The following is a 55,100-nucleotide window of genomic DNA, read 5'->3' on the forward strand; positions in this document are numbered from 1 at the left end:
GCAACGCCTCCGGCCTCGCGTTCGGCTTCCACGAGCGCGTACAGCCGGTCCCGGGTCTCGGTGTCCACGTGACGGCTCTGCGCGACCGCCACACGCACGCTCGGGTCGTCGACGTCCAGGAGACGGGCGACCATCTCTGCGGACAGGTGCGGGTTCCCGGCTACGGCCTGACGAACGCGCTCGTCCTCGGTCCGCATCAACTCCGCGAACTGGTCCGGTGTGAGCGGGACATAGCGTGCCACGTTGGCTCGCACGGCCGGGTCGGCGAGACATCGGGCCGTCCATTCCGGCGGGACGCCCGGTTGAGGCCGTACGGTGGCGGCTGTCCGGACCTGCGGGTCGGGGTCGGCGAGCAGTGCAGCCTGGACCGTCATCGGGCGCTCGTGCCAGGCTCGCGCGACCGCGGCTCGGAGCCGAGGATCCCGCGCGTCGGCAAGCGCCGTTCGAGGCCTGCCGTGGACCTCCTCCAGCAACGCGATGCCGACCGCTTCCTCAAGGTCCACCATGAGACGGACGAAGTCCGTGCGTCCGTCACGGATCGCCGGATCCGGATGCTCGGCGATCCTGCGGCGCATCTGCGGGGAGATCCAGTCCTCGCGCAGCTTCATCGCCACGCCCGCGCCGTCATGTGCCAGCAGCGCCTCCGCCACGGCGTCCGCCAACTGCCCGCCGCGCAGGGACAGGCCGTGCCGGCCGGCCGGGTGCGCGGCCAGGCGGACCAGGACGTCCTGGGGAGCGGCCGGGTTGCGCGCCAGCCCGGAGAGTCGCGGATGACTGAGGGACGTCATGCGGTCAACCTGATCGGCCCCCGCCGACGACTCGCAGGCTCCCGCCCCGGGCCAACCTCGACCTCGACTCCTCGGAGACGTCAGCACCTCACGCGTCCCCGGCCCCCAGCACATACAGCCCCGGAAGGTTCACCACGATCGCCTCCTGCGTGCTGCGCGCGATCACCACCACGGCTTCTTCCGCCGGGTCCGGGTTCTCCTCGCGGTGCGGCACGAACGGCGGGACGAAGATGTAGTCCCCCGGAGACGTGCGCAGGCGGATCTCCTCCGGCTGCGGGCCCGCGTCGTCGAGGAAGACGAACTCGGGGTGCCCGCTCACCACGTAGATGGCGGTCTCGGACTCGCCGTGGTGATGGTCGGAGGACGCGGTCGAGGGGGCCACATGGGTCTGGCCCATCCACAGTTTCTCGGAGCCGACCGTACTGCCGCTCACCGCGGCGAACCTGCGCATGCCGCCGCTCTGTGCGGTGTCGCCGTCGAGGGCGTCGGCGCGGACGTGGTGCAGGCGGGTGCGCAGGGGGGCTGCCGACTGCCCTGCGGCGTCGTGGAGATGGGGGTGGAAACCTTCGCCGGGGGTTGTCAACGGCTTGCTCATGGTGGGCGACGCTAGAGCCGCTCCGAAAAGGATGTCAAGAGGTGTCCTTTGTCCTTCACCTGCGGAAATGTTCCCGCAATGTTGGACGGGGACGTACGAGAAGAACGTGTGAGGGGAACCCGCCGAAGCCCTCGCGACCGGGCCCGCGTCGGGCATCATGTGCGTATGCATATTTCCGCGAAGGCGGACTACGCCACGCGGGCCCTCCTGGAGCTCGCCCGCGAACCTGCCCGTCCGCTCACGTGCGAGGCGATCGCCTCCTCCCAGCAGATCCCGTTCCGGTTCTTGAAGTCCGTGGTGGGCGAGTTGCGCAGAGCCGGTCTGGTGCGCAGCCAGCGCGGCTGCGAGGGCGGGTACTGGCTCGGTCGGCCCGCCGACGAGATCACGCTCCTGGACGTCTCCCGTGCCGTGGACGGCGAGTTGATCACCCTGCGCGGCGAGGTCCTGGCCGGACTCGACTACCCCGGCCCCGCCTCCGGCCTGCCCGGAGTGTGGCGCCGGATCGAGGCCGAGGCCGCCGCCGTCCTGGGCGGCACGACCCTGGCCACCCTGCTGCCCGCCACGACGGACGAGGACGACCACGCGCCGGGCAAGCACCCGTCGAACGGGCACGCCGCGGGCGAGCACCTCACCCGCCGGGGAGCCGCATGACGGCCGCCGCGGACCAACTCCCCCTGGAAATCGTCGAGTACACCGACCCCCTGTGTCCCTGGGCCTGGGGATCCGAGCCCGTGTTCCGGCGCCTCCGCGCGGCGCTGACCGGCGAGAGCCAGGTCCGTTGGCGCCGGGTCCACTGCATCCTCTTCGACCACGACGACGACCCCGCACCGGATCCGGCCGCGGAGACCGCCTGGTACGCGCGCTACGTCGAGGACATCAGCGCGCACACCCACGCTCCGCGAGCGCTTCGCCTGAGCCGCGTCGCCGCGAGTTCCTGGCCGGCCGCACTGGTCGCCAAGGCCGCCGAAGCGCAGGGCGCCCAGGTCGCCGACCGGGTGCTACGGCGGCTGCGGGAGACCGTGTTCGTGCTCGGGGAGCCGGCGGACACTCCCGAGTCGGCGCTGGCCGCGGTATCGGGCGTACCCGGCCTCGATGCCGGCCGGCTCGCGACCGACGCGGCGTCGCCCGAGGTGCTGGCGAGGGTACGCGCCGACCATGCGGAGGCGCGTCGCCCCGTAGCCGAGGTGCTGTCGGTGCACGGCTCCGCGTCGCCCCATCCCGGCGCCGCGAAGGAGACCCCCGACGGCCAACACCGGTACGCGCTACCGACGTTGCTCGTGCGCGGCACCACCGGACACCGTGCCGTACCCGGCTGGCGACCGTACGAGGAGTACGTCTCGGCGGTCACGGAACTCGGCCCCGAACTCCTGCTCTCCCCCGCGACACAGCCCCCGGCCGAGGCGCTCGCCCGCTACCGGACCCTGACCGAACCGGAGCGCGTGCTGCTGACCGACGGCGGTCCATGGCCCCCGGCCGGAGCCGTCCGCGTCGACACCGGCAACGGCCCGCTGTGGCTGCACCCGGAGGAAGCCGCGGTGCACCCCGCCGTCGCCCCCTCCCCGCCCGCCGTGCCCCGCTAGGCCTCTGATCAGGGGTCAGGGACCGTCCGCCGAATGAGACACCATTTGGTGTCCATTGACAGCCGCCGACGGCTGGCCCCAGGATGTGCAGCATGCTCACGACGCACCCCGGTGTGGTGTGCCGCTACGTGGACCTGCGGCGCACCTGTAGCGCTCTCTGTCGCTGACCCGCCGCCCCCGGCCCACAGGCGCCTGACCCCGCTCCCGTAGGCATCGGCGCCCCACCGCCTCGCCGACCGGCGCCCGTCTCTCCCGCGCCGCTCCCTTCGCGCTTCGTCGCCGTCTCTCCGCCTCCGTATCCCGGTTCTCTCCCGTGATCCGCCGACGCCTCATGTCCTGGGCGCGGCATGCCCCCGTGCGCCTCGAAGCCGCATCGGCATGTCCGTCGTACCGGTCTGCGCGCTGTCCGGACCGCGGGTCGGCCGCCCTCGCTCTCCTTCCGCTGCCCCGGCGCGGTCGGGAGCCTTCGAAGAAAGAAATCACGATGTCCGGACGACTCACGTCCCGCAGCCCTCGGGCGGCCTTCCGCCCCGGCAGACTGCGTGCCGCCGCCCTGGGGACCGCCCTCGCCACCGTGCTCGTCCCCGCCCTCAGCGCCTGCGGCGGCGACGCCTCGACGGCCGGCGGCGGCGCCACACTGAAGTGGGCCTCCTCCTACTTCCCCGCCCACTGGGACCCGGTGGTCAGCGGCAGTGGCGCCCAGTTCCGCGAACTCGCCCTGGTCTACGCCTCGTTGACCCGTACGGACGCGACCGGCAAGGCCGTGCCCGACCTGGCCAAGAGCTGGGAGTACAACGCCAAGGGCGACCAGATCACGTTCCATCTGCGCCCGAACCTGAAGTTCAGCGACGGCGAACCGGTCGACGGCGCCGCCGTGAAGGCCGCCATCGTCCGCGCCCAGAAGCAGAAGAACTCCGCGCTCTTCGGCGACCTCACCTCCATCAAGTCGGTGGACGCCAACGGGCTGGACGCGGTGCTCCACCTCAGCCAGGTCGACTACCAGATCCCCCAACTCCTCGGCGAGCGCGTCCTCCAGATCGCCAGCCCGAAGGCGGCCAAGTCCCCCACCAAGCTGGATCAGAACCCGGTCGGCGCGGGCCCGTTCACCGTCACCCAGATCGTCCCGGGCACCAAGGTCCTCCTGAAGAAGAACCCCGACTACTGGGACGCCAAGGACATCCACATCGACAACGTCGAACTGACCTCGGCCCCCGACGCGGCAACGGTCGTCTCCGGACTCCAGACCGGCGTCTACAACTTCGCCGACATCGCCCCCAGCCAGGCCGAGGCCGCGAAGAAGGCGGGCCTCGACGTCTTCGTCCAGCCCGGCTTCAACGCCAACAACATCAGCCTGAACGTCAACAAGGCGCCCTTCAACAACGCCAAGGTCGTCGACGCGGTCCGCTACGCGATCAACCGCCAGGAGTTCGTGGACAAGCTGACCTTCGGCTACGGCTCGGCGACCAACCAGCCCTTCCCGAAGGGCTATGTGGCCTACGACCCGCAGTCCGCGAACGACTACGCGTACGACCCGGCCAAGGCCAAGCAGCTGCTCTCGGAGGCCGGTTACAAGACGGGGCAGATCAAGCTCAGCCTCGTCATCCCGGCCGAGGATCCCCAAGCGGAGATCGTCCAGGCGCAGTTGGCGAAGATCGGCATCACGGTCAGCATCAAGGTGGACAAGAACTGGGCCACCCCGTTCTTCGCCAAGGACCTGACGTTCTCCCTGTACGGCACGACGGGGCGTGACTCCGCCGCACAGACCCTCACCGCGCACTTCGGTCCGAACGGCCCGCTCAACCTCAGCTCGCCGTACGAGCCTTCGGGCTTCGAGGCGGCCATCGCCAAGGTCCGCCAGACCCCGCTGGACTCGCCCGACTACGCGAAGGTCCTCCAGGCGGCGACCCGGGCCGGCCTGCAGAGCAAGGCGCTGGTCTTCACGTACTCCTCGCCCAACCTCATCGCCAAGAGCAAGTCCATCTCCGCCCTGCCCAAGAACCCGGCCCACATCGACTGGACCGGCGTGACCATCGGCTCCAACTGACGTTTCGTCACATCTCTTGCAGGCACCACCCGTACAGCCACTACAGAGAGAGGGCAAGCCATGACGACGACGGAGGCACCGGCCACACCACCCGACGTCCGTCACCGGCCCGCCACGGCCAGGACGCGGAACACACTGGGCCGCGTCCTGGTCACCCTCGCCCGGTCGATCGCGATCTTCGTGCCCGTGTTCCTGGTCGCGACGTTCGTGACGTTCGCGCTCCGGTCACTGAGCGGGCTCAGCCCGGCGCGGATCCAGCTGGGCGAGGAAGCAACTCCCGAAGCGGTAGCCAGAGTTGAAGCACAATGGGGCCTCAACCGGCCCTTCCTCGTCCAGTACGTCGATTGGCTGGGCGGGGTCCTGCACGGACAGCTCGGCACCAGCTGGACCAACGGCGCCGACATCTCCACCCTCATCGGCCTCGGCCTGGGCGTGAGCCTGTCGGTGGCGTTCTTCGCGCTGCTCATCGGCGTGGTCGCCGGCTTCGCCCTCGGTACGGTCGCCGCGCTGCGCCGCACGACCTGGGTCGACCGCGCGATCACGGGCTTCGTCACGGTGATCTCGGTGATGCCCGCGTTCGTCGTCGGCATCGTGCTGGTCGCGGTGTTCGCCGTCGGGCTGCATGTGTTCCCGTCCGCCGGATACGTCCCGGCGGCGCAGGGGGTCGGGCCGTGGCTCGCCCATATCACCCTGCCCGCGGTCGCGTTGAGCTTCGACGTCATCGCCGACGTCGCCCGGCAGCTGCGCACCAGCCTCATCGCGGCCTACCGCGAGAACTACGTGACGGGCGCGGTCGTACGGGGACTCAGCCCACGGCGGATCTTCTTGGGGCATGTGCTGCGCAACGGCCTCGGCCCGACGCTCGCGACGCTCGGCCTGAAGTTCCCCACCCTCGTCGGCGCCTCCGTCGTCACCGAGTGGATCTTCGGGCTCCAGGGCTTCGGCCGGTTCGCCAACGACTCCGCGCAGGCCGGGGACGTGCCGGCCGTACAAGGGGTCCTCGTGGTGTCGATCGTCCTGGTCGTCGCCTTCAACCTGATCGTCAACCTGGTGCTGGCGCGTGTGACGCCGGCGTCCCAGCGGGGGGTGTGACCATGGTGCGCCGCGTGCTCTCCCTGGCATCCGGCCGGATCGCCCTGGTGATCCTGACCGTGATCGCTCTGCTCGCCGTCCTCGGGCCGTTCATCGCGCCCGACAACCCCCTGGCCACCAGTTCCGACACCCTCGCCGAGGCGTCGGGCGCGCACTGGCTCGGCACCGACTATCTCGGCCGCGATGTGCTCAGCCGCCTCCTCGACGGCTCCCGGGTCAGCGTGCTCGGCTCACTCGAAGTCGCCCTCACCGCACTGGGAGTCGGCGCCATCCCCGGCATCCTGTCCGTCTACTTCGGCCGGGTCTTCGAGTGGGTCACCCTCCGGCTGACCGACACGCTGGTCGCCCTGCCCTTCCTGCTGTTCGCCGTCGCGGTCGTCGCCCTGCTCGGCAACGGCATCACCCAAGCGATGCTGGTCACTGGGGTGTTGGTGTCCCCGCTGTTCTACCGGGTGTCCCGCGCCGCGACGCTGGCGGTGGCTCAATCGCCTTACGTGGAGGCCGCGTTGATCTCCGGGGCGTCGATCGGGTGGGTGGTCCGCCGGCACGTCTGGGTCAAGGTGCTGCCGCCGATCGCGGTCGCGCTGGCGCAGACCATCGGTGTCGGCTTCGTCATCGTCTCGACGCTGACCTTCCTGGGCATCGGCGTCCAGCCGCCCGCGCCCACCTGGGGCGGCCTGCTCGCCTCGGACCTCGGCTATCTCACCCAGAAGCCGTGGGCGCCGCTGGTCCCCGCCCTGCTGATCATGGTCACCGTCTGGGCCTGCAACCTGCTCGCCGACGCGATCCGCGACGTCTCCGGCGAGGCGGGCCGCGCCCTCGTCAACAACCGCAAGGCGCGCGCCAATCGCCTCGCCGACACCGACTCCGCCGCCCACGGCGACCCCGCTCACGTTCACGCCGGAGGTGCGTGATGGCAACCCTCTCCGAGAAAGTCCTGACCAAGTCCGCGCGGACCAGCAAGACCGAGCAGAACGGCAGCAGGGCCGAGGTCGACGAGACCGGCGCGACCAGCACGACTGGGGCAACCCAGCCCGTCCGCCCCGCCGCCCCATCGGCACCCGTCCTGTCCGTGCGCGACATACGCATCAGCGACCAGGCCGCCGGTCAGGAGATCGTCCACGGCGTCAACTTCACGCTCATGCCCGGCCGTTCCGTCGGCATCGTCGGCGAGTCCGGCAGCGGCAAGACCCTGACCTGCCGGGCCACCCTGGGCATCCTGCCCGCCCACTTCGAGGTCACCGGCGGTTCGATCGAGATCGACGGCCGGGACATCTCCGGGCTCTCGTCGGCCCAGTGGACGGCCTTGCGCGGCGCCACGATCAGCGCGGTCTTCCAGGACCCGGCGTCGTATCTCAACCCCTCGATCCGCGTGGGCGCCCAGATCGCCGAGGTCCTCAAGGTCAAGAAGGGACTCAAGCGACGCGAGGCACGTCGGCAGGCGATCGACCTGCTCCACGCGGTGCATCTGCGTGACCCGGAGCTGGTCTACAGCCAGTACACCTACGAGCTCTCCGGCGGCATGCTCCAACGCGTCCTCATCGCCGCCGCGATCGCCGCCGATCCGCGCATCCTCATCGCCGACGAGGCTACGACCGCGCTCGACGTCACCGTCCAGGCAGAGATCCTCGACCTGCTGGCCGACCTGCGCGAGCGCACCGGCCTCGCCCTCGTCCTGGTCTCCCACGACCTGGCCGTCGTCGCCCAACTCTGCGACGAGGTCCTCGTCATGCGGCAGGGCGAGGTCGTCGAACAGGGCCCGACGCACGAGGTGTTGCACAACCCTCAGCACGAATACACCCGGCTGCTGATCTCCGAGCACGAGCAGTACGGCCTGGACAAGTTCCTCGGCGCCGAGGCCGTCGAGGCCACCGATGCCGCAATCGCCGTAGAGGAGGACGCGTGAGCACCGACCGCCCGGCGTCGCAGTCCGCCGAACCCACCCAACCCGTCCTGAACGTAACCGACTTGGAGGTGCACTACGGCCTCCGCCGGCGCCGCCGTCAGGCCCTGAACCGGGTCTCCCTGAGCATCGCCCCGGGTGAGACCGTCGGCATCATCGGCGAGACCGGCTCCGGCAAGTCGACGCTCGCGCGGGCCGTGCTCGGTCTGGTGCGTGCCTCGGCCGGGTCGATCGTGATCGACGGCGAGCAGGTCGGTTCGTACGGCCACCGGCAGTGGCGCGCGCTGCGTCGGCGCGGTGTCGTCCAGTACGTCTTCCAAGACCCGCTGCGCAGTCTCGACCCGGACGTGACGGTCGAGGCGTCGCTGGCCGAACCGCTGCTGATCCAGGGTGTTTCCCGGCCGGAGGCGGCGGCGCGGGTGCGCGCGTTCCTCGACCGGGTACGGCTCTCCCCCGAGCTGCTCGACCGGCTGCCCGGCGAGTTGTCCGGCGGTCAGCGTCAACGGGTCGCCGTGGCACGGGCGTTGGTGACCGAACCGCGTCTCGTCATCCTGGACGAGCCGGTCAGCGCGCTCGACTCCGCGAACCGCGTGCAGATCCTGCAGATCCTCAAGGAACTCCGCGCCGACGGAGTCGCCCTCGTCTTCATCTCCCACGACCTCGGGTCCGTCGCCGGGGTCGCCGACCGCATCGCGGTGCTGTACCAGGGCGAGTTGGTCGAGGTCGGCGCCACCGCCGATGTCGTCAACCAGCCCCAGCACCCTTACACGCGCCTACTCGTCCGATCCGCGCCCACCCTGCACAGCGCGGCGGCGGACCGGGCCGAACGCGAGGCCCTGCGCGCCCTCCTCCACGCCTGACACACCCTCAACTCCCCTGACAGAAACTCCCCTGACAGAAAAGGAACAGCCATGTCCCGCACACTCCACCTCGCCCTGCACCCCTACGGCGTGGGCGGTCCCGGTCAGCACGGACTGTGGAAGGACCCGCGCGTCGCGAAGAACGCCAGCATCGACATCAACTACTACATCCGGCTGGCCCAGGCGGCCGAACACGCCCTGTTCGACGCCCTGTTCATCGTCGACAGCCAGTTCATCAACTCCACCTACCCGGCGCACTATCTCAACCGCCTCGAACCGCTGACCCTGCTGTCGGCCGTCGCCACCCACACCAAGCACCTCGGCCTGGTGGGCACGGCGAGTTCGACGTACAACTCGCCCTTCAACCTCGCCCGCCGCTTCGCCTCCCTGGACCACATCAGCGGCGGCCGGGCCGGCTGGAACGTCGTGACCAGCTTCGACACGGGCACCGCGCGGAACTTCGGGCTCGACGAGCACCTCGACTACACCACCCGCTACGGCCGCGCCCTGGAGTTCGTGCAGGTGGCCCGGGGGCTGTGGGACTCGTACGAGGACGACGCGTTCCCGGCCGACGTCGAGCGGGGCGTGTTCCTCGACCCGGCCAAGCTGCACGAACTCGACCACGCGGGCGAGCACTTCAAGATCGCGGGTCCACTGAACCTCTCCCGCTCCCCGCAGGGCCAGCCGGTGATCTTCCAGGCCGGCGTGTCCGAGGAGGGCCGTGATCTCGCCGCGCAGGTCGCCGAAGGCATCTTCGCGCCCGGGGGCACCCTGGAGTCGGCGCGGGACTACTACGCCGACGTCAAGAAGCGCGCGGCGGCCTACGGACGCGACCCCGAGCACGTCAAGATCCTCATCCACGGCGGCCCGGTCGTCGCCGCCACCGACGAGGCGGCCCGCCGTCGCGAGCGGGAGATCTTCGAGGAGGACGACGACTTCACCCGCAACCTGGCGCTGCTCGGCCGTTCCTTCGGGGCGTACGACTTCAGCGTGCACGACCTCGACGCACCCTTCCCGGATGTCGCCCACCTCGCCGAGAAGGGCGGACGCACGGGTGCCACGCAGCTCATCGCACGGGCCAAGGCAGAGGACCTGACCCTGCGTCAAGTGGCCGAGTCCATCAACCAGTTCCGCCAGTCGCCGTTCGTCGGGGACCCCACGACCGTGGCCGACACCATCCAGCAGTGGTTCGACGCCCGCGCCTTCGACGGCTTCAACCTCGCCTTCCGCACCGAGGAGGAGCTGAACTACTTCGTCGACAGTGTCGTCCCGATCCTCCAGAAGCGCGGCCTGTTCCGCACCGAGTACACGTCCGACACCCTGCGCGGCAACCTCGGCCTGCCGATTCCCGCCAACCGCCACTCCCGCGAGCGCCAGCTCGTGAACGACTGAGAGGGTCGGCACCCCATGACGAGCGAGAGACCACGCTTCCGGCTCGGTTTCCTCACCCATGTCCAGGGCCGCGACGACGACATCGCCCGCACCTACCGCAACGCCCAGGAACTCTTCGTCGTGGCCGACGAGTTGGGCTTCGACGTCGGCTGGGTGGCCCAGCACCACGTCCCCCTCGGAGGCGGCGGGCTGTCCTCGCCGTGGACGTTCCTGGCCCACGCGGCGGCGCGCACGACCCGCATCCGGCTCGGCACCGCCATCACCATCCTCCCCCTGGAGGACCCGGTACGGCTCGCCGAGGACATCGCCACCGTCGACACGCTCAGCGGGGGCCGTGTGGAGCTCGGCGTGGGCAGTGGATCGAGCGAGGTGGAGTACGCGGCGTTCGGCAAGGACGTGGCCCGCAAGCGCGAACTCACCAGCGACAACCTCGACATCGTGCGCCAGGCCCTCGACCGGCGCGAGGTGGGCACACCCGGCTTCCGCATCCAGCCCCGGCCCGGCGACTTCAACGACCGTGTCTGGCAAGGGGTGTTCAGCGAACAGGGAGCCGAGTACGCCTCACAGGGCGGTGCGAACCTGCTGCTCAACCGTGCGGCCTACGGCTTCGACGCCCCCACCGACGAGGTCCAACGCCCCTGGGCCGACGCCTACTTGGCCGCCTGGGACCAGCCACGGCGCCCGCGCATCGGCCTCTCCCGGTTCGTGTTCCCGGCCAAGGACCGGCGTACGGCACTCCAGGCGATCGGCGACGACGTCCACCGGGCGGCGCTGCGCATGGCGGAGCACGGCGCGTTCCCCAAGGGCCTCGACCAGGACGAGGCGTTGCGCCGCTTCCACTCCTTCTACGGCCATCCCGACGAGATCGTCGCGGCGCTCGGGCAGGAGCGGGTGCTGCCTGTCGCGACGGACCTGATCACCCAGTTCAACCCCGCCGTCCCCGACCACGATGCCGCCGTCCGTGCCCTCGAACTCATCGCGACCGAGGTGGCACCGGCGTTGGGCTGGCAGCCCGCGCCGACGGCCGCGCCCGTATCCGCAGGAGTGTGAAATGACCCAGTACAGCGACTACTTCGGCCCCGAGGGCCTGCGCGTCCGGGGCACGGTCCTCGTCGTCCCCGGCCGCGGCGAGACCCGGGCGACCTACGCCCGCTTCGGCAGACGGCTCGCCGCCGACGCCTACCGGGTCCGCGTGATCGACGCCCCCGACCTCGACGCCGGGGATCTGGACGGTCTCGCCGCCCGGCTCAACGACGCGGCCGAGGGCACGGCCGTAGAAGACGGTGTCGTACGGCCGCTCGTCCTCGTCGGCTCCGACTCGGGCGCCGCCGCGATCGCCGCGCTGCTCGGCCGGGCAGCCGGCGGTGAGCCCGACGCCGTAGTCCTCGCGGGCCTGCCCGGCCTGGCCCCCGGCACCTCCACCGCCGGAAGCTGGGACGAGGAGCTCGACGTCCGCACCTCCTGCCCCGCCCATCGGGGCGCCCTCACCCAGGACCCCGAGGTGCGGCGCGGCTCACTCGACGAGGCGATTCCGGAGGCCGTACTCACCGCCGCCTACGACAGCGAAGCCACCGTACCGGCCCTGCTGCTGGTCGGTGACGCCGATCCTCTCGCGGACCACGAGGCGCTCGCGCGGATCGCCAAGTCCCTTGCCAGCGCCCGGCTTTCGGTAGTTCACGGGGCTCACCACGATGTCCTCAACGACCTTCAGCACCGTTCGGTGGCCGCCGAGGTCGTCGCCTTCCTGGAGAACCTGCGCAACGAGCTGCGCCCGCTGATCACCGTGCGGTCGAGCGCTTGGTGAGCGCCTCTCCACCCGCTCGGAACGCCGTCTGAACCCGACCCCGGAAGGTCCCGTCATGGCCTCGATCCTGTCCGTCTCCGGAAGCCCCTCCCCCACTTCCCGCACCACCCGACTCCTGCGTCATCTGGACGACCGGCTCCGTCTCCAGGGCCATGACGTGACCCCACTGGACGTGCGCACCCTGCCCGCGCAGGCCTTGCTGGGCGCCGACTTCGGGCATCCGGCGATCGCCGCCGCCACGGCGCTGTTCGAGCAGGCGGACGGGGTGGTGATCGGTACTCCGGTCTACAAGGCCGCGTACTCGGGCCTGTTGAAGTCGCTGCTCGATCTGCTCCCGCAGTACGCGCTGACCGGCAAGACCGTGCTGCCGCTGGCGACGGGCGGCAGCACGGCCCATGTCCTGGCGATCGACTACGCGTTGCGGCCGGTGCTGAGCTCCATGGGGCCCTCGCACATCGTGCCGGGCTGGTTCACGCTCGACAAGGACATCACCGTCGGCGAGGACGGCACCCTGACCGTCGCATCCGCCTCGGCCACGGCGCTGGAGCAGGTCACGGATCACTTCTCCCATGCACTGGGCGGCCGTACGGCGGTGCTCGCGTCCACCGCGTGAACCGCGTCGGGGGCCGGCGCGCATATGGCAGTCATGTGTCAACTCCCCACGTCACGCTGGTTCTCCGGCACGGGCTGTGGTTCTCTCATTGCATGACCGTGCTCGTGACCCGCCGCCACGTGGACTACGTGCGTGTCACCAGCACGGGGTGTCCCGCCGTGAGCTGACGCTCCGCTCCGGCATCCGATCCCCCGCTTCACCAGCGCGCCGCGCCGTCCTCCGTCCTGCCCATTTCCGGTCCGGACGGCGGCCCCGCGGTCATTTAACGCACGCCCGCACCCCGCACGCTCCGCACAAGGGAGAACCATGAGCCAGCCCATCGACTCCGTCACCGCGGGTCACACCCCCGAGGACGAGCCCGCAGGTCCCGACACCTCGGCCTGGTCGTTCGAGACCAAGCAGGTCCACGCCGGTGCCGTACCGGACCCGACGACCGGGGCGCGGGCGACGCCGATCTACCAGACCAGTTCGTTCGTGTTCCGTGACACCCAGCATGCCGCGAACCTGTTCGCGCTGGCCGAGCCCGGCAACATCTACACCCGAATCCACAACCCCACCCAGGACGTCTTCGAGCAGCGCGTCGCCGCTTTGGAGGGTGGAGTCGCCGCGGTGGCTCTGGCCTCCGGGCAGGCCGCGGAGACCCTGGCCATCCTTACGCTGGCGTCCGCGGGCGACCACCTCGTCTCCAGTACGTCGCTGTACGGCGGCACGTACAACCTGTTCCGGCACACGCTGCCGAAGTTCGGCATCGAGGTGTCGTTCGTCGACGACCCCGACGACCTGGAGGCGTGGCGGGCGGCGATCCGCCCGAACACGAAGGCCCTGTTCGCCGAGACGCTCGGCAATCCGCGCGGCAACGTCCTCGACGTACGCGGGGTCGCCGATGTCGCGCACGCGGCGGGGGTGCCACTGATCGTCGACAACACAGTGCCGACCCCCTACCTCCTCCGGCCGATCGAGCACGGCGCCGACATCGTCGTCCACTCGGCGACGAAGTTCCTGGGCGGGCACGGCACCACGATCGGCGGTGTCGTGGTCGACGGCGGCACCTTCGACTTCGGCGCGCACGCGGAGCGCTTCCCCGACTTCAGCGAGCCGGACCCCAGTTACCACGGCCTGCGCTACTGGCCGGCGCTCGGCCCGGGCGCCTTCGCCATCAAGCTGCGCGTGCAGTTGCTGCGTGACCTGGGCCCCGCGATCGCACCGCACTCGGCGTTCCTGCTGCTCCAGGGCGTGGAGACGCTGAGCCTGCGCATCGAGCGGCACTCGTCCAACGCGCAGGCTTTGGCCGAGTGGTTGGAGCAGCGCGACGAGGTGGCCGCCGTCCACTACCCGGGGCTTGAGTCCAACAGGTGGTACGAGGCGGGGCAACGCTATCTTCCGCGCGGTGCCGGGGCGGTGCTGGCCTTCGAGCTGCGGGACGGAGTCGAGGCAGGCAAGCGGTTCGTGGACGCGGTCGAGCTGTTCAGTCATCTCGCCAACATCGGAGACGTACGCAGTCTCATCATCCACCCCGCTTCTACGACCCACAGTCAGCTGGACGAGGCGCAGTTGGCGGCGACCGGCACCTCGCCGGGGCTGGTGCGGCTGTCGGTCGGCATCGAGAACCTCGCGGATCTGAAGGCCGACCTGGAGGCCGGGTTCCGGGCGGCCAAGGGCGCGTCCTGAGCACCGTACCGACTCCGTCGGCGGTCCCCCTTCCGTCGGCCTCCGGGCCCTGGCGGGAGGGGGATCCGCCCGGGCGCCGTCAGTGGCACGCCCGGGAGAAGCCCCTCGCTCTGGAGGCGGGCGGTGAACTCCCGGGTGTGCGGCTGGCGTTCGAGACCTGGGGGCGGCTCGCGCCGGACCGCTCGAACGCCGTGCTGGTGCTGCACGCCCTCACCGGTGACAGTCATGTCGCCGGTCCCGCCGGGCCGGGGCATCCCGCCTCCGGCTGGTGGGACGCGCTCGTCGGACCCGGTCAAGTCCTCGACACGGAACGGTGGTTCGTCGTCGCGCCGAATGTGCTCGGCGGCTGTCAGGGCAGCACCGGGCCGTCCTCGCTCCGGTCCGACGGCCGGGCGTGGGGAGGCGGCTTCCCGTTCGTGACACAGCGCGACCAGGTCGCCGTAGAGGCCGGTCTCGCGGATGAACTGGGCATCGAGCGTTGGGCGTTGGTGGTCGGCGGGTCCATGGGTGGGATGCGGGCGCTGGAGTGGGCCGTGACATTTCCGGAGCGGACGGACGCGCTGCTGCTGCTCGCCACCACCGCTGCGGCGAGCGCCGAGCAGATCGCGTGGGCGAACATCCAGCTCCACGCCATCCGCTGCGACCCGCACTGGCACGGCGGTGACTACCACGACTCCGGCCGGGGTCCTCATGCTGGACTCGGCCTCGCCCGGCGCCTGGCCCATGTCACCTACCGCAGCGAACCGGAGTTGACGGCCCGCTTCGGTCGTGCGGCGCAGGGTGCGGAGGATCCGTGGAACGGCGGCCGGTACCAGGTCGAGTCCTATCTCGACCATCACGCCGCCAAGTTGGTGCGCCGTTTCGACGCGGGCAGTTACGTCACCCTCTCCGAGGCCATGAACAGCCATGACATCGGCCGCGACCGTGGTGGCACGCGTGCCGCGCTGCGCCGGGTGACCGCGAGGACCCTGGTCGCCGGAGTCGACTCCGACCGGCTCTATCCGCCGTACCAGCAGGCCGGGTTGGCGGCCGGGATCCCTTCCGCGGACCGTCTCCGGTCGATCGAGTCGCCGTACGGCCATGACGGGTTCCTGATCGAGACGGAGCAGGTGGCCGCGCTCGTCCGCGAACTCCTCGGCTAGCGGCCCGGGTTCACGGCTGCCCCAGTCCTGGCGTCGGCGTCTACCGGCGGCGCCAGGGCAACGCCTCCTGATCGCCCTGCGCGTCCTCCTCGCGATGGAGCGCCGCGTTGATCGCCTCGCCGATCTCCGCGAACTGGCGTACCTGCTCGCGTGTCAGCGCGTCGAAGACCGCGCGGCGTACGGCCTCGACGTGGCCGGGGGCCGCGCGCTCCAGGAACTCGCGGCCCTGCGCGGTGAGCGCGACGCGCTGGCTGCGCCGGTTCTCGGGGTCCTCGTAGCGGTCGAGGTAGCCGGCTTCCTGGAGGCGGGTCGCGGCGTGGGTCAGCCGGCTGCGGGTGATCTTGAGGCGCTCGGCCAGCTCCGACATGGTCAGGGTGGCCTGCGGAACCGAGGAGAGGTGGGCGAGCAGGATGTAGTCGGAGTGTGTCATCCCCGCGTCGCGCCGCAGCTGGCGGCTCAGATGGTCGGAGAGGAGGGTGGAGAACTCGACATAGGCGAGCCAGGCTCGCCGCTCCTCGGCATCCAGCCAGCGTGGCGTCGTGGTCATGGCGACACTTTAACCTCAGCCGTTTGAACCTTCAAACCAAACCTTCGAACCAAGAAAGAAATCACCTAGTGGACTAGACAATTGCGAACCAGACAATTAATGCCGCTGGAACCGCTGCGGGACGCTCAGGAATGCCACAGCTTCCGACATCCCCGAGAACCGGCCGGCTGCGGAAACTGATTTCCGTACCGTCGCCGACCGGCTTCGCGACTACTCAATTGTCATATGCCTCAAGGTGTTTATACCTCCAGGGTGGACTCAAGGCGCTTGAGGTTGTGCCTCGCCAGCGCCAGATTGCTGCGCTCCCGATCCAGCGCCAGATACAGGAAGAGCGAACCACGCGTGCTCGCCAGCGGCCTGATCAGGTGGTACTGCTGACCGAGAGTGATCAGGATGTCCTCAATGCGGTCGTTCACGTTGATGGACTTCAGTGTGCGCTGCTTCGCCCGCACGACCTCGGTGTTGCCCGCCCCCGCGACCTCCAGGTCCAGATGCGGACCGCCGCCCAACGCCCCCAGCGTCATGCCGCTCTCGTAGTCGACCAGGGACACCCCCAGGGCCCCGTCGATAGTCATCGCTTCCTTGAGTGTCGCCTCAATGTTCACGTGGTGCCTCGTTCCCCTCACCCCGGCAAGATTCAGCATCTCGCCACGAAAACGGTCCCAATGCGAACCGTGCGGGTATAAGACAACACCATCTTTGGTCAGAGTTGCGATAGTTGGCAAACAAAGTAGTCTGCTCGCCGGAGTGACTGAAGGGGGGACCTTTGTCATCGCTCGACGCCGTACTCAGCCGTGCCCTGAACTCACCCGGCATCAGCGGAGCCGCGGTACTCGATGCCGTCACCGGCCTCTCCTATGCGGAGTCGGGTGATGTGAGTGCCAGTCAGGACTCCTGCGAAATAGCGGAGATCGCCCGTACCCGCCTTGTTCGGGCAGGCGCGGAGGGGGAGTTGGAGAGCGTCATCGTGACCACCTCCACCCGGCATCTCGTGACGATCCAACTCCCGCGGCAGGGCGACCCCTTGCTGCTGTGCGCGACCGTCGACCGCGACCGCACCAACCTCACCTGGGCGCTGCGCGAACTGGGCCGGTACGCCGACGAGTTGCTGGCATGACGGTGGGGAGCGAGGTACCGCTCGCCGACTCCCGCAACATTCCCGCCCTGTTGGCGGCCCTGAGGACGCAACGGCGGTCCTGCACCGTGCTCGTGACCGGCACCCCGGGCGGCTCGATCCATGTGCGCGACGGGCTCGTGGTGGCCATGGAGACCCCTGGCGCGCCGGGCGTCGAGGGCTTGTTGCTCAGGTCGGGCCGGATCGGTGAGCCGGAGTGGTCGGCGGTCCGCGCCTCCGACACCAGCCATGAACACCTCGCCGCCGAGCTGGTGGACCGCGGGCTCGTCGGCGCCGGCGAGCTGGAGGTCTTCAGTCTGAGCGCGCTCTTCGACGCCGCCTTCGCGCTCTCCCTCGCCGTACCCGACAGCTGGGAGGTGACCGACCCCGTACCCACCCTGTACCGCAATGCCGGCGTCACCCCCGAGCGACTCCTCGGCGAGGTGTCCCGGCGGATCAACCTGCTTGCCGGTGAGCCCGGTTCGGTCGCCGCCCTCGCCCGCACCCGGATGCGACAGGCGTCCACCGCGGACCTCCCCGCAACCGTCGACAGGCTTCCGGCCCGGCACCAGGGCGTCCTGGCCGCCACGGACGGCCGCAGAACGGCGAGGGACATCGCCTTCGCCCTCGGCCGTGGTCTCTTCGCCGTCATGCTCGACCTACGACATCTGCTGGACCGCGGTCTCGTCCGACCGCACGCACCCGCGACGGACCGGCGGCCGAGCACGGCGGCGCGGATCGCGCCCGGCCCGGGATCACCTGCGCCGGCGCGGGTGGCGCCCTCCGCGCTCGATTCCGTATCGCTGTCGCTCCCCCGTCGCCTCCCCGGCCGGAACTCCGCGCCGACTCCCCGGCCCCACGACTGAACCGCCAGAACCGCCTTTCTCCCGGCCGCGTCCCCACCGCGCTCCCCTCCTGCCTCGTTTCCTGCCTCGTTGTCCCACCGCCTGCACGCAAACAGGAAGAAGACGCCATGAGCGATCCCGTGACCGACCTCCTCATCGCCCTGCGGGACAACGTGATGGGAGTCACCGAGACCACGCTGGCCACCAGCGACGGGCTCGTCGTGGCGAGCGACACGACCAAGACCCACCCCGAGTCCATGGCCGCGGTGGCCGCGGCGACCCTCTCTCTGGGCCACCGGCTCGCCGATCAGGGCGGCACCGGCCACCTCCGCGAGATCAGCGCGCGTTGCAGCACCGGCCATGTCATCGTGACGGCCGTCGGAGAGCGGGCACTGCTCGCCGTGGTCGCGGACGACGGCCTCGACCAGGCGGCGTTCCGGCGCGAGATCCCGGCCGTCACGGCGAAACTCCGCCGGCATCTCGACGAGGACGTGTAGCCGGGCGCGTCGAATGCGCCGGTCCCCGATCGACGTGAGAGTGGAAGCAGCAGCACCTCCACGACTCAGGAGCACCATCGTGACCGTGACCGCGGACCTTGCCATCTCCGTCGACGGCTACATCGCCGGCACCGGCGTGACCGTCGACAACCCGGGCGGCGACGGCGCCGAGCCGCTCTTCGAGTGGATCCACAGTCTGGCGAGCTGGCGGGAGCGCCAGGGCATGACCGGCGGGGAGGAGAACCGCGACTCCGCGTTGATGCGCGAGTGGTTCGACGCGACCGGAGCGGTGGTGATGGGGCGGATGATGTACGACACCGGGGAGGAGTTCTGGGGCGACAACCCGCCCTTCCGGACCCCGGTCTTCGTCCTCACCCACCGCCCCCGGCCGACCCTCGTCAAGGAGGACGGCACCACCTTCACGTTCGTCACCGAGGGCATCCACAGCGCGCTCGACCGGGCAGAGGCCGCCGCCGGTGGCCGCAACGTCGACATCGCGGGCGGGGCGAGCACGGTGCGGCAGTACCTCGCCGAGGGTCTCATCGACGAACTCCAACTGCACGTGGTGCCCGCTCTCCTCGGCGCGGGACTACGGCTCTTCGAGGGCCCGGGCGCGGGACCGTAGCGCGTCGAGCCGGTCAGGGTGGTCGAGACTCCCCTTGCCACGCACCTGAAGTACCGCTTCGGCAGGACCGAGGACTGACCCGTCGCGAGGGTGGTCACGCGGCCTCCTCCAACGCGATCGGGTCACCCACCCTGACCGTCCCGGCCTCCAGCACGTCCAGGTACACACCGAGGCACGAGAGCCGGCCGAGGTCGAACACCGGGATGCGGTGTTCCCGGGCGACCGCGCGCATGAGGCCCGGGTCCGGCGGGAGTTCGTCGTGGCCGAGGGTGGGGATCGCACAGCGCGGTGTGGGGACCAGTACGCGGAACAGCGCCTCGCCCACCCGCAGGCGCGAGCCCACCCAGTCGTCCTCCGGAAAGCCGGGTCCGCCAAGGGTGTTGACGACCAGGTTCGGCCGGAAGCGGCGCGCGTCGAAGTCGCCGGTGGGATACACGCTGCGCATCCGGTCGAGGGCGGCCGTGGTGACGAGATGGACCCGGCCGAAGTCGAAGAACGTGCCCGACGCGACTCCGCCCGTCGTGATGCTCTCCCCCGTCGCGTCGTCGACGGTCGCCGACTCCCGTACTACGTCCGGGACCCCGCCCTCGTACTCGGGCACGGCACGCTCCAGCCGGCTGTGCTCCGGTACGACGCCGGAGACGGACACCTGGCGGCCCAGCAGCTTGGACAACTCCGTGTCCAGGTCGGGGTCTTCGACCGGCAGGGCGGTGCCGTCCGGCAGGACGACCCGGACCACACCGGAGTCGTCGAGGCGGCTCCGGCAGCGCAGCAACTCGCCCCACTTCCGGGGGTGTTTGGCGCTGCCCACCGCGCCCGTCCCGTCGAGGACGGCGTAGACCCGGTCCCCGGACAGCCCGTTCTCCGTGACCGCGGCAGCGATCACGGCCTCACCCAACATCGACTTCACCGGATACCGGTACAGCGCCGTCACAGTCCCCATGGATCAACTATTGCCGATCCAACTACCGTCAGAGGGTGAGGAGTTCCTCGTAGAAACCGCCGAATCCCCGTTCGCGGTCGATGAGATGGATCTCCAGGATCCAGTGACAGGCACGGCCGGCCTTGTCGGTACGGCGCATGGGGGTGTCGTTCTCGGGGGTGACGTACGACTCGACGTGCGCGCCCTCGATCGTCTCGTGCGGGAACTCGCCGACCAGGTGCCCGGCGTGCCAGCCGCCCAGCTCCCAACCCGCCTTGTCGGCAAGGCGGGAGACCTCGGTGTAAAGGCGCGCGCCGGTGACGTCCGGGGTGTTCTCGAAGAAGCGCCGGCCGGCCGCGAACACCTTGGGCAGGTCGTCGCGCAGCCGGTGCTTGACCGGGTCGTCGCCGAGGACGAAGGTCCGGCCGAAGTCGGCCTCGTACTCCTCGAAGATCGGCCCGAAGTCGGCGAACACGATGTCGTCCGCGCCGATCACCCGGTCCGGCGGGTTCTCCTTGTACGGCGCGAGCGTGTTCGGTCCCGAGCGCACGATCCGCTTGTGCCAGTGCCGGGTCGTGCCGAACATCTCGTTCGCGAGGTCGCGAACCCGGTCGCTGACGGCCCGCTCCCCCTCGCCGGGCGCCACGAGCCCGCGCTCCTCGATCTCCGTGAAGAGCAGCGTGGCCTTGGCCTGAGCATCGAGCAGGCGGGCGGTCCGTGTGGGTTCGTCATCAGCCATGGGGCGAACCTAGGCCCGCTAGATCGTTGTCGGCAACGTGATTCGCTATGGGCCGGCTCACTCCACCGGCACCCTCGGATTTGCCAGGAGGAGGAGAACTCCCAGGTGGCGGATGCGACGGGGTCGGTGACGGGCGTGGCCGGAGCGGCTAGCTTGTGGACGCACAGGACGTAAGAAATCCGGCAATACATCCCTTTTCTCTGTGAGGCGTTCCGTCATGAGCTTGAGCATCCGCAACCAGATTCCCGGCACCGTCACCGCCGTCACGCCCGGCGCGGTGATGGCGACCGTGAAGGTGCGCCTCGACGGCGGCCAGGACCTCATCGCGGCGATCACGTTGGAGGCCGTGAAGGACCTGGGGCTCGCCGAGGGTACGGCCGTGCGCGCGATGATGAAGTCCACCGAGGTCGCGCTCGCCACGAGCCGGGTGGCGGGGGTGTCCATCCGCAACCAGCTGCCCGGCACGGTCAGCGATGTCGCCACCGGCGGCGCGATGGCCGTCGTGAAGGTCACGGTCGACGGCGGTGAGCTGACCGCGGCGATCACGAAAGACGCGGTCGGCGACCTCGGGCTGCGCACGGGTTCGCCGGTCGTCGCCCTGATCAAGTCGACCGAGGTGTCCCTGGCGACCGTCTGAGGGGCGAGGCGTGGTGGCCGGGATTCCGGTGCGGGGCGACGCGCGGACCCGCACCGGGACCCGGTTTCGGGCCCGTCCCGGGTGAGCGCCTACGCTGCTCGGGGAAGGCAGCCGTACCCCGGAGACCAGCGGAGAAGGGACGTCACCCGTGGCAAGCGACCGACAAGGCACAGTCGGGGCCGCCGACGCGTCCCGTCCCCTGCCACCAGGCCAGCGTCATGTGCACGGCTGGCCGGTGTCGCACTACGGGCCCGTCCCCCGGTTCCGTCCCGAGCGGTGGAACCTGCGCGTCCACGGCGCCACCGCCGACGGCGCCGAGCGCACCTGGGCGTTCGACGAACTCGCGCCCCTGTCGCATGTCACGGTCGTCGCCGACCTGCACTGCGCGTCCGGCCCGACCTCCACCGACCACGAGTGGTACGGCATCCCCGCGACCGCCGTCCTGGACCTGGTCCCGCCAGCGCCCGAGGTCACGCATGTCATGGCCTGGGCGGAGTACGGCTACTCCACCAACCTCCGCCTGGCCGACTTCACGGCCCCGCAGACCCTGCTGGCCACCCACCACAACGGTGAGCCCCTCACCGCCGAACACGGCTTCCCGCTGCGCCTGGTCGTGCCTCATCTGTACGGCTACAAGAGCCCCAAGTGGCTGCGCGCCATCGAATACCTCACCGAGGACCGGCGCGGCTTCTGGGAGGAGCGCGGCTACCACAACATCGCGGACCCGTGGAAAGAGCAGCGCTACTCCTACCAGGAGCAGGACGACGGGTCACACTCTCCCGGTAGTTGAACAGCCTCCCGGTCGCTGACCCGAAACCCGCGACACGGCCCGACGATCACGGCACGTAGCCTCGATCGCATGGTTACGCATCGATTCGTGGACGTGAACGGCATCCGGCTGCACATCGCCGAGCAGGGCGAGGGCCCCTTGGTGGTGCTCCTGCACGGCTTCCCGGAGTCGTGGCACTCCTGGCACCGGCAGATCGGCGCGCTGGCCGACGCGGGTTTCCGGGTGGTCGCCCCCGACCAGCGGGGATACGGCAGCAGCGATCATCCGGACGACGTCGACGCGTACACCATCTTCCACCTGGTCGGCGATGTCGTCGGTCTGATCCGGGAGTTGGGCGAGGAGAAGGCGTACGTCGTCGGGCACGACTGGGGCGCGCCGGTCGCCTGGCACACCGCGCTGCTTCGGCCGGACGTGGTGCTCGGGGTGGCCGGTCTGAGTGTGCCGCCGCCATTCCGGGGGAAGCGGCGGCCGATGGAGACGATGCAGGCGATCTTCGGCGGCCGCTTCTACTGGAACTACTTCGACCAACCGGGCGTCGCCGACGCCGAGTTCGCGCGGGACACCCGCACCACACTCCGCAAGTTCCTCTACTCCGCGTCCGCTGCCGCCTCTCCCTCCGGCGAGATCATGCAGCCGCTGGTCAACCCCGAGAAGGGCTGGATCGCGGCCATGAAGGACCCCGAGGTGCTGCCGGAGTGGCTCACCGAGGACGATCTCGACATGCTCACCGAGAGTTTCGCCCAGGGCTTCACCGGCGCCCTGAACTGGTACCGCAACCTCGACCGCAACTGGGACCTGACCGCGCCGTGGGACAAAGCCGTCGTCACCCGGCCCGCCCTGTACATCTTCGGCGACCGCGACCTCGTGCCCGCCTTCCCCGGATCGCGCGACGTCATCGACCGACTCCCGACCCTCATGCCCGGCCTGACCCGCCCGCCCATCGAACTGACCGACTGCGGACACTGGACCCAGCAGGAACGCCCCGCCGAGGTGAACGCGGCCCTCATCGAGTTCCTCACGAGCTGCGAGCGCGCCGCCGACGCCGGGCCGGGAACGGCCTCAGGCCCTTCGTGATCACCTCGGGCACAGCTCTCGCGGGCACTTTCTTCGGAGGGGCGGCCGGGGAAACCGTTCGCCCCGGTGCCGGCCGGCGAGAGATCCTCTGGCCATGGAGTTCCTCTGCCACCACCGCGACCGGCCCGGCTCCCTCGCACTGCGCACCGAACTCGTGGAGGACCACTGGTCCTACATGGACCGGTACGCGAAGGAGCTGATCGCCCGGGGCCCGACCCTCTCCGACGACGGCGACACCCCCACCGGAAGCGTGCACATCCTCGATCTGCCCGATCCGGCCGCCGCCCGCGCGTTCGCCTTCGACGAGCCGAACTACCAGGCGGGCGTGTACCGGGACGTACTGCTGCGCCGCTGGCGCAACCTGCTGGGCCGCACCATGTGGGACTTCCCCGGCGGCCGGACCGGCGGCAACCGGTACCTGGTGCTCGGCCTCGGCACCGGACAGGCCGTGGACCTGGCGCTGCCGCCCGGATCGGACGAACTGATCGCGTACGGACCGCTGTTGTCCGACGACGGCACCACCTGGCTCGGCACGGCCGCCTTGCTCCGGGCACCGGACCCGCAGACGGCACGCGCGGTGCTGACCCGGGACCGGTACGCCGACATCGAGGTGCACAACTGGCAGTTCGGCGGTCGGCCGTCCTGACCGGAGAGTCCGACAAAACAGCCTGCTGGGAGGTGCGGCCTCCCAGCAGCGAGGAAACCGGTCGTGGCAGCAGGGCCGGTCACCGGCGCATGCTGGCTGTTCGATGAACCACAACCATCCCCGAACGGGCCCCCTCACCGTCACCGTCCTCGTCTTCCCGGGCGTCCGACTGCTCGATGTGACCGGCCCGATCGAGGTGTTCGCGTCGGCCAACGAGTTCGGCGGACGCTATCGGGTGCGGGTCGTGTCCGAGGACGGCGCCGCGGTGATCACCTCCGCCGGAACCCGTATCGGCGCGGACCTCCCGGTCGACGACGTGCGCGAGCCCTACGACGTCCTCGTGGTCCCGGGCGGCCCGGAATGGGAGACGGCCATCAAGGACGACACGCTCCTCGATGCCGTACGACGACTGCACGGCATGGCCCGTTGTACGGCGTCGGTGTGCACCGGCGCGTTCCTGCTGGCCGCGGCGGGACTGCTGCGAGGGCGTCGAGCCGTGACGCACTGGCGGCAGTCCCGGCAACTGGCCGTGCGTTTCCCGTCCGTACGGGTCCAGCCGGACGCCATCTTCGTGCAGGACGGGCCGATGATGACCTCGGCGGGTGTCTCGGCCGGTATCGATCTCTCCTTGGCGCTCGTCGAGGAGCACTTCGGTGCGGAGGTCGCCCGGTCGGTCGCCAAGGACATGGTCGTCTTCATGCAACGACCGGGAGGACAGTCCCAGTTCAGCGTCCGCTCCCAGGTCCCGTACTCCCGTCAGGAGGCGCTGCGCCCGGTACTGGACGCGGTCGTCGCGAACCCCGGCGCCCCGCACACGCTGGCCGCCATGTCCCGCCGGGCGGGGGTCAGCGTCCGCCACATGAGCCGGCTCTTCGACGAAGAGGTGGGCACCACCCCGGCCCGGTATGTGGAGCGGGTCCGGCTGGAGGCGGCCCAGGTCCTGCTGGAGACCGGTGACGACTCCCTGCCGGTGGTGGCGCGCCGCACCGGGTTCGGCTCGGCCGAGTCGCTCCGCAGGGCGTTCGTACGGCACTTGGGGGTGACGCCGGGCGCGTTCCGGAGGAGCTTCCGGACGACCGGCACGGGGACAGTCACAGGTACACGCGTGGACACGGACACCGCTATGGCGAACACAGAACAGGACAGGCAGGCATGACCCCGAACGACCGACTCGACCTCGACCTCTCCAAGCCGGAGCTCATCGTCATCCCGTGCGGCAGCCGCAAACTGGACCATCCCGCGCGGGCCGCCGACCTGTACATCGGCTCGTACCACCGCGCCTGCCGCAAGGCTGCCGACGCGCTGCGGCCCGACCGGCTGCTGATCCTCTCCGCGCGGTACGGCCTGCTCGACCTCGACGACGTCGTCGAGCCGTACGACACCCGGCACGGTGCGACGGACGCCGTCGCGTCCCAACTCATCCTGGAACAGGCGACGTTGCGTGGCATCGTGCGCCTCGACCCCGTCGTCGCCCTCGGCGGCGCACGACACGTCAACCTGGTCCGCTCCGTCTGGCCGCACGCCCTCACCCCGCTGGCGGGGACCCGTGGCATGGGCGAGCAGATGGCCCGCCTCGCGGCGCTGCGTGAAGGTCACGTCAACTAGCCTGATTGTCAGGGTGAGTTGATCAGTTCTCGTGGTGCTCCAGATGCGACCGTCCGCGTGACGATGTGGCGCAGGGTGCGACCGCCCACGACGATCCAGGCCAGGACGAGCAGCGCGTAGAACACGACCGCGGGCCAGACGAACAGCACCGCGTCCGTGCGCGCCGCGAGGGTGCTGGTGGCGGTCACGAGCGCGCCGAACGGGAAGATGAACGACCACCAGGTGGGCGCGAACGGCAGCCCGGCGCGGAGCGTCCGTACGGTCAGGGCGGCGGCGAGCGCCAGCCACAGCAGGGCGAAACCCCACACCACGATGCCGCCCAGCAGCGCGAGGACCTCGGCGCCCCGGGCGTAGAGCGCGGGCAGGGTGCTCGGTGCGGCGGTGGCCAGCGCGCCGAGCGCCGTCACCGCCTGGCCGAGGGCCCCGAGGCCGATCCACACCGTGGGCACCATGGCGCCGGTGGGCGCGTCGTGGTGCACGAGGCGGCCGTAGAGGATGGTCAGCACGAGTAGTGCGGCGACCAGGCCTAGGCCGAGCATCGCGTAGCAGCCGAGGAGGAGGGTGAGCCGGAGTTGGCCGGGTGGGGTGTGGGGGACCAGCAGGGCGCCGGTCGCGGCGGAGACCATCGGGGGCACGACCGGCATCAGCCAGCCGCCGAACGCCGCGTCCGGCGCGAAGCGGTGCCGGGTGACCATCAGATACGGCACCGTGCAGGCGGTGGCGAGGCCGAGCACGGTACCGAGCGACCACAGCACCCGGTCCACGTCCAGCGCGGCGTCGAACCCGATCACCCCGCGCCCGAGCAGCAGCGCCCCGGCACCGACCGTGAGCAGGGCCATCGGCGGTGCGCCGAAGAACTGGGCCACGACGGGATCCGCAGCGTGCGAGCGCAGCGCCGCCCGATCCCGGTCCCGGAGCCAGCCGACGGCCAGCACGACCAGCAGCAGTACGGCGCCCGCCCAGACCACCGTGGCGGCGGTCCGCAGCCCGGGGAGGTTCCGCGGGAGGGTGACCGCCGCGTTGGCGACGATGCCGGTGCCCATCACGGCCGCGAACCAGCTGGGGCTGAGCGGTGGACGCGGCGTGCTGGGGGTCGTGGGCGCCAGGGAGGGGGTGGAGGAGGAGCGGATCATGGCCCCAACGTAGGTCCGGGGCCAGGCCGCGCTGTCGGTTATGTCCTGATGCAAGGGTGTCGTGGCAGATAGCGAGGGGATCCCGTCCCCCGTGGTCACTCCCGCGCGTCCGCCTGGTCGGGCCGCGGTGACGGTAGCGGCGGGGAGGTGAACGTGGTGTTCGAGAAGTCGCGGCCCTGGAGAACCGGGGCGTGGTAAATGCCGCCGCTGATCGTGTTGTTGACCGTGCCGTCGCCCGTGCGGACCAGCCTGGCCTGCTCGTGCCAGGCGGTCAGGGCGGTGGCGAAGTCGGGGTCCAGTGCCGCGCGTACGGCCAGGGCCGTGCTCAGCGCGTGGGCCCGGGTCCCGTCACCGGGAGCCTGCTGCAGGCGCACCAGTTCGTCCTCGCCCGGAACCGGCCCGCCCTCCCTGTCGTCGCCGCGGTGGAACGGGCGCCGTACGAGCGCCGTGAGTCCCGCCCACACCTGTCGTCCCACCTCGCCGCCCGCACCGCCGGCGAGCGACGCGAGCAGTCCTACCGACACCGGGTCCATCTGGCACCATCCTTGACGGGGCGTCACCACTCCTGCGTGAAGGGGAACGCCTGGCGGGGTGTGCCGGTTCCCGTCGGTCATGAAGTGCCGGGTATGGCGCGTACGTAGAGGCGTACGAGTGCGCGCATGCGCCAACTGTCCGGCGTCGTACCGGACTCGATCAGATGCAGCAGCGACGTGAGCCGGTCGCGGACGACGCCCTCGGGTTCCGCGCAGAGTGCGGCGAGTGTCGGTGTGGTCGTCTCGGGTTCGTCGGTGAGGGCGAGCAGCCGCAGCAACCGGACCTGTGCCGGGTCCAGGCGGGCGTGGGCGGTGTCGAGGCGGGTGTGCAAGTTCTGGTCGGGATAGACGAGTTCGGCGAGGCGGGTGCGCGGGTCGGCGAGATCGGCGGCCAGTGTCGCGAGCGGGCGGTGCGGGCCCTCGGCGAGCAGTACCGCGGCGGTGCGCAGGGCGAGCGTGTCGTCGTACCGCAGCGCCTCCAACCGGGCCTTCTCATCGGCCAGTTCGTCCGCCATCCGGGCGAGTCCGTGACACGGGTGTCGTCCGGACGAGCCAGCCGCAGGATGCTGTCGAGGAGCCTGACCGCATCGTTCATGGGAAGAATGTCCAGGTCCAGCAGACGGGCGTTCACTACCGAGGGTGTGCCGGGACGTCACGACGGCGCCCGTAGCACCGTCCGCGGGCAGCAGGGCCCTGACCTGTTCGCGGGTGGCGGCGTTGTCGATCACCACGAGGATGCGGCGCCCCTGCCGCGCGTACGAGGCGAGGATCGAGGTGTAGAGCCGCTGTCGGTCCTGGACGCCGTGCGGGATGTGCTCGCCGGGCACACCGAGCGCCCTGAGGAATCCCTCCAGTGCCTGGGCGGGCTCGACGCGGCGGGCGTCGTCGTAGCCGAACAGGTCGACGAAGAGCACGCCGCCCGGGAACCAGCCTTTGTCCCGGGCGGTGCGGGCCTACTGGAGTGCCGGCTCGGTCTTGCCGACTCCGGCCAGGCCGCCGACCGCGGTGACGATCACGACCGGGCCGCCCGCCCTGCCGGCCGATGCTCCGGCGGCCGGGTCCAACCGGCCCAGCAGGACGCCGAGATGGGGATCGCGGCCGACGAACACGGGGGAAGCGGGCGGGAGTCCGTGCAGCGCCGGCGATATCTGCGGCGGCAACTCGATCTTGATGCGGCGGCCTTGGACGACGGTGGAGAAGAACACACCGTTGGAGATGCTGTTGCTGATTCCGGTCACGCTCATCGCGCATGCCGCCCTTGCGGATTCGGATGGTGCTGCTGCTCGCGCCTCGTGCCGGCCGCCGATCGCGGCCGGGCCGCGCGCCTGCCCCGCTCGCGCGGGGGCGCCCTGTTCCACGTGATGCCCAGGCTGAGAATGCCCTCTGGAGTGTGGCCGGAACTGTAGGGGCACCCACCTGGTGCGTGCGCACCGCGTGAACCGATGTGTCCGGGGTAGGAAAGGGGCTCGGACGTGGCCGGACGGGCGGTCGCTCCTTGTGGTGAAGGGACGGTTGGGACATGACGTTGGAGCAGGCCGCCGAGGACGTGGTGGACGCGGTCGTCGTGGACGACGGACGGCTGCTGCTCGTGGAGGCGCAAGGCGGTTGGAGCCTGCCGTCCGGCGTTCCCGAGGAGGCCGAGACGGCGCAGGCCACCGCCGCGCGCGCGGTGTACGAACTCACCGGTTATCTCGTGGACGGCACGAGCCTGCTGGAATCCGAGTCCGGGGGCACATCGGCCGTGGTGTGCCAGTTGTTGAGCGACGACCCGTCGGGGGAGGCTCAGCTCACCGCGGGGCAGGTCCGCTGGGCACCGTTCGGCGAGGCCATCGCCACCGGGCTGCCGGCATCGGTGCGCACCTACCTGGAGGGCCATACGCCCGTTTAGGAAACACCGACTCCCGCGGGTGGTACCACTGGTACCGTGGACGTCATGCCGAACACGCCGAAAGCCATGAACCTCCGCTTCCGAGACCCCCGGCAGCGCGCGGCCATCGAGGCCGCAGCCAAGCAGGCCGGGGTCAGTCTGCAGGAGTACATCCTCTCGGCCGCGTACGCGCGCGCGACGGCCGTCGAGGAGCGGTTCCTTGAGGGCTTCAAGGCATCCATGGCGCGCAGCGGCTCGGCGTTCGCAGCCGAGGCCGACAGCGTCGATCCCGGCGCCGAGCAGCGGACGGCCGAGGCGGACGCCCTTCGTGAACTCGAGCGCCAGGAGCAGGGGCACGCCGCGTGACCCAGCCCGAACCACCGCACACGCTGGACGTCACCTTCCTGCTGCATGCCGCCGAGCTGCTCGACCGTGATCCCCAGGTCGACGACTACGGCCCGCTCTACGCCGCCGCCGCCCGGGTCGACGCCCGCGCGATGGAGCGCGACATCTACGGGTCGCTGCATCTCAAGGCCGCCGCGCTCCTCCAGACCCTGGCGAAGCTGCCGTGCCTGGAACACTCCAACGAAGCCTTCGCCTGGCACGCCACCGAGGCCTATCTGATCCTCAACGAGCGCCGCCTCGACTACCCGCCCAAGGCCGCCGTGGCGCTCGTCCGCGACGCCGCCTCCGGGGAACTGGGTCTCCCCCGGATCGCCCGTCAGCTGCGCGACTGGACCACCGCCTGAGCGCGTGAGGCCTGCGGGGTTCTAGGCCGTCGCCTTCCGGATGCGCGCGAGCAGGCTCCGCAGCTGGGCCCGGTCCTCCACGTCCAGCTCGGCGGTCGCCTCCGCGAGCGCGAGGCCGTCGACCTCTTCCGCCTCGCGGTGGCACGCGCGGCCCTTGTCGGTGAGGCGCAGCAGGAACGCGCGGCGGTCGTGCGGATGGCGTACGCGCTCCACCAGACCGTCGCGCTCCAGGCTGTCGACGATGCTGGTCGTGGTCCGTGCCGCGACGCCGGTCATCTCGCTCAAGTCCCGCATACGCAGAGGCTGTTCGGTCCGCGCGAGCATCCGCAGGGCACGCAGCCGCGCGACCGAGGCCCCGCCCGCGCGCAGCCGGGTCTCCACGAACTGGCGCAGCTGGTGCGTCGTTTCATAGAGCTCGTCGACCAGGATGTCGCTGCTGCCGTGCACTGCCATGGCGTTCCCCGTTCCGTGGTGAGGGCCGATTGTACGAGCCCCGGCCGGTAGCAATGAGCCATCACATAGTGAGTATGCTCAGCATGTGCTGCCGTTCCGACGCCCTCCCGTCCCTCCCGTCCCCCCTGTTGCCTCCGAGGCCCGAATACGCCTCCGTCTCCGCCCCAGTCAGCGTCTCGTCGTCCCCGTCATGTGCGTCTGCGTAACGTTCATCGCGATCGTCGACGGGGCGATCACGACCGTGGCGCTCCCCTCGATCGCCCGCCAGTTCCAGCTGACGACCGCCGCCCTGGACGGGGTGGTCGTCGTCTACCCCGTCTGTCTGGCCATGGCCATCCCCGCCTCCGCCTGGCTGGTCGAACGGCTCGGCGCCAAGCGCGTGCTGCTCACCGCGCTCGGCGCCTTCCTCATCTCGTCGCTGCTGTGCGGCGCGGCGGCCGACCTCGGTCAGCTCATCGCCGCCCGGGCGGTGCAGGGCCTGTCCGCCGGACTGCTCTTCCCTGCCGCTTCCTCGCTGCTCTACAGCACCTTCAACTCCTGGGAGCAGGTGCGGATCTCGCGGTACATGATCGTCCCGCAGCAGATCGCCCCGGCTGTCGCCCCGATGCTCGGCGGCCTGCTGGTGGACCACCTGTCGTGGCGTTGGGTGTTCTACGTGAACCTGCCGCTGGGCCTGCCCGCCGTGGTGTTCGGGGCTCTCTTCCTCGCCGGACACCGCGGCCACCGGCCCGGCCGCTTCGACCTCACCGGGCTGCTGCTCAGCGCGGCGGCGCTGGGCGGCGTGATGTTCGGTGTCTGCGAGGGCCCCAACCGCGGCTGGTCCTCCCCCTCCGTCGTCACCGCTCTCGTCCTGGGCGCGGTCCTGCTCGCCGCCGCCGTCGTCTTCGAACTGCGGGTCGCCGAGCCGTTGTTGAAGCTGCGGCTCTTCGCGGACCGGCTCTTCCGGGACACCAATCTGATCAATCTGGTGGGCCTGGTGCCGATCCTCGGCGCGATGTATCTCGGTCCGCTCTTCCTCCAGCAGGGACAGGGCCGCTCCGCGCTGGAATCCGGCACGAGCACGTTCCCCGAGGCTTTCGGCGTCCTGCTGACCGTGCAGATCGCCGGGATTCTCTACTCCAGGGTCGGCCCCCGGATCATCATCGGCTCGGGCCTGGCCATGGTGAGCGCCGTCCTGCTGCTCCTCGCCACCTGCGACCAGGACACCGGCCTGTGGACCTTCCGCGGCTACATGTTCCTGCTCGGGATCGGCATGGGCGGGGTCTTCATGCCGACCACGGTGGCCTCGCTGGCGACCCTCTCCCGCAAGGACCTGGCCCAGGCCTCCACGCTCAACACGGTCGTACGGCAGACCGGCGGCGCCTTCGCACCGGCGGCGGTGACCACGGCCCTGGTCCTGAGCACCCCCACGGCAGCCGCGGCGAACCCGCCCGTCTCCGCCTACCAGCACGCCTACTTGACCCTGGCCGCCCTCGCGGCGGCGACCGCCGTCTTCGCCTTCACGATCCCCGACGGCCCGGCCCGCGCCGCGGCGCGCCGCACCACCGCGTCGGGCGGCACCGCTCCACTGCGGCGCCGGCATGAAGAGGCGCACTGAAGCCTGTTCCGGAGGGCCGTGGTCGAGATGGCGCCGACCACGGCTCTCAGGGCACGACCGGCGAAACCGACCAGGAATCCCGGGAGTTGAGCACAGCGGTCGTGCACCCGGCGAGCCGCTTGTACCCCTGGGAGACGGCCGTCGCCTGCTCCACGGGCACCGGGCCGCCGGCCTCCTCGGCCAGGGCGATGATCTTCTCCGGGCCCAACTCACGGTTGGCCAGCACCAGTTGGTTCAGCGGTTCGCGGCGCAGGTTCTCGTACCACTCCAGGGCCCGTACCGGATCGTCGTGCTGCGAAAGCGTCCAGGCCAGGACCCGCGCGTCGACGATCGACTGGGAGCCGCCGTTCATGCCCATCGGGTACATGGGGTGGGCGGCGTCGCCGACCAGGGTCACCCGGCCGAAACTCCAGCGCGGCAGCGGGTCCCGGTCCACCATCGGGTACTCGTAGATGTCGGTGGAGCCGCGGATCAGTTCGGGCAGATCGACCCAGGGCAGGTCCCATCCGGCCAGCTCGGCCAGCGCCTCGGCCGTCGGGATCGGGCGGTGGGAGCGGTCCGGATCCTCACCGGGTTCCGGCCGACGGGCCACCTCCAACACCCAGTTCATCGACGTGGGGCCGCCCTCGATCGCCGGGTCCGCGACCGGATAGGCGACGAACTTGTCCCCGGGGCGACCGCCGGCCACCACGATCGCGCGCCCGCCGAGGATGTGCGGGTGCCGGCTCAGGCCCCGCCACATCTGCACGCCGTTCCCACGTGGGGGCCCTTCGCCGGGATGGAGTTGGGCCCGCAGCCGGGAGTCGATGCCGTCGGCGCCGACGAGGACATCGGCCTCGATCACGACGGACGCACCGGTGCGTCGGTCCACGAAGTGCGCTGTCACGCCCGGCACTTGATGCCCAGAAGGCCCCTGGCTCTCAAAACGCCCTTGGTTCTCAAAGCGCTCGAAGGCCATGCCGGTGCGCACGGCGTCGGGTCCGATGCGAGTGCGGACCGCGTCCAGCAGCAGCATCTGCAACTCGCCCCGGTGAACGGAGTATTGGGGCCACCGGTAACCGGCCGCCACACCTAGAGGCTCCTCCCAGATCTCGCGTCCCTGACGGTCGCAGTAGACCAGCCGTTCCGGCGGCAGCGCGATGGCGTCCAGGGCGTCACCGAGGCCGAGTTCGGTGAGTTCACGTACGGCGTGGGGCAGCAGGTTGATGCCGACGCCGACCGCGTGCAGTTCGCGAGCGGACTCGCAGACGAGCGGCGTCATCCCCGCGGCGTGCAGGCTCAGGGCGGTGACGAGACCGGCGACTCCGCCGCCCACCACGACGATCTTCACGTGTTCTCCCTTGTGTTCAGGGTCCGACGGCCGACGGTGTTTCGCGCCTCGCGACCCCGCGTCCGGAGCATCGGCCGACTCACCGTCCCCGGCCCACACACCACGATCCGCCGCACCAACTCGACCTGGAACGTTGCCAGTTCGGCGGGTGCGACAAGAACGACTCCCGGCACGGATACCAACGACAGCTTATCCGGAGGAACCACCTCCAGGTAAGATGATGTTGTTGCGCGGCGGCTTGATCCCGCTCGGAGCAGCACTGTCCTTTGTGGATCGGACGCCAGAGAAGGAAGCCCCCGATGACTCACCTGAACAGCCGGGATCGCTTACCGCAGAGAGCCGCCGAGGCCCAACTCATCCGTGTGGCACGGTCCGTGGCGCCGCTCGTGGCGGCCCACGTCGAACAGACCGAGCAGCAGCGCACGTTGGCCGAACCGAGCGCCAAGGCGCTGCGCGAGGCCGGGCTGTTCACCCTGGGTGCGCCGCGCCGCCACGGCGGTCATGGCGCCGGTGTGCGCACCGCCGTGGACGTGTGTGCCGAGCTGGCCGCGGGGTGCGCGTCGAGTTCCTGGCTCGTCGGCATCGCGTACGGGGCCGCGCTGTTCGCCTCGCACCTGCCCGACGCGGTCCGTACCGAGATCTGGGCGTCGGACCCGGATGCCCTGCTCTGCGGGGCCGCGAATCCGTCCGGCACGGTCACGGCGGTACCCGGCGGCCTCGAACTCGGCGGGCGGTGGCCGTGGATATCCGGCATCGACCATGCGGCCTGGGTGCTGTTGGGCATCGTCCGGGAGGACCGCGGCCGACCGGAGCGCGGGCTCGCTCTCGTCCCCGCGTCCGAACTGACGGTGGCGGACACCTGGCACATGGCCGGCATGCGCGGCACCGGAAGCCGGACGGCGACGGCGGAGCAACTCTTCGTCCCGGACGAGCGGTTCGTCTCGTTCGCGGAGATCGCCGAGGGCATCGGCGTCCGGCGTCATCCGGGCGAGGCCCGGGTCGTCTTCCCGCTGTCCATCAACCTGCCGCTGGTCGGCACGGGCGTAGGCATCGCCCGCGGCGCCCTGGAACTGGTCGTCCGGGACCTCGCGGGCGGCAAGCGGTCCGTCTCTCCCCTGCACACCCATACGGCGGACGCGGCTCCGCACCAGCTGAACGTCGCCCAGGCCGCCACGCTGATCGACACGGCCAGACTCCACGTACGGCGCGCGGCCGACGAGATCGACGAGGCCGCACGCGAGGGACGGCGCCCCGACCTGGAGACCCGGGCGCGCCTGCGGATGGACGGCAGCCACGCGATGCGCTGCGCCCGCGACGCGGTCAGCCTGCTGCTGGACACGGCCGGCGCGAGCAGCCTCTCCGACGACTCGGCGCTGCAACGCGCGTGGCGCGACATCGGGACGGCCTCCCGCCACGCGGCACTGAGCGTGGAGACCAGCCGTGAGCTCTACGGCCGCGTCCTGCTCGGCAGGCCGCTCCCCCACACCGACGTCGTCTGATCCCCCCACACCCACGTCACCCGACACCAGCACCAGCCCCCAAGGAGCCCCGGACCGATGGGCGCCCCCCAACCCTCGGCAGACCCGACCACCCGCCCGGCAGCGGAACGCAAGGTCGCTCTGGTCACCGGCGCAGCCCGTGGCATCGGCGCCGCGATCGCCGCCGAACTGCACCGCCGCGGCCTGCGGGTGGCCCTGCTGGACCAGGACGACACCGGCGCCCGGGCACTGGCCAAGTCCCTTGATCCCGACGGGGATTCCGCCATGGCGGTGCACGCCGACGTCAGCGACCCCGAGGGGACACAGCGTGCGGTGCGGGCGGTGTCCACGGCGTGGCGCAGCCCCGACGTGCTGGTCAACAACGCGGCGCGGACGGCGCCCGGCTCGGTGTGTGACGTCGATCTCGACGAGTGGGACGCGCTCATGGCCACCAATCTGCGCAGCGTCCTCGTCCTCACCCGCCTCTGCGCACCGGCGATGCGGGAGCGCGGCTGGGGCCGTGTCATCAACCTCGCGTCGCTCGCGGGGCAGCAGGGCGGCCTGGTCGCCGGTCCGCACTACGCGGCGGCGAAAGCGGGGGTGCTGGTGCTGACCAAGGTCTTCGCGCAGGAGCTCGCTCCGCACGGTGTCACCGTCAACGCCGTGGCTCCCGCGGCCGTACAGACGCCCGTGATGGACGATCTCCCGGCCGAGGCCTTGCAACGTGCCGCCGACCGGATTCCCGTGGGCCGGTTCGGGCGGCCGGAGGAGGTGGCCGCGCTCGTGGGACATCTCACGGGGGAAGACACCGGGTACATCACCGGCGCGACCCTCGACGTCAACGGCGGATTGTTCATGAGATGACGGCCAGGGCCCGGCGTAAGGTGCGGAGGTCGGAAGGGACATGCACATGGACGGGGATGGACCGCCGCGGTCGGGAGCCGCTGAGCAGCTGATCGGGCGCGATCACGACCTGGGACTGGTCCGGGGTTTCGTCGACGAGGCCATGGTCTCCGGCGGGGCGCTGCTGCTGTCCGGGGACGCGGGAGTAGGCAAGACGGTGTTGCTGGACGCCGCGGCCGGACAGGCGCACGGCGCGGGCACGCGGGTCGTGCGGGCCGCCGGTGTGGAGTTCGAGAGCACCATCAGTTTCGCGGGTCTCCACCAGGTCCTTCAGCCGCTGCTGGCCGGGCTCGACGGGCTGACCGACCCGTACCGCACCGCCCTGAGCGTCGCGCTGGGCCTGGACCAGGGCGCGCCGTCCGATCAGTTGCTGGTGTCGAACGCCGCGCTGACCCTGCTCGTCCAGGCCGCCGCGGACCGCCCGTTGCTGGTGATCGTCGACGACCTCCCGTGGCTGGACCGTGCCAGCGCCGTGGTGCTGGGCTTCGTCGCCCGCCGTCTGGCCGGCAGCCGGGTCGGCTTCCTCGGCGCCTACCGGTCGGGGGAAGGAAGCTTCTTCGAGCGCGGCGGAGTGCCCCATCACCACGTACAGCCTCTCGATACGACGGCTGCGGCGGCGCTGATCGAGGCTCGTTCCCCGTCCCTTGCCCCGCGCGTCCGTGAGCGCCTGCTGACGGAGGCGCAGGGCAATCCGCTGGCCCTGCTGGAGCTGCCCGTCGCGCTCACCGCACCGCAGCGCTCCGGCGCCGCGGTGCCCGAACTGCTGCCGTTGAGTCACCGCCTCCAGGCCGTGTTCGCGTCCCGCGTCGAGACCCTGCCCGCCGCCACCCGGCTGCTCCTGCTGTACGCGGTCCTGGACGGCACCGGCGATCTGCGCGTCCTCGCGGCGGCCACGCCTCAGGGCACCGGCATGGAGGACCTGGCGCACGCGGAGCGGGCCGGACTCGTGGACGCGACCACCGGACGGCTGGCGTTCCGCCATCCCCTGACGCGCTCCGCCGTCGTGGAACTCGCCACCAGCGAGCAGCGCCGCGAGGTGCATCGCGCCCTCGCGGAGTACTGGGCCGACCGCCCCGAGCGACGCGCCTGGCATCTCGCCCATGCCACGGTCGAGCCCACCGAGGACGTCGCGAGCCTGCTGGAGGCGGTGGCGCGCGACACCGTGCGGCGCGGTGACGCGGGCGGCGCCATCGCCGCGCTGCTGCGCGCCGCCGAGCTGAGCCCGCGCGGCTACGAACGCAGCCGTCGGATCGCCGAGGCGGCCTATCTCGGCGCGGATCTGACCGGCGATCTGCGTGATGTGCCCCGACTGCTCGAAGAGGCCCGCCTGGCCGACGGCGGTCGGGCGGGGCCGTTGGTCGCCGCCGTCGCGGCGGCACACCACATCCTCCTCAGCGGTGAGGGCGACCTCGACACCGCCCACCGGCTGCTCGTCGGCGCGATCGACATGTAGCACCAGCCTTACGACGCCACCGATCCGACCATGATCGACGCGCTGTACACCCTCGCGTGGCTGTGCCAGAGCAGCCAGCGCGCGGAACTCTGGAGGCCGCTGCACCGGGCGCTCGGCCTGCTGAAACCGGAGATCCCGGACCAACTCGCCCTGACCGTCGGCACGATGGCCGATCCGGCGCGTACGGCGCCGCCCGCGCTCGGGAAGCTCGACGAGGCCATCGCCTCCCTGGACCAGGAGGCCGACCCGGTCCGCGTGATCCGGCTCGCCATGACGTCCCTCTACGTGGACCGGTTGCCGGCGTGCCGGACGGCCCTGCGACGGGTGCTCCGCGACGGGCGGGACAACAGCTCGCTCACCGTGGAGATCCAGGGGCTGGTGTACCTGGGCCGGGCCCATTTCGCGGCGGGCGAGTGGGACGAGCTGGAGGCACAGGCCGCACAGGGCCGGGATCTGGGGGACGCGCACAGCTACCAACTGCTGTCGACGGAGTTCCTGTACCAACGTGCGCTGGTCGCCGCCGCCCGCGGCGACGAGAGCACCACCCGGGCCCTCACGGACGAGATGACCCTGTGGGCGACACCGCGCGGTGTCGGCTCCTATCTGTCCTGCGCCTCGCACGCGAGGGCGCTCGCCGCGCTCGGCCAGGGCCGGTTCGAGGACGCCTACCGGCACGCGTGCGCCATCAGCCGCGCGGGCGAGCTGGCCTCGCACGTCCCGCCGGCCCTGTTCGTCGTCATGGATCTCGTCGAGTCCGCGGTCAGAACGGGCCGGACCTCGGAGGCAACGGCCCACGCAGCGGCCGCACATGAGGCGGGCGTCGCCGCGATCTCGCCGCGGCTCGCCCTGCTCGTGAAGGCGTCGGCGGCGATCGCCGCCGACGACCAGGAAGCGCTCGGCTTCTTCGAGCAGGCGCTCGCCGTCCCCGGCACCGACCGCTGGCCCTTCGAGCTGGCCCGGGTCCGCCTGGCCTACGGCGAACGCCTCCGCCGACTGAAGTCCACCACGGAGGCGCGCACCCAACTCGCCGACGCCATCGACACGTTCGAGCGGCTCGGCGCCCGCCCCTGGACCGCCCGGGCGGGCAACGAGCTGCGGGCGACCGGCCTGTCCGTCACCGCCGCCGGGGCCACCGGCCAAGCGTCACTGACTCCTCAGCAACGGGAGATCGCCCTCCTCGCGGCGGCCGGCCTCACCAACAAACAGATCGCCGAACGCCTCTTCCTCTCCCCCCGCACCGTCGCCGCCCACCTGCACCAGCTCTTCCCGAAACTGGGCGTGGCCTCCCGCGCCGCGCTGCGCGACGCGCTGGCGGACCTGCCGCCCGACTAGAACGGCGGGGGTGCTCAGCTCAGAAGATGCCCTGCCCCGGCACCAGGATCCCCTTCGGGTCGTACGTCTTCCGCGCCTCGGCGAACCGGCGCCACTCCGGCCCGAAGTGCCGCTTCCAGTCGGCGCGTTGGAAGGGGATCGAGCCGACCGGGTACTGGGTGCCACCGGCCGCCCGGACCGTCTCGTACGCGGACCGGTTGGCGGCCAGCAGTCGCTCCACGGTCGCGGTGTCCTCGGGCGGCGCGGCCCGGAGCACCGCGAACAGGTAGGGCATCGGGTCGTCGGGCATCCGCAGCAGCGGCGTGCGGAGATGCTCGCGCAGCAGGGGATACAGGAGGACGACGCCGGGTCCCAGGTCGGCCGGGGTGAGCGCGTCCAGCAGGCTGCCGGCCACCTCCGCCGTTCTACGGCCCGGCATGACCACGTTGAGCCAGGGGTGGGCGTAGGCCCACAGGCCCGCTTCCTTCAGGGCGGCGACGGAGGCGGCGAGCCGGTCGAGGAAGTCGTAGTAGCCGAGGTCGGTGATCTGCGCGCCGGACGCGACGTGGCGCAGCCCCCGCAGGAGAACCGCGTCGTCGGGGGTGTCCCCCACCGGCGGACCGTAGGCGACGGCCTCGATGGCGAACTGGTTGAAGGCCCCGGCGGTGTCCGCGCCGACCTGGCCCTCCAGATAGGCGAAACGCCCCTCGGTGGCGAGGAGTTGCTGGTCGTCGAGGAAGGTCTGGAGGTCGTCGTACGGCAGGAGGTAGTGCCGTACGGTCTCCGGGGCCGGGACCAGGCGCAGGGTGGCGCCGACGATCACCGCGCACTGGCCCAGGCCGGCGAGCACGGCGTGGAAGAGGTCGGGGTGGCGGGTCGGGGAGCAGCGGAGCAACTCCCCTGCTCCGGTGACGACTTCGAGTTCGAGGACGTTGTCGACCTGGGCTCCCTGCTGGTGGCTCTGGCCGCCGAGGCCGCCGACGGAGAGGGTGCCGCCGACGGAGAGTTCGAGGTAGTCGGTGAAGACGGGCGGGGTCAGACCGTGGGCGATGGCCGCCTTGGCGACGTCGCTCCACTTGGCGCCCGCGCCGACCGTGACGCGTGAACTCCCCGTCCGTACCGGGCCGATGGAGGCGAGCGGCCCGGTCTCGATGATCAGGCCGCCCTCGACCTGCGCCTGTCCGTTCGTCCCGTGGCCCTGTCCGCGCGGCGCCACCTTGAGTCCGTGCAGATTACAGAACCGCACCATCGCGACGACGTCCCGCACCGAGCCGGGTCGCAGCACCGCGGCCGGACGCCGGTGCACGATGTGCCCGAAGTCGTCGGCGTCCGCGCCGAGCGAGGCGTCGTCGGTGTGGAGCGTCCCGTCCAGATGGGGGAGGCCGGTGAGCGGTCGGCCGGTGTCGGTCACCGCCCAGCTGCGCGTGAAGGGATCGAAGCCGATCACCACGGCTGAGCCTGCGACCAGGCCGCGCAGAGCGGTGCGTCGAGACGGGGTGCGGGGCATGTGGTCCTCCTGAGACCGTCCGGCTGAAACGATCAACGACGGCTCAGTCTAGGCATGTTGGGGTCCGGAGAAGGGTTCCGTCCCGGCGAGTTCCCCGACCGGTTCAGCACCTGCCGCGCCGACCCGGCCTCGCTAGTCGTCGCCCTGACTGCTCGAGTTCTGGCCCCACCGGCGCTTCTTGTCGGAGCTGCGCAGGAGTTCGCTCACGGAGAGGGTCACGGTCGCCACGACACGGGCCCAGCGGGGCCCGCCGCGCTCGGCCCAGAACACACACGCGCACCCGCCGATGAGGAGCACCACGAGGCCTAGCAGAACTGCACCGATCATGTTTCCCACCCCTGTTCGCGTACGGTCCCGTGACACGTACGTTCCTGATGATCTTCTCAGGTGTGGGGCAAACCGGGCCAGCCCTAGCGCATCCACGCGCGCGTGCCGAACGAGGCACATGCCCGTGCGGCCACCACGGCTGCTCCGCTCAGCGCCTCGGCAAAGCCTTCCGAGGTCAGGCGGCCTCCCACGAGGTAATACGCGAGAGCCCCGTGCAGAACATCACCCGCACCCACCGTGTCCGCCACCTCCACCGACGGCACGTCCACCGTGCCCTCGCCGCCCGGGCCCGCCCAGACGACGGGGTCCGCTCCCCCGCTCACCGCCGCCCAGGCAACCCCTCGTCCCCGCAGGAAGCGCAGCGTGTCCGCCGGTGTGCTCGTGCCGGGTGGGTGGAAGTCCGCCGAACAGACGGCGACGTCGATGAACGGCAGCAGGTCCTCGGTGCCGGGCTTCCAACTCCCGCCGTCGAGAAGGGTCTTACGGCCGAGGGCACGTGCGGAGCGGGCCGCCGCCACAGCCAGTTCCCTGTGATGCCCGTCGAACTCGACGATGTCGCAGGCCGCCACCAGCGCATCGAGGTCGTCGGGCGGGGTGAGTCGGTGTGCCGTCGCGTTGGTCGAGGCGACGGCGCGTTCTCCGGTGGACGCGGTCACCAGGACGGAGGAGACGGCGGGCGGCTGCGCCGATCGGGCGGCCAGGTCGTGGACGGTCACGCCCAGGGCGTTCAGGTCGGCCGCGACCCCAACTCCCAACGGGTGGGCGCCAATTGCGGTCAGGAGTGTGGCCGTGCCGCCCAAGTGGCTGAAGGCGACAGCCGCGTTGGCCGCCGGGCCACCCGCCGCAACGACCTGCTCCTGGGCCGTGAGTTTCTCGTTCGAGCCCGGTGCGTGGTCCACGAGCTGGATGACGTCCAGGGTGCACAGACCGACGAACAGCCCCGTGGGGTGTCCTCTCTCCACCGACAACCTCCTCGCGCCATTTACTAACAATTGGTTGAGCAGTCCAGGCTGATAAATCTAGTGTTAGCACCCATGAAGGCGGACAGTCCGAATGACACTGCCCGGCTCGCGACCGAGCTACGACTCGCGGTGGGCCGGCTGACACGGCGCCTGCGCCAGGCGCACGCCGTGGGGGACGTGTCGCTCTCCGGAGTGTCGGTCCTGGCCCGGCTCGCCCGCGACGGTTCCGAGTCGCCGACGTCCCTCGCCGAGGCGGAGCGGGTACGTCCGCAGGCCATGGCGAGCACTCTCGCGCTGCTCGAACAGCGCGGGCTGGTCCGTCGTAGCCCCGATGCCGCGGACGGGCGGCGGAGCATCCTGGCGATCACGGACGAGGGGCGCGCCGTGCTGGCCGAGCGGCGCTCGGCGGCGGTCAACCGGCTCGGGGCCGTCCTCGACGAGTTCACCGCGGAGGAGCGCGCGACCCTCGCCGCGGCCCTGCCCCTCCTCGACCGACTGGCGGAGCGACTGTGACCGAGCGCGCGCACATACCCGGCGAAGGACAGGGGAACGGGGGTGGTCGGCCGTCGCTGCTGGGCGCCGTGCGCTCGGGGCGTCGTAAGGACACTCCCGTCGGGCCGAACTACAAGTGGGTCGCGCTGTCGAACACCACGCTCGGCGTGCTCATCGCCACGATGGACGCCTCGATCGTGATCATCTCGCTGCCCGCGATCTTCCGCGGCATCGGCCTCGATCCGCTGGCGCCGGGCAACATCGGCTATCTGCTCTGGATGATCCTGGGCTATCTGCTGGTCTCGGCGGTACTGGTCGTGGTGCTCGGCCGGCTCGGTGACATGTTCGGCCGGGTGAAGATTTACAACATCGGCTTCCTGATCTTCGCGTGCGCGTCCGTCGCGCTGTCCCTGGACCCGTTCCGCGCGGGGGCGGGTGCGATGTGGCTGATCCTGTGGCGCGTCGTGCAGGCCTTCGGCGGTTCCATGCTCACCGCCAACTCGGCCGCGATCCTCACCGACGCCTTCCCCGCCCGGCAGCGCGGAATGGCCCTCGGCATCAATCAGATCACCGCCCTCGCCGGCCAGTTCCTCGGCCTTCTCGCCGGTGGGCTGCTGGCCGTCGTCGACTGGCGCGCGGTGTTCTGGGTGAGCGTGCCGATCAGCATCACCGGCACGATCTGGTCGTACCTGAGCCTGCGCGAGACCTCGGCGGGCCGCCCCGGCCGCATCGACTGGCTGGGCAACCTCACCTTCGCGGCGGGCGCCGGAATCCTCCTCGCGGGCATCACCTACGGCATCCAGCCCTACGGCGGCAGCGCCACCGGCTGGGGAAACCCGTGGGTCCTCAGCGGCCTGATCGGCGGCGTCGTACTCCTGCTGGTCTTCTGCTACGTCGAGACGCACATCGCCGAACCGATGTTCAACCTGGCCCTGTTCAAGGTGCGCGCCTTCGCCGCGGGCAACCTGGCCGCCCTGCTCACCGCGATCGCGCGGGGCGGGCTGCAGTTCATGCTGATCATCTGGCTACAGGGCATCTGGCTGCCGTTGCACGGCTACGACTACGAGGACACCCCGCTGTGGGCGGGCATCTTCATGCTGCCGCTCACGGTCGGCTTCCTCATCGCCGGGCCCATCTCGGGCTATCTGTCGGACCGGTTCGGCGCCCGGATGTTCTCGACGGTCGGGCTGGTCGTCGTGGCGCTGTCCTTCCTCGGTCTGCTCGCGCTGCCCATCGACTTCGACTACGGCATGTTCGCGGCACTGCTGCTGCTCAACGGCCTGGGCCAGGGCATGTTCTCCGCGCCGAACACCTCGTCCATCATGGGAAGCGTGCCGAGCGAGTACCGGGGTGTCGCCTCGGGCATGCGCTCCACGTTCCAGAACTCGGGCACGGCCCTGTCCATCGGGGTGTTCTTCTCCCTGATGGTGTCCGGCCTCGCATCCTCGCTGCCCAGGACGCTGAGCCAGGGACTCCAGGCGCACGGCGTACCGACCGGCGCGGCCGAGCAGGCGGCGTCGCTGCCGCCGGTGAGCACGCTGTTCGCCACGTTCCTCGGCAACAACCCGATCCAGCACCTGCTCGCGTCCAACGGCACCCTCGACCACGTCACCGCGGCCCAGCGTGCCGTCCTGACCGGCCACACGTTCTTCCCCCGGCTGGTCTCGGGCCCGTTCCACCACGGCCTGACCATCGTCTTCAGCGTGGCCGCGGGCATGGCCCTGGTCTCCGCGGTCGCCTCGGCCCTGCGCGGCGGCCACCAGCCCGACCCGGAACCCGAACCGACACCGGCGGATCGGCCGCCTGCCCCGGCGGAGACGCCCAAGACCTCGCAGGCGGGGCCGAACGGGGCGTCGTAGGGCCCGAGTTGGCGCGACGCGCCCGGTCTGCCGGAGTGGTCAGTGGTTCAGGTGGGCGAGTACCAGGTTGGGGTCCTCGGCGGTGACGTAGGCCGCGCTCAGGACGTAGGCGGTGTCGCCGCGCAGGGCGATCGACGTGGGGTTCTGCAGACCGTCGGCCGCGGTCAGGACCGTGGTGGGGCTGCCGTGCGGCTCGACGAGCACGACCTCGCTCGAACCGTTGAGGGTGGCCAGCAGCTGGTCGCCGCGGCCGGTGAAGGTGAAGTCGTCGATTCCCGGCAGGCCGGTGACCTCGGTCCGGACGCTGCCCGCGCGACCGTCCCGCAGGACGGGAACGCGCAGGACGGTGCCCCGGTCGAGGTTCGTGACCCAGAGCGCCCCGCCCCGGATCTTCAGTCCGTTGGCGCCGAGGAAACCGTTCGACGCCAGTTCGGGGGCGGTGGACCATGCGGTGGGTATGCCGCCGGAGACAGGCACCTTCCAGACGGTGCCGCGTACGGAGTCGGTGGCGTAGAGGGTGTGTGAACGGGCCTCCAGGGCAAGGCCGTTGGGCAGCCCGTCCGCGGGCAGCGCGGCGATCCGCTCCGGTGTGCCGCCGGGACGCAGCCGCCAGACGCCGGTGAGGTCGGCGGTGCCGGTGGCGTACAGGAAGTACAGGGTGCCGTCGGCGGCCCGGACGATGCCGGAGGTCAGGGCGAAGCCCAGGACCGGGGTGTGGACTCCGCCGTCCGTGGGCGCGGGCAAGGTGGCCAGGATCTGTGTGGTGCCGTCGGGCGAGAGCCGCGCGATCTGGCGGGCGGCGGCGAAGGTGACGTAGGCGCTGCCGTCCGGAGCGAGCACGACGTTCTCCGGCGTCTGCCCCTTGGCCAGGTCGAAGTGGCGCGCGATCCGGGCATCACTCAGCGGCGCGGAGACTGCCGAGGCGGGGGCCGGGCCGAGCGTCACGGCGGCGGCCGCGACGACGACGGTCGCGGACAGGGCGGACTTGGTGAGCTTCTTGAGCATGGGTCGGCTCCTTGGGATGGGTTCGTCGGTTCTGTGGTCAGTGGTTTTCGGGCATACGGCAGCGCCGTGCCGACGCGGTGGTGCGGGGAGCGGGCTCGAAGCCGTGAAGTGCGCCTGGCGGGTGAGAAGTCGGCGAGCGCGGTGGGTCAGTCCGTGGCGGCCCGGGCAGGTGTCCGCGCCGGCTCGGTCGGTACGGTGGCCTGGGCCAGCAGGGCCAGTGCCGCCCGCGAGGACGAGCCCGCCGGGGTGGTGACGACCACGACGCTGGTGCCGCGTCCGAGACCGAGGGTCTGCTGGACGACCGTGAGCGGGCCCACCAGCGGATGGCGCATCTCGTACGAGGCGAGCATGTGCGACTTGACCCGGTGGTCGGCCCACATCGCGGCGAACTCGGCGTTCTTGGCGCTCAGTTCACCCACCAGCGCGTGCAGCACCACGTCGTCGGGGAACCGTCCCGCCACCAGACGCAGGTGCCCCACCACCGCCCTCGCCTTGCTCGGCCAGTCCGCGTACAGGTCGCGGGTGTGCGGGTCCAGGAACACCAGCCGGGCCATGTTCGGCCGCCGGTCCGACCGGTCCGGGGCGTCGGGGTCCACATGACCGGCGAACAGCGCGTGTCCCAGGCGGTTCCACGCCAGCACGTCGCCGCATCGGCCGAGCAGGAGCGTGGGCGCGTCCCCCAGGACGTCCAGCAGTTGGGCGTGTTCCTCCGTCACCTGTTCCGGCGCGGGCCGCCGGCCTCGCGGGCGTTGTCTGCCCGCGCGGGCCAGGTCGTGCAGATAGCGCCGCTCGGGCTCGTCGAGCCGCAGGGCGAAGGCCAGCGCGTCCAGCACCTCGGGCGAGGCGCTCGGCGCCTGTCCCTGTTCCAGCCGCGTGTAGTACGAGACGCTCACCCCGGCGAGCAGCGCCAACTCCTCGCGCCGGAGCCCGGGCACGCGCCGCCGCTCCCCGTACGTGGCCACCCCGACGTCCTCAGGACGGAGGTGGGAACGCCGGGCCTGCAGAAATTCCCCGAGCTGCGTTTTCCCTTTCACGAAACTCAGTATGGTCAGCCGTCACGCGCCCAGCCTGACCCAACTCCGGGTAGGCAACGGCGGATCAGGCTCATCGAACCGCTCGGCACGCGACCCGCACCTGTCACTCAGCGTGAGAAGGATTGACACGGACTCTTTGTCGATTCGACAGTGGCGGCGTGACTTCCTCCCCGGTCCGGCCCGACGGACATCCGCTGCGCGTGCTGTGCGAGTCCCTGCTGTCGCGCATCGAGGAGCTCAGCGTCGTCGTCACCGACGACATCAGGCGCGAGCTCCCCTCGTACGCGGCGTTCCCACTGGCCGAGCAACGCCGGACCGTGCGCAGCCGGCTCCAAGCCCTCCTGCGGGGTCTCGCCCTGGATGTGGAGCCGACGGCCGAGCAGCTGCTGGAGTTCCAGTCCGAGTCACGCAGGCGGGCCTACTACGGCCTGCCCGTCCAGGACGCGCTCGCGACCTTTCACATCGGGGCCCGTCGGCTGTGGGACGAACTGCGCGTCGCGGCGCGGGGTACGGCGGCCGAGGACACCGCGGTCGAGCTGGTCGCGCCCCTGTGGGCGTGGGTGCAGTCGGTGAGCGGTGTCGTCGCGGACGCGTTCGCGGACGAGGCCGGGTCTCGGTACGGGCGCGAGGCCGGTCTGCGGCAACGCTTCCTCGAACTGCTCCGCACCGGCGGGGCACCCCGCGAGCACGCCGCCGAGATCGCCCGTGAACTCGGATTCGACCCCGACGGCGATTTCCGCGCCCTGTGCACACCCGCCGCCCCATGGGCCGCGCAAGGACACCTCGGCCTGCTGCAGCGTGCGGCGAGACAGCTTCCCGGAAGGGTCTCCTGCGGCCTGAGCGGGCAGCTCATGGTCGCCGTCACCCAGCGGGTCGACCCGGCCGACCTGGCCAACCGCGTGATCAACCTGGGCGGCGACGACGCGCGCGTGGGCATCGGTCTCGACCGGTCCGGGCTCGCCGGCGCGGAGATGAGCATCGCCGACGCGGAGCGCGCCCTCGCCGTGGCCGAACTCGGCGGACGCGCCACGTCGTTCGAGGACGTCTGGCTCCAGGCGAGCCTCATCGACAGCCGGGAGCGACTGCACCCCCTGTTCGCCGAGGTCCGCGCGTGCACGGAGGTGCAGGCGACGGTGTACGTCCCGGAACTCGTGGCCGCTTGGGCAGAGGTGCGGTAAGGCCTGCCTGTACGGCGGTTCGGCATCCGTGATCCGCAGCCGTCCGGCGGCGACTCCCGGCTGGCACCCGCCCGGGACGAGGCCCGGGCGGCCGTAGGCCCGTTCGCGGTGTCGACGTCGGATCACCAGGATGTACGGCTCTGCGACGGCTGGGCCGACTCCCTCGCCGGGAACACCGAGTCGCCACCGAACATCGGGGTGGGCATGGGCACCGACGCCTCCGCCTCGGTCTCGCCGAGCATCATGTCGGGGTCGAACATGACGATCACGGCGGCGACCAGCAGGACGAAGAGCGGGCCGGCGAGCATGACCAGGAGGAAGGCGACCAGGTCGGCCGAGGACTGCGAGGCTCCGGCCACGTTCGTGAGATGGACGGAGACCGCGGCCATGCCGGTGTAGTGCATACCGGTCACGGCCACGCCCATCACCAGGCTCGCGCCGAGGCTCGCCCACAGCGCATGGATGGAGACGGCCGCCCACAGTGCCGCGGTGGCGGCGGCCACGGCGATCACGATGGAGAGCGCCACGGTCGCGGTGTCGTAGTGGAGGGTGCCGTTCGTGTGGATGGCGGCCATCCCGAGGTAGTGCATGGCCGCCACACCGAGCCCGGTGACCGTACCGGCCACGCCCAGGTTCAGCGGTGAGCCGCCCCGGTAGCCGACGAGGAACACTCCTACGGCGACCACCGCGATGGCCACGAGGAGGCTCAACAGGGTCTTCGTGGCGTCGTAGTTGACCAGCGCGCCCTCGACGCTGAAGCCGATCATCGCGATGAAGTGCATGGTCCATATGCCGCAGCCGATCGAGACGGCACCCAGCGCCAGCCAGCGGGCTCTGTGCTGCGGGCGGCGCAGCGAACGGGTCGTGCAGCGCAGCCCGAGGGCCGCTCCCAGGCACGCCATCAGATAGGCGGCGACGGGGGTCACCGCGCCGTAGTAGAAGTCGGAGACGGTGGCGGCGGAGGCTGAGACGGTCATGGACGGTTCCCTTCACGTACGTACCGGCGGACGGCAGCGCAGTCGCGGTGTGCCGGCACGGTGACGTGGCGCACGCTCCCGTCCGGCGGACCGCGGCGGGGCGCGGGTCGTGCCGGGCACGGGCCGGTGTTCGGGCCTCCGGTCGGGAGGGGCGCGGGGACACAGGGTGCGCTACGGCAGGGGCGCTCGCGGATCGACCACTCCCGCCCCTGCCGCACGTTCGTACCGGCTCGGCCGGGCGGACTGACCTGCACGAGCGCGCGGACATCCTGCTGACGTACGACAGGACACGGGGAACCGAGCGGTCGAGATCTGGCCACCTGGCCGAGTTGTGCATGATTCAATCACGAGCTGCACACATTTTCTGCACAAACTGGATAGGTGTTAGCCGAATCGATACTTCGCCATGACTGCGCACAAAGCCCACCACGAAGGGGAGTTCGGGACGCGGACAACTCAGGGTGAACGCCAGGGAAGTCGGACGGTTCAGATGCCGACGTGGTGATGGGCCGACCAGGCGGCCGGGGCGTCGCCGTAGTGGACGCGGACCAGTCGCGCCGTACGGGCCGGCGCTACGGCAGGTTCGTCACGGGTCGTGTCCAGCGCGTCGTAGAACACGCGGGCCGTCGTCTCGGCGACGGCGTCCGGTACTCGCCACAGGGTGCCGATCACCCCGGAGAACCCGACGAGCAGGAACGCGGACGTGAGGTGGATCGCCTCGTCCGCGAGGGTGCGGGGCGTGTACGTCGTCTCGCACGCCGAGAGGTACCCGAGCCGGCCCCAGCCGCCGCGGCGCGCGGCGATCTCGGCGAACGTCAGATCCAGGTCCGGCATGATCCGGGTCAGCGGGTCGTCCGGAGCCCGGTCCGCCGCCCGGCGCGCGGTGGCGACGGCCTCCCGCAGCAGCCCGGTGTCGTCCGTCATCGCGGACAACGTGGCCTGCGATTCGGCGAGTTGCGCGAGGATCAGCGCCTCGTCCGGTCCCGCGTCGGACAGGGCCCGGCGTAGCGCCGCCACCGCCCGCGCCCCCTCGGCCGCGCCTCCACCGCGCCGGGCGGACTCGGCGTGCAGCGCGGCGATCCCCTCCAGCAGCGTCACTCTGTCCTCCCGTCCGGCATACCCGAGGGCGGCCTCCACAAGGCCGACGGCCCGGTCCGTACGGCGCGGGAAACGGCCGTCAGTGGTCGCCCGGCGGGCGCGCCACAGCGCCAGGGCCAGACGCAGGCGCCGGTACAGCGACGACTTCACCGGGCTCGGCGGCCCTGCCTCAACACCGGCCATCCCACCGCCCGCGGACACGCCGTAAGGCCAAGGCCACACGCACCCGGCGATACACCGACCGCGTCACCGACCCCGGCGCTCTCATCTCACCGGCCCTCGTCGCCGCCGCCTTCCCCCCTCGTGCTCTCCCCCGACTCGGCGATCATGTGCACCAAGGCCGTGACCTGCTCCTGCAGAGGCTCCGGCGGCGGGACGTCGGCCGGGTCGACGATGCGATCCACCCTGTTCGGGCTGAGTACTTCGAGCCGGGCGACGGCGACTTGAAGCGCGAGCCCGTTCCCCGTGTCGTACGCCGCCGCGAGTGCCTCGACGGCGGCGGCGGGACGGGACCAAACGGCGTGCGGAAGCCGCCACTCGGGGAGGTCGTCGAGCAATTCGCGGGCCCGGGCGAGCAACGCCGCTTCCATGCCCGTACCGGGTGAATCCGCCCTACACTGCATGGGCTCAACTGAAGCGAGTGCGCCGGGAGCGGCGCGGCGGGGCGGGGGTGTATCGGCGCGTGCCCGAAGACGAATTGACGGAGCGTGAGGTCACGGCGGATCAGGTCACGGAGCACGAGGTCGCGGTCCATGTCTTCGTCCCGCTGGACGGCGCCCACGCCGAGGAGGGGGTGGCCTCGGTCCGGGCGATGTGGGGGCGTTTTCGCGAACTGCAGCGCGGTGAGCGGGAGTTGTACGCCTCGCTGCCGGTGGACATGCCGGACGTGCTGTCCGGTCCGGCCGCGCACGGCTCGGTCGTGGTGGCGGGTGTGCAGTCCGCCGACCGGCTCGACCAGGCCATCGTGCGACGCCACCGGCAGATCCTCAATCTGTCGGTGCTGCTCGGCGCCGGTCCGGACCGGGAGTGGTCCGGGTTGCGTGAGCGGGTGGAGACGATCATCGGCCCGCTCGGGGCGTGTCATCTGGGCGCGGTGACCCTGGAGTTGGGCAAGGCTCCGGCCCAAACGCCGGGTGACGCCGACGTGTTGGAGCCGGAGCGGGGCGACGAGGATGACGCACGGCGGGTGTTGCGGCTGCTCGGCCGGACCGGTGCGGACGGGCAGCTCGGCGCCTGGGCCTGGTCGGACGGCGGCGGTCACCCGGAGATGCCGCACTTCGTCCGCCATCTGATGCACATGACGGCGATCCGCCACCAGCACAGAACCTACCGTTGGCTGATGCAGGCCAGGGCCACCGGGACGACGAAGCCGCTGGCCAGGATGCGGACGCCCGACGGGGGCGAGGACCGGGAGCTGCCGTCGACGGCCGAGATCCACTACATCCGGGACTCGGTGGACGGCAGCTGGCACAACGCCCGCCAGGCGCTGGAGAGTTCGGGCCTCGACGGCGGGAGCGTGGCGGCGGCGGACCGCCGGTTCACCTCGTCGTTCCTCGGCTGGCTGAACGACATCCTCGCCCACTTGAGGATGGCCGGGATCGGCGATCCGCTGCCGAGCCCCCGCCGCGGGCCCGACCAGCGGGTGCGCGTCCTGGTCGTCGCCGACGAGTGGTTCCCGGCGCGGGGTGGACTGAGCACGTTCAACAGCAAGTTGTGCGCCGCCCTCGCCCGGCAGGACGCGGACGTCCGGGTCATGGTCGAGGCCGCGACCCCGGACGAGCGCGCGGACGCGGCGGAGTACGGGGTCCGGTTGATCGATGTCGCTCAGCCGGGGCTCAGCACGGACGCGGCGCTGTCGGTACCGCCGGTGTTCGACGACGGGTTCGTGCCCGATGTCGTCATCGGACACGGCAGGGTCACGGGGCCGCCGGCCAAGGCGCTGGTCGAGCGGTACTTCAAGAACGCCGAGCGGCTGCACTTCCTGCACGTCGAACCCGACCAGGCCGAGGCCCACAAGCCGCACGCCGAAGGGGACTTGGCGGCGCGCGCCGAGGACCGTACGGATCTGGAGCTGCGGCTCTGCCGGGGCGCCCTGCACCCGATGCCGGTCGGCCTCCGGCTGGAGCGAGCCCTGTTGCCGCATCTGCGGACGCCCGAGTACCGGGATCTGGCCGCGCCCGTACGCGTCGACCCCGGTTTCGACGGCGGGACACCGGTGATCCGGCCCCGGCCGGAGGAGATTCCGCAGATCCTGCTGCTGGGCCGGCTGGCGGACGCCGATCTGAAGGGGCTAGACATCGCCGCCCGGGCACTGGGCAAGGCGAGTTCCCGGGCGGAGGGACCCGGTTCGTGGCATCTGTTCGTGCGGGGAGTGCCGGCCGACGAGTCCGCGGAGCTGGCGGTCCGGGTGGAGAAGTGGCTCGGCAACTCCGCCGTGGACGTGCATCCCCGCCGTTACTCCGCCGATCCCCGGCGGATCAGGAACGACCTCGCGCGGGCCAGTCTGGTCCTGATGCCCTCCCGGGCGGAGGCGTTCGGCCTCGCGGGCGCGGAGGCGATCGCCTGCGGGGTACCGGTGCTGGTGAGCGGCCGCAGCGGACTGGGCATGCTGCTCCGCGCTCAGGGAACACCGGCCGCGGCACGCGCCGTGGTGGACGTGGAGGCGACGCGGGGCCGCCGCAAGGCCGACGTCGAGACGTGGGCGCAGGCCATCCACTCCGTCGTACGCAATCCGGAGGCCGCGTTCGATGATGCCGCGAAACTCCGCGACCACATGGCCGCCCGCTACACCTGGGCTTCGGCAGCCACCACCGTGCTCGACTGCGTCCGCCGCCACGACAGCCTCTGAACCGCGACCTGTCTCACGACATCACCTGAGCCGCGACCGGCCCCCCACGTCTCCCCTGTGTGCGTGGAGGGCCGGAGTCGAGTGCGGCTGCGTGGTGTTCAGTGGGTCTGCACGGCTGTCGTCCTCCTGCGGCCGGCCGAGGGGCGATATCCCCTCGGCGTGGAAACCGCAGGCAAACACGCGGATCCGTCCGGCCGTCCGGGGTCCTGGAACACACTGGAAACGTCTGGATCCGTGCGGTGCGGATCCGTGAACGTCCCTGCGGAGGAACGGTGGTGAACGAAGTTCCCCGGCCGCCCGGCCACGACGGAGAAGCACTGGGACAGCGGCTGGCCGTCGAACTGACCCACGCTGTCGTCCAGGCCGAGAAACGGTTCGGCAGGACCCTGGACCGTCGCGAACTCGCCAGACGTCTGAACGTGTCCCTCAGCAGTCTGTACGCGTATCTCAACGGCACCACCCTGCCCGGCACCGGAGTCTTCGACGCGCTCCTCGCCGAACTGGGCGTGCCCGGAACCGAGGCCGGCCGGCTCGCCACCCTCCGGGACGAGGTCGACGCCACCCGCCGCCTGCGTCCCGCCAACGCCCGCACCGCCGCCCGCCGGTCCCCCGGGTCCGTCTCCGTTCCCCGCCAGCTCCCCCTCAGCCACCCCGTGTTCGTCGCCCGGGACGCCGAACTCGTCCGGCTGGACGCGTTGTTGGGTCAGTCCGGCGACCCCGCTCCGGGCCGAGCGGGAGTCGCCGTCGTCGAGGGCACCGGGGGCGTCGGCAAGACCGCGCTCGCCCTGCACTGGGCGTACCGGACACAACACCGTTTCCCGGACGGCCAGTTGTACGTCGATCTGCGGGGCTTCGGCGACAAGGCGGTGATGGACCCCGGCGAGGCGCTGCACGGCTTCCTTCAGGCTCTCGGTGTCACCCCTGCCGCCGTGCCGACCGACACCGCCGTGGCCTCCGGACTGCTGCGCACGCTGCTGGCCGGGCGCCGGGTGCTGCTGGTCCTGGACAACGCCCGCTCCACCGACCAGGTTCGGCCGCTGCTGCCCACCGACTCCGGTTCCGTCGCCGTCGTCACCAGCCGCAACCGCCTCGACGGCCTGGTCATCCGCGAGGGCGCCCTGCGGATCGCCCTCGACGTGCTGCCCCGCTACGCCGCCCGCACCCTCCTGGAGCGGCAGATGGGCGCCGAGCGGATCGCCCTGGAGCCGCGCGAGGTGGACGAACTGGTCGACCTGTGCGCCCGGTTGCCGCTCGCGCTGAACGTCGCCGCCGCCCGCACGGCCACCGCCCCGGCCGGTTCCATCGGCGCCCTGGTCCGTGAACTGCGGCGCGCCCGGGCGCCGTTGGACCTGTTCGGGGTGCAGGACGCGGATGTCGATCTGCGGACGGTGTTCCACGGTTCGTACGCGCTGCTGCCCGCGCCGGCCGCCCAACTCTTCCGGCTCCTCGGCTGCCATCCCGGACCGGAGATCGACGCCACGGCCTGCGCGGGCCTGGTCGGCGCCACGGACCCGCCGCTCGCTCTCCTCGACACCCTCACCGCCGCCCACCTCGTCCGCCAGCACACCCCCGGCCGCTACACCCTGCACGACCTGCTGCGGCTGTACGCCGTGGAACTCCTCGACGGCGGCCCACCGCAGGAACGTCTGGACGGCACCGAACGGCTGCTGCGTCACTACCTGGACATCGCGCGCCTGGCCGACCACCATCTCGAACCCTGGCGTCCGACACCTGGCGGGACCCCGAGCCGCACCGGCGCCCAGCCGCCGATCGGCGACCATGCGGCGGCGACCGCCTGGTTCGAGACGGAACTGCCCTCGCTGCAGGCCCTCATCGCCCAGGCCGCCGCCACCCCGGGCCTGGAGTCGTACGCCTGGCGGCTGGCCGACGCCTGCGCCCTGCATCTGCGCCGCTCCGGCCGCCGTGCGCAGCGGGCCGCCGTGCACGCGCTGGCCCGCGACGCCGCGGGCCGGGTGGGGAACCGGGCCGCGCACGCCACCGCGACCCGCCGCCTCGCCGACGCCCTCTCCCGCCTGCACCGCGCCGAGGAGGCGCTCGGCCTGCTGTACGAGACCCTGCGCGCCTGCCGCGCCCTCGGCGACACGGAGGGCGTACGGGAGGTACGGCTCTCCCTGGTCCGGGTGTACGCCTCCTGCGGCGACCCCCGCAGGGCGATGCCGCACGCCCGGCTCGCCCTCGCCATGGCGGAGCGCACCCAAGACCCCGTCGCGCTCGCCGACGGCCTCACCTCCGTGTCCCAGCAGTGGGAACGGCTCGGCGAACACACCGTCGCCCTCGACCACGCGCGCCGCGCCCTGGACCTCTACACCCGGCTCGGTCACCTCGACGGGCAGGCGGGCATCCTCATCGGCATGGGCCGCGCCGAACAGGGCCTCGGCAGGCCCGCCGCCGCGATCGGCCACTACGAGGTCTCCCTGGACCTCGACCGGGCCCTGGGCGACCGGTTCCGCGAGGCGCACGCCCTGGAGCACCTCGGGGACGCCCACGCGGCACTCGGCCGAGGCAAGGACGCACGCGCCCTGTGGGAGGAGGCCCTCGCGCTCTTCGAGGATCTGCACCACCCCGACGCCGAGCCGGTCCGCGCCAAGCTGCGCACGGCGGCTGACTATCCTCCGGTGCCCGCCTCCAGCCAGCTCAGCCCGTAGCCGTAGCCCACCTTCATCGCCCCGAACTCGACGTCCACGAGGCCGTGTTCGTCGGGGCGCAGGGTCGGTGTGCCCGGGTTCTGCTGGTAGATCACGGCGGTGGGGACGCCGGCCAGCCGCCACACCGTGTGCGGTGGCCGTGCCGGGTCGAAGGCGACCCGTAGCCGGAAGTATTCGCTGCGGGTCAGCGGTACGTGGACGAAGTGCGGTGCCATCGGCTGGTTCGGCGGGATGCGCAGCCGCAGTTCGTACACGTGCCGGGTGCCGGCCTTGAGCGGCGCGGGGAGCACCAGGAACCGTTCGAAGTAGCTCTCGTACTGCGGCCCGCCGTCGGCCAGCCGGCCGCCCTGGACGACGGAGATCTCCAGTTCGTGCCGGGCCGTGGTGTCGCCGGTACGCCGGGGCACGCTGACGCCGACCGGTATCCGGGCCAGGCCGTCGCAGGTCGCGACGACGACCCGGCGCTCCAGTGCCTCGGGCGTCGGGGTGTCCAGCCGGAGCCGGGTGAACACGGACTCGGTGTACCAGCCGTGCGGCTCGGTGCGCGCGCAGTCCGCCGGGCACTGCTCGGCGTGCGCCCCGTTCGCACGGTCCGCCGGAACGTTCCAGGGCGGCGGGTCGACTCCGGCCGGGCCGTCCGGGGAGTCGGGGTCCAGGGCCCGGCGCACCTGGGCCCAGTACTCGCCCCAGCGCCGCACGTCTCCCCCGCAGGCGCCGACGATCGCCAGGGTGACCGGCCGGGTGGGATGGGTCTCGCCGCGCATGGCGTCGCTGACGGTCGTCCTGCCGTACCCGGTGCGACGGGCCAGCTGGTCCAG

57 protein-coding genes (2 of these 57 running past the window's edge) are annotated in these 55,100 nt (G+C 71.2%); 36 read left to right on the forward strand and 21 right to left on the reverse strand.

Going from position 1 to position 55,100, the window contains the following annotated elements:
- Window positions 1-788, reverse strand: partial view of a hypothetical protein gene (locus OG588_RS00465; RefSeq protein ID WP_405945498.1) — the 5' portion only. It extends 859 nt beyond the left edge of the window; the window shows 788 of its 1,647 coding nt (coding positions 1-788); its start codon is at window positions 786-788; its stop codon lies beyond the left edge, outside the window.
- A gap of 88 nt (window positions 789-876) precedes the next feature.
- Window positions 877-1,383: a cupin domain-containing protein gene (locus tag OG588_RS00470; protein ID WP_405945499.1), complete on the reverse strand. Its 507-nt coding sequence runs from the start codon at window positions 1,381-1,383 to the stop codon at window positions 877-879.
- Window positions 1,384-1,548: 165 nt separating this feature from the next.
- On the opposite strand from OG588_RS00470, the gene OG588_RS00475 reads away from it, so the two are divergent.
- From OG588_RS00475 to OG588_RS00535, 13 genes are all read left to right on the forward strand, one after another.
- Window positions 1,549-2,034, forward strand: coding sequence for an RrF2 family transcriptional regulator (locus OG588_RS00475; RefSeq protein ID WP_405945500.1), 486 nt, complete (start codon window positions 1,549-1,551; stop codon window positions 2,032-2,034).
- Complete coding sequence (locus tag OG588_RS00480) at window positions 2,031-2,963, forward strand: DsbA family protein (protein WP_405945501.1); 933 nt, start codon at window positions 2,031-2,033, stop codon at window positions 2,961-2,963. Before OG588_RS00475 ends, OG588_RS00480 begins: the two co-directional genes overlap by 4 nt.
- Window positions 2,964-3,447: 484 nt before the next feature.
- On the forward strand, window positions 3,448-5,007 hold the full coding sequence (locus OG588_RS00485; protein WP_405945502.1) for an ABC transporter substrate-binding protein: 1,560 nt from the start codon (window positions 3,448-3,450) through the stop codon (window positions 5,005-5,007).
- Window positions 5,008-5,067: 60 nt separating this feature from the next.
- Window positions 5,068-6,099, forward strand: coding sequence for an ABC transporter permease (locus tag OG588_RS00490; protein ID WP_405945503.1), 1,032 nt, complete (start codon window positions 5,068-5,070; stop codon window positions 6,097-6,099).
- Between the two features lie 2 nt (window positions 6,100-6,101).
- On the forward strand, window positions 6,102-7,013 hold the full coding sequence (locus tag OG588_RS00495) for an ABC transporter permease (RefSeq protein ID WP_405945504.1): 912 nt from the start codon (window positions 6,102-6,104) through the stop codon (window positions 7,011-7,013).
- The gene (locus OG588_RS00500) at window positions 7,013-8,005 is read left to right on the forward strand and encodes an ABC transporter ATP-binding protein (RefSeq protein WP_405945505.1); all 993 of its coding nucleotides are present in this window, start codon (window positions 7,013-7,015) and stop codon (window positions 8,003-8,005) included. The genes OG588_RS00495 and OG588_RS00500 overlap by 1 nt, the downstream gene beginning before the upstream one ends.
- Window positions 8,002-8,862, forward strand: coding sequence for an ABC transporter ATP-binding protein (locus tag OG588_RS00505; RefSeq protein ID WP_405945506.1), 861 nt, complete (start codon window positions 8,002-8,004; stop codon window positions 8,860-8,862). Before OG588_RS00500 ends, OG588_RS00505 begins: the two co-directional genes overlap by 4 nt.
- 51 nt (window positions 8,863-8,913) lie before the next feature.
- Complete coding sequence (locus OG588_RS00510) at window positions 8,914-10,254, forward strand: LLM class flavin-dependent oxidoreductase (protein ID WP_405945507.1); 1,341 nt, start codon at window positions 8,914-8,916, stop codon at window positions 10,252-10,254.
- A 15-nt stretch (window positions 10,255-10,269) separates the two neighbouring features.
- Complete coding sequence (locus tag OG588_RS00515) at window positions 10,270-11,304, forward strand: LLM class flavin-dependent oxidoreductase (RefSeq protein ID WP_405945508.1); 1,035 nt, start codon at window positions 10,270-10,272, stop codon at window positions 11,302-11,304.
- 1 nt (window position 11,305) lies between these two features.
- Complete coding sequence (locus tag OG588_RS00520; RefSeq protein ID WP_405945509.1) at window positions 11,306-12,058, forward strand: alpha/beta hydrolase; 753 nt, start codon at window positions 11,306-11,308, stop codon at window positions 12,056-12,058.
- A gap of 55 nt (window positions 12,059-12,113) precedes the next feature.
- Window positions 12,114-12,671: an NADPH-dependent FMN reductase gene (gene ssuE / locus OG588_RS00525; RefSeq protein WP_405945510.1), complete on the forward strand. Its 558-nt coding sequence runs from the start codon at window positions 12,114-12,116 to the stop codon at window positions 12,669-12,671.
- A gap of 306 nt (window positions 12,672-12,977) precedes the next feature.
- Window positions 12,978-14,339, forward strand: a complete 1,362-nt coding sequence (locus OG588_RS00530; RefSeq protein ID WP_405945511.1) for a bifunctional o-acetylhomoserine/o-acetylserine sulfhydrylase — start codon at window positions 12,978-12,980, stop codon at window positions 14,337-14,339.
- The gene (locus tag OG588_RS00535; protein ID WP_405953031.1) at window positions 14,336-15,481 is read left to right on the forward strand and encodes a homoserine O-acetyltransferase; all 1,146 of its coding nucleotides are present in this window, start codon (window positions 14,336-14,338) and stop codon (window positions 15,479-15,481) included. Before OG588_RS00530 ends, OG588_RS00535 begins: the two co-directional genes overlap by 4 nt.
- Window positions 15,482-15,521: 40 nt before the next feature.
- On the opposite strand, the gene OG588_RS00540 is transcribed toward OG588_RS00535, so the two are convergent.
- Both OG588_RS00540 and OG588_RS00545 read right to left on the reverse strand, forming a co-directional pair.
- Complete coding sequence (locus tag OG588_RS00540; protein WP_405945512.1) at window positions 15,522-16,028, reverse strand: MarR family winged helix-turn-helix transcriptional regulator; 507 nt, start codon at window positions 16,026-16,028, stop codon at window positions 15,522-15,524.
- 239 nt (window positions 16,029-16,267) lie between these two features.
- Complete coding sequence (locus tag OG588_RS00545; protein WP_405945513.1) at window positions 16,268-16,633, reverse strand: hypothetical protein; 366 nt, start codon at window positions 16,631-16,633, stop codon at window positions 16,268-16,270.
- A 161-nt stretch (window positions 16,634-16,794) separates the two neighbouring features.
- Here OG588_RS00545 and OG588_RS00550 point away from each other — a divergent pair, with 161 nt between their 5' ends.
- The 4 genes from OG588_RS00550 (at window position 16,795) to OG588_RS00565 (ending at window position 19,109) form a co-directional block, all read left to right on the forward strand.
- Window positions 16,795-17,145, forward strand: a complete 351-nt coding sequence (locus OG588_RS00550; RefSeq protein WP_405945514.1) for a hypothetical protein — start codon at window positions 16,795-16,797, stop codon at window positions 17,143-17,145.
- Window positions 17,142-18,008: a hypothetical protein gene (locus OG588_RS00555; RefSeq protein ID WP_405945515.1), complete on the forward strand. Its 867-nt coding sequence runs from the start codon at window positions 17,142-17,144 to the stop codon at window positions 18,006-18,008. The genes OG588_RS00550 and OG588_RS00555 overlap by 4 nt, the downstream gene beginning before the upstream one ends.
- Window positions 18,009-18,115: 107 nt before the next feature.
- Entirely contained in the window at window positions 18,116-18,484 is a 369-nt protein-coding gene (locus OG588_RS00560; RefSeq protein WP_317773442.1) for a roadblock/LC7 domain-containing protein, read from the forward strand.
- A gap of 79 nt (window positions 18,485-18,563) precedes the next feature.
- Window positions 18,564-19,109, forward strand: a complete 546-nt coding sequence (locus tag OG588_RS00565; RefSeq protein WP_405945516.1) for a dihydrofolate reductase family protein — start codon at window positions 18,564-18,566, stop codon at window positions 19,107-19,109.
- A 94-nt stretch (window positions 19,110-19,203) separates the two neighbouring features.
- On the opposite strand, the gene OG588_RS00570 is transcribed toward OG588_RS00565, so the two are convergent.
- Both OG588_RS00570 and OG588_RS00575 read right to left on the reverse strand, forming a co-directional pair.
- A complete protein-coding gene (locus OG588_RS00570) occupies window positions 19,204-20,052 on the reverse strand; it encodes an MOSC domain-containing protein (protein WP_405945517.1) in 849 nt (282 codons plus the stop codon).
- A gap of 28 nt (window positions 20,053-20,080) precedes the next feature.
- Window positions 20,081-20,770: a M24 family metallopeptidase gene (locus OG588_RS00575; RefSeq protein ID WP_405945518.1), complete on the reverse strand. Its 690-nt coding sequence runs from the start codon at window positions 20,768-20,770 to the stop codon at window positions 20,081-20,083.
- Between the two features lie 217 nt (window positions 20,771-20,987).
- Between OG588_RS00575 and OG588_RS00580 the strand changes: the two genes are divergently transcribed.
- The 6 genes from OG588_RS00580 to OG588_RS00605 all read left to right on the forward strand — a co-directional run bounded on the left by OG588_RS00580 (window position 20,988) and on the right by OG588_RS00605 (window position 25,522).
- A complete protein-coding gene (locus OG588_RS00580; RefSeq protein ID WP_405945519.1) occupies window positions 20,988-21,407 on the forward strand; it encodes a molybdopterin-binding protein in 420 nt (139 codons plus the stop codon).
- 148 nt (window positions 21,408-21,555) lie between these two features.
- Entirely contained in the window at window positions 21,556-22,197 is a 642-nt protein-coding gene (locus OG588_RS00585) for a molybdopterin-dependent oxidoreductase (protein WP_405945520.1), read from the forward strand.
- Window positions 22,198-22,266: 69 nt separating this feature from the next.
- Entirely contained in the window at window positions 22,267-23,271 is a 1,005-nt protein-coding gene (locus OG588_RS00590; protein ID WP_405945521.1) for an alpha/beta fold hydrolase, read from the forward strand.
- A gap of 94 nt (window positions 23,272-23,365) precedes the next feature.
- Window positions 23,366-23,917 (forward strand): YciI family protein, encoded by a 552-nt coding sequence (locus OG588_RS00595; RefSeq protein ID WP_405945522.1) that lies wholly within the window; start codon window positions 23,366-23,368, stop codon window positions 23,915-23,917.
- A 103-nt stretch (window positions 23,918-24,020) separates the two neighbouring features.
- Window positions 24,021-25,073, forward strand: coding sequence for a GlxA family transcriptional regulator (locus tag OG588_RS00600; protein ID WP_405945523.1), 1,053 nt, complete (start codon window positions 24,021-24,023; stop codon window positions 25,071-25,073).
- Window positions 25,070-25,522 (forward strand): DUF6884 domain-containing protein, encoded by a 453-nt coding sequence (locus OG588_RS00605; protein WP_405945524.1) that lies wholly within the window; start codon window positions 25,070-25,072, stop codon window positions 25,520-25,522. The genes OG588_RS00600 and OG588_RS00605 overlap by 4 nt, the downstream gene beginning before the upstream one ends.
- 8 nt (window positions 25,523-25,530) lie before the next feature.
- Here the strand turns inward: OG588_RS00605 and OG588_RS00610 are convergent, their stop codons facing one another.
- The 4 genes from OG588_RS00610 to OG588_RS00625 form a co-directional block, all read right to left on the reverse strand.
- On the reverse strand, window positions 25,531-26,655 hold the full coding sequence (locus tag OG588_RS00610; RefSeq protein ID WP_405945525.1) for a TDT family transporter: 1,125 nt from the start codon (window positions 26,653-26,655) through the stop codon (window positions 25,531-25,533).
- Between the two features lie 95 nt (window positions 26,656-26,750).
- The gene (locus OG588_RS00615) at window positions 26,751-27,188 is read right to left on the reverse strand and encodes a hypothetical protein (RefSeq protein WP_405945526.1); all 438 of its coding nucleotides are present in this window, start codon (window positions 27,186-27,188) and stop codon (window positions 26,751-26,753) included.
- Window positions 27,189-27,265: 77 nt separating this feature from the next.
- On the reverse strand, window positions 27,266-28,102 hold the full coding sequence (locus tag OG588_RS00620) for a hypothetical protein (RefSeq protein WP_405945527.1): 837 nt from the start codon (window positions 28,100-28,102) through the stop codon (window positions 27,266-27,268).
- A 39-nt stretch (window positions 28,103-28,141) separates the two neighbouring features.
- The gene (locus OG588_RS00625; RefSeq protein WP_405945528.1) at window positions 28,142-28,432 is read right to left on the reverse strand and encodes a hypothetical protein; all 291 of its coding nucleotides are present in this window, start codon (window positions 28,430-28,432) and stop codon (window positions 28,142-28,144) included.
- 275 nt (window positions 28,433-28,707) lie between these two features.
- On the opposite strand from OG588_RS00625, the gene OG588_RS00630 reads away from it, so the two are divergent.
- Genes OG588_RS00630 through OG588_RS00640 form a run of 3 tightly spaced genes read left to right on the forward strand, consistent with a single transcriptional unit; the run spans window position 28,708 to window position 29,804 of the window.
- The gene (locus OG588_RS00630; RefSeq protein ID WP_405945529.1) at window positions 28,708-29,076 is read left to right on the forward strand and encodes an NUDIX domain-containing protein; all 369 of its coding nucleotides are present in this window, start codon (window positions 28,708-28,710) and stop codon (window positions 29,074-29,076) included.
- Between the two features lie 45 nt (window positions 29,077-29,121).
- On the forward strand, window positions 29,122-29,421 hold the full coding sequence (locus OG588_RS00635; protein ID WP_405945530.1) for a DUF1778 domain-containing protein: 300 nt from the start codon (window positions 29,122-29,124) through the stop codon (window positions 29,419-29,421).
- Window positions 29,418-29,804, forward strand: a complete 387-nt coding sequence (locus tag OG588_RS00640; RefSeq protein ID WP_019063554.1) for a toxin Fic — start codon at window positions 29,418-29,420, stop codon at window positions 29,802-29,804. The genes OG588_RS00635 and OG588_RS00640 overlap by 4 nt, the downstream gene beginning before the upstream one ends.
- Window positions 29,805-29,825: 21 nt before the next feature.
- On the opposite strand, the gene OG588_RS00645 is transcribed toward OG588_RS00640, so the two are convergent.
- Complete coding sequence (locus tag OG588_RS00645) at window positions 29,826-30,257, reverse strand: MarR family winged helix-turn-helix transcriptional regulator (protein WP_405945531.1); 432 nt, start codon at window positions 30,255-30,257, stop codon at window positions 29,826-29,828.
- Between the two features lie 190 nt (window positions 30,258-30,447).
- On the opposite strand from OG588_RS00645, the gene OG588_RS00650 reads away from it, so the two are divergent.
- Complete coding sequence (locus tag OG588_RS00650) at window positions 30,448-31,854, forward strand: DHA2 family efflux MFS transporter permease subunit (RefSeq protein WP_405945532.1); 1,407 nt, start codon at window positions 30,448-30,450, stop codon at window positions 31,852-31,854.
- 46 nt (window positions 31,855-31,900) lie between these two features.
- On the opposite strand, the gene OG588_RS00655 is transcribed toward OG588_RS00650, so the two are convergent.
- Window positions 31,901-33,184 (reverse strand): FAD-dependent monooxygenase, encoded by a 1,284-nt coding sequence (locus tag OG588_RS00655; RefSeq protein ID WP_405945533.1) that lies wholly within the window; start codon window positions 33,182-33,184, stop codon window positions 31,901-31,903.
- 299 nt (window positions 33,185-33,483) lie between these two features.
- Between OG588_RS00655 and OG588_RS00660 the strand changes: the two genes are divergently transcribed.
- Genes OG588_RS00660 through OG588_RS00675 form a run of 4 tightly spaced genes read left to right on the forward strand, consistent with a single transcriptional unit; the run spans window position 33,484 to window position 38,350 of the window.
- On the forward strand, window positions 33,484-34,683 hold the full coding sequence (locus OG588_RS00660) for an acyl-CoA dehydrogenase family protein (protein WP_405945534.1): 1,200 nt from the start codon (window positions 33,484-33,486) through the stop codon (window positions 34,681-34,683).
- A 57-nt stretch (window positions 34,684-34,740) separates the two neighbouring features.
- Window positions 34,741-35,526, forward strand: coding sequence for an SDR family NAD(P)-dependent oxidoreductase (locus OG588_RS00665; protein WP_405945535.1), 786 nt, complete (start codon window positions 34,741-34,743; stop codon window positions 35,524-35,526).
- Window positions 35,527-35,572: 46 nt separating this feature from the next.
- A complete protein-coding gene (locus tag OG588_RS00670; protein ID WP_405945536.1) occupies window positions 35,573-37,018 on the forward strand; it encodes an ATP-binding protein in 1,446 nt (481 codons plus the stop codon).
- Window positions 37,019-37,048: 30 nt separating this feature from the next.
- A complete protein-coding gene (locus OG588_RS00675; protein ID WP_405945537.1) occupies window positions 37,049-38,350 on the forward strand; it encodes a LuxR C-terminal-related transcriptional regulator in 1,302 nt (433 codons plus the stop codon).
- 19 nt (window positions 38,351-38,369) lie between these two features.
- Here the strand turns inward: OG588_RS00675 and OG588_RS00680 are convergent, their stop codons facing one another.
- The 3 genes from OG588_RS00680 to OG588_RS00690 all read right to left on the reverse strand — a co-directional run bounded on the left by OG588_RS00680 (window position 38,370) and on the right by OG588_RS00690 (window position 41,125).
- Window positions 38,370-39,836 carry an FAD-binding protein gene (locus OG588_RS00680; protein ID WP_405945538.1) on the reverse strand — a complete coding sequence of 489 codons (1,467 nt, stop codon included), beginning with the start codon at window positions 39,834-39,836 and terminating at the stop codon, window positions 38,370-38,372.
- A gap of 132 nt (window positions 39,837-39,968) precedes the next feature.
- Window positions 39,969-40,163: a hypothetical protein gene (locus OG588_RS00685; protein WP_405945539.1), complete on the reverse strand. Its 195-nt coding sequence runs from the start codon at window positions 40,161-40,163 to the stop codon at window positions 39,969-39,971.
- 83 nt (window positions 40,164-40,246) lie between these two features.
- Window positions 40,247-41,125 carry a PfkB family carbohydrate kinase gene (locus OG588_RS00690; RefSeq protein ID WP_405945540.1) on the reverse strand — a complete coding sequence of 293 codons (879 nt, stop codon included), beginning with the start codon at window positions 41,123-41,125 and terminating at the stop codon, window positions 40,247-40,249.
- Between the two features lie 72 nt (window positions 41,126-41,197).
- Between OG588_RS00690 and OG588_RS00695 the strand changes: the two genes are divergently transcribed.
- Window positions 41,198-41,638: a MarR family winged helix-turn-helix transcriptional regulator gene (locus OG588_RS00695; protein ID WP_405945541.1), complete on the forward strand. Its 441-nt coding sequence runs from the start codon at window positions 41,198-41,200 to the stop codon at window positions 41,636-41,638.
- A complete protein-coding gene (locus OG588_RS00700) occupies window positions 41,635-43,476 on the forward strand; it encodes an MFS transporter (protein ID WP_405945542.1) in 1,842 nt (613 codons plus the stop codon). Before OG588_RS00695 ends, OG588_RS00700 begins: the two co-directional genes overlap by 4 nt.
- A gap of 39 nt (window positions 43,477-43,515) precedes the next feature.
- On the opposite strand, the gene OG588_RS00705 is transcribed toward OG588_RS00700, so the two are convergent.
- Window positions 43,516-44,481, reverse strand: a complete 966-nt coding sequence (locus tag OG588_RS00705) for an SMP-30/gluconolactonase/LRE family protein (RefSeq protein WP_405945543.1) — start codon at window positions 44,479-44,481, stop codon at window positions 43,516-43,518.
- A 146-nt stretch (window positions 44,482-44,627) separates the two neighbouring features.
- Entirely contained in the window at window positions 44,628-45,515 is an 888-nt protein-coding gene (locus OG588_RS00710) for a helix-turn-helix domain-containing protein (RefSeq protein WP_405945544.1), read from the reverse strand.
- A 158-nt stretch (window positions 45,516-45,673) separates the two neighbouring features.
- Between OG588_RS00710 and OG588_RS00715 the strand changes: the two genes are divergently transcribed.
- The gene (locus tag OG588_RS00715) at window positions 45,674-46,693 is read left to right on the forward strand and encodes a hypothetical protein (RefSeq protein ID WP_405945545.1); all 1,020 of its coding nucleotides are present in this window, start codon (window positions 45,674-45,676) and stop codon (window positions 46,691-46,693) included.
- A gap of 122 nt (window positions 46,694-46,815) precedes the next feature.
- On the opposite strand, the gene OG588_RS00720 is transcribed toward OG588_RS00715, so the two are convergent.
- From OG588_RS00720 to OG588_RS00730, 3 genes are all read right to left on the reverse strand, one after another.
- On the reverse strand, window positions 46,816-47,670 hold the full coding sequence (locus OG588_RS00720) for an MHYT domain-containing protein (RefSeq protein WP_405945546.1): 855 nt from the start codon (window positions 47,668-47,670) through the stop codon (window positions 46,816-46,818).
- Window positions 47,671-48,156: 486 nt separating this feature from the next.
- Entirely contained in the window at window positions 48,157-48,969 is an 813-nt protein-coding gene (locus OG588_RS00725) for a CHAT domain-containing protein (RefSeq protein ID WP_405945547.1), read from the reverse strand.
- Between the two features lie 68 nt (window positions 48,970-49,037).
- The gene (locus OG588_RS00730) at window positions 49,038-49,391 is read right to left on the reverse strand and encodes a CATRA system-associated protein (RefSeq protein ID WP_405945548.1); all 354 of its coding nucleotides are present in this window, start codon (window positions 49,389-49,391) and stop codon (window positions 49,038-49,040) included.
- A 59-nt stretch (window positions 49,392-49,450) separates the two neighbouring features.
- Here OG588_RS00730 and OG588_RS00735 point away from each other — a divergent pair, with 59 nt between their 5' ends.
- Together OG588_RS00735 and OG588_RS00740 are read left to right on the forward strand one after the other, a co-directional pair.
- Complete coding sequence (locus OG588_RS00735) at window positions 49,451-51,616, forward strand: CATRA conflict system CASPASE/TPR repeat-associated protein (protein ID WP_405945549.1); 2,166 nt, start codon at window positions 49,451-49,453, stop codon at window positions 51,614-51,616.
- A gap of 275 nt (window positions 51,617-51,891) precedes the next feature.
- Window positions 51,892-54,282, forward strand: a complete 2,391-nt coding sequence (locus OG588_RS00740) for an ATP-binding protein (protein WP_405945550.1) — start codon at window positions 51,892-51,894, stop codon at window positions 54,280-54,282.
- On the opposite strand, the gene OG588_RS00745 is transcribed toward OG588_RS00740, so the two are convergent.
- A protein-coding gene (locus OG588_RS00745; protein WP_405945551.1) for a helix-turn-helix domain-containing protein crosses the window boundary here: on the reverse strand, window positions 54,243-55,100 show its 3' portion. The gene runs 96 nt beyond the window's last position; only the last 858 of its 954 coding nucleotides appear in the window; its start codon lies off the right edge, out of view — the gene reads right to left on this strand; it ends in the stop codon at window positions 54,243-54,245. The two genes, OG588_RS00740 and OG588_RS00745, sit on opposite strands and share 40 nt — an antisense overlap.

The sequence above is a fragment of the Streptomyces prunicolor genome, assembly GCF_045162825.1.
In the GTDB taxonomy this organism is placed as follows: Bacteria; Actinomycetota; Actinomycetes; order Streptomycetales; family Streptomycetaceae; genus Streptomyces; species Streptomyces prunicolor.

What these genes read in the sequence shown, in the direction of transcription:
- OG588_RS00630 (WP_405945529.1), top strand. Translation starts at nt 28,708, where the DNA reads ATGACGTTGGAGCAGGCCGCCGAGGACGTGGTGGACGCGGTCGTCGTG.
- OG588_RS00720 (WP_405945546.1), bottom strand. Translation starts at nt 47,670, where the DNA reads ATGACCGTCTCAGCCTCCGCCGCCACCGTCTCCGACTTCTACTACGGC.
- OG588_RS00610 (WP_405945525.1), bottom strand. Translation starts at nt 26,655, where the DNA reads ATGATCCGCTCCTCCTCCACCCCCTCCCTGGCGCCCACGACCCCCAGC.
- OG588_RS00470 (WP_405945499.1), bottom strand. Translation starts at nt 1,383, where the DNA reads ATGAGCAAGCCGTTGACAACCCCCGGCGAAGGTTTCCACCCCCATCTC.
- OG588_RS00515 (WP_405945508.1), top strand. Translation starts at nt 10,270, where the DNA reads ATGACGAGCGAGAGACCACGCTTCCGGCTCGGTTTCCTCACCCATGTC.
- OG588_RS00570 (WP_405945517.1), bottom strand. Translation starts at nt 20,052, where the DNA reads ATGGGGACTGTGACGGCGCTGTACCGGTATCCGGTGAAGTCGATGTTG.
- OG588_RS00625 (WP_405945528.1), bottom strand. Translation starts at nt 28,432, where the DNA reads ATGAGCGTGACCGGAATCAGCAACAGCATCTCCAACGGTGTGTTCTTC.
- OG588_RS00530 (WP_405945511.1), top strand. Translation starts at nt 12,978, where the DNA reads ATGAGCCAGCCCATCGACTCCGTCACCGCGGGTCACACCCCCGAGGAC.
- OG588_RS00520 (WP_405945509.1), top strand. Translation starts at nt 11,306, where the DNA reads ATGACCCAGTACAGCGACTACTTCGGCCCCGAGGGCCTGCGCGTCCGG.
- OG588_RS00665 (WP_405945535.1), top strand. Translation starts at nt 34,741, where the DNA reads ATGGGCGCCCCCCAACCCTCGGCAGACCCGACCACCCGCCCGGCAGCG.
- OG588_RS00615 (WP_405945526.1), bottom strand. Translation starts at nt 27,188, where the DNA reads ATGGACCCGGTGTCGGTAGGACTGCTCGCGTCGCTCGCCGGCGGTGCG.
- OG588_RS00730 (WP_405945548.1), bottom strand. Translation starts at nt 49,391, where the DNA reads ATGCAGTGTAGGGCGGATTCACCCGGTACGGGCATGGAAGCGGCGTTG.
- OG588_RS00600 (WP_405945523.1), top strand. Translation starts at nt 24,021, where the DNA reads ATGAACCACAACCATCCCCGAACGGGCCCCCTCACCGTCACCGTCCTC.
- OG588_RS00590 (WP_405945521.1), top strand. Translation starts at nt 22,267, where the DNA reads ATGGTTACGCATCGATTCGTGGACGTGAACGGCATCCGGCTGCACATC.
- OG588_RS00495 (WP_405945504.1), top strand. Translation starts at nt 6,102, where the DNA reads ATGGTGCGCCGCGTGCTCTCCCTGGCATCCGGCCGGATCGCCCTGGTG.
- OG588_RS00480 (WP_405945501.1), top strand. Translation starts at nt 2,031, where the DNA reads ATGACGGCCGCCGCGGACCAACTCCCCCTGGAAATCGTCGAGTACACC.
- OG588_RS00635 (WP_405945530.1), top strand. Translation starts at nt 29,122, where the DNA reads ATGCCGAACACGCCGAAAGCCATGAACCTCCGCTTCCGAGACCCCCGG.
- ssuE (WP_405945510.1), top strand. Translation starts at nt 12,114, where the DNA reads ATGGCCTCGATCCTGTCCGTCTCCGGAAGCCCCTCCCCCACTTCCCGC.
- OG588_RS00490 (WP_405945503.1), top strand. Translation starts at nt 5,068, where the DNA reads ATGACGACGACGGAGGCACCGGCCACACCACCCGACGTCCGTCACCGG.
- OG588_RS00595 (WP_405945522.1), top strand. Translation starts at nt 23,366, where the DNA reads ATGGAGTTCCTCTGCCACCACCGCGACCGGCCCGGCTCCCTCGCACTG.
- OG588_RS00580 (WP_405945519.1), top strand. Translation starts at nt 20,988, where the DNA reads ATGAGCTTGAGCATCCGCAACCAGATTCCCGGCACCGTCACCGCCGTC.
- OG588_RS00680 (WP_405945538.1), bottom strand. Translation starts at nt 39,836, where the DNA reads ATGCCCCGCACCCCGTCTCGACGCACCGCTCTGCGCGGCCTGGTCGCA.
- OG588_RS00685 (WP_405945539.1), bottom strand. Translation starts at nt 40,163, where the DNA reads ATGATCGGTGCAGTTCTGCTAGGCCTCGTGGTGCTCCTCATCGGCGGG.
- OG588_RS00695 (WP_405945541.1), top strand. Translation starts at nt 41,198, where the DNA reads ATGAAGGCGGACAGTCCGAATGACACTGCCCGGCTCGCGACCGAGCTA.
- OG588_RS00560 (WP_317773442.1), top strand. Translation starts at nt 18,116, where the DNA reads ATGAGCGATCCCGTGACCGACCTCCTCATCGCCCTGCGGGACAACGTG.
- OG588_RS00540 (WP_405945512.1), bottom strand. Translation starts at nt 16,028, where the DNA reads ATGACCACGACGCCACGCTGGCTGGATGCCGAGGAGCGGCGAGCCTGG.
- OG588_RS00705 (WP_405945543.1), bottom strand. Translation starts at nt 44,481, where the DNA reads ATGCTCAAGAAGCTCACCAAGTCCGCCCTGTCCGCGACCGTCGTCGTC.
- OG588_RS00510 (WP_405945507.1), top strand. Translation starts at nt 8,914, where the DNA reads ATGTCCCGCACACTCCACCTCGCCCTGCACCCCTACGGCGTGGGCGGT.
- OG588_RS00605 (WP_405945524.1), top strand. Translation starts at nt 25,070, where the DNA reads ATGACCCCGAACGACCGACTCGACCTCGACCTCTCCAAGCCGGAGCTC.
- OG588_RS00555 (WP_405945515.1), top strand. Translation starts at nt 17,142, where the DNA reads ATGACGGTGGGGAGCGAGGTACCGCTCGCCGACTCCCGCAACATTCCC.
- OG588_RS00645 (WP_405945531.1), bottom strand. Translation starts at nt 30,257, where the DNA reads ATGGCAGTGCACGGCAGCAGCGACATCCTGGTCGACGAGCTCTATGAA.
- OG588_RS00475 (WP_405945500.1), top strand. Translation starts at nt 1,549, where the DNA reads ATGCATATTTCCGCGAAGGCGGACTACGCCACGCGGGCCCTCCTGGAG.
- OG588_RS00650 (WP_405945532.1), top strand. Translation starts at nt 30,448, where the DNA reads ATGTGCGTCTGCGTAACGTTCATCGCGATCGTCGACGGGGCGATCACG.
- OG588_RS00485 (WP_405945502.1), top strand. Translation starts at nt 3,448, where the DNA reads ATGTCCGGACGACTCACGTCCCGCAGCCCTCGGGCGGCCTTCCGCCCC.
- OG588_RS00575 (WP_405945518.1), bottom strand. Translation starts at nt 20,770, where the DNA reads ATGGCTGATGACGAACCCACACGGACCGCCCGCCTGCTCGATGCTCAG.
- OG588_RS00660 (WP_405945534.1), top strand. Translation starts at nt 33,484, where the DNA reads ATGACTCACCTGAACAGCCGGGATCGCTTACCGCAGAGAGCCGCCGAG.
- OG588_RS00675 (WP_405945537.1), top strand. Translation starts at nt 37,049, where the DNA reads ATGATCGACGCGCTGTACACCCTCGCGTGGCTGTGCCAGAGCAGCCAG.
- OG588_RS00500 (WP_405945505.1), top strand. Translation starts at nt 7,013, where the DNA reads ATGGCAACCCTCTCCGAGAAAGTCCTGACCAAGTCCGCGCGGACCAGC.
- OG588_RS00670 (WP_405945536.1), top strand. Translation starts at nt 35,573, where the DNA reads ATGGACGGGGATGGACCGCCGCGGTCGGGAGCCGCTGAGCAGCTGATC.